The organism is Limnohabitans sp. TEGF004 (assembly GCF_027924965.1).
Classification (GTDB): Bacteria; Pseudomonadota; Gammaproteobacteria; order Burkholderiales; family Burkholderiaceae_C; genus Limnohabitans.
In genome coordinates this window covers 790,973-846,501 of sequence record NZ_AP027056.1, presented here as the reverse complement: position 1 = coordinate 846,501, position 55,529 = coordinate 790,973, and the positions used below count along the sequence as shown (strand labels likewise).

Annotated in this window: 58 protein-coding genes and 3 tRNA genes (2 of these 61 running past the window's edge); 31 read left to right on the top strand and 30 right to left on the bottom strand. The window is 55.2% G+C overall.

Annotated features, from left to right (window positions below; translation table 11 throughout):
* The 4 genes in view from LINBF2_RS04265 to LINBF2_RS04250 are tightly spaced (at most 27 nt apart) and all read left to right on the top strand, a layout consistent with a single transcriptional unit that may run on beyond the window.
* Nucleotides 1–2,205, top strand: partial view of a nitrate reductase gene (locus LINBF2_RS04265; RefSeq protein WP_281890676.1) — the 3' portion only. 633 nt of this gene lie to the left of the window's left edge; the window shows 2,205 of its 2,838 coding nt (coding positions 634–2,838); its start codon lies beyond the left edge, outside the window; it ends in the stop codon at nt 2,203–2,205.
* Nucleotides 2,202–2,993 (top strand): uroporphyrinogen-III C-methyltransferase, encoded by a 792-nt coding sequence (gene cobA / locus LINBF2_RS04260; protein WP_281890674.1) that lies wholly within the window; start codon nt 2,202–2,204, stop codon nt 2,991–2,993. Before LINBF2_RS04265 ends, cobA begins: the two co-directional genes overlap by 4 nt.
* Before the next feature lie 27 nt (nt 2,994–3,020).
* A complete protein-coding gene (gene cynS, locus LINBF2_RS04255; RefSeq protein ID WP_281890672.1) occupies nt 3,021–3,464 on the top strand; it encodes a cyanase in 444 nt (147 codons plus the stop codon).
* A 2-nt stretch (nt 3,465–3,466) separates the two neighbouring features.
* Nucleotides 3,467–4,051 carry a nitroreductase gene (locus LINBF2_RS04250; protein WP_104799266.1) on the top strand — a complete coding sequence of 195 codons (585 nt, stop codon included), beginning with the start codon at nt 3,467–3,469 and terminating at the stop codon, nt 4,049–4,051.
* 330 nt (nt 4,052–4,381) lie between these two features.
* Here the strand turns inward: LINBF2_RS04250 and hutC are convergent, their stop codons facing one another.
* A complete protein-coding gene (gene hutC, locus LINBF2_RS04245; protein WP_104799265.1) occupies nt 4,382–5,101 on the bottom strand; it encodes a histidine utilization repressor in 720 nt (239 codons plus the stop codon).
* A gap of 189 nt (nt 5,102–5,290) precedes the next feature.
* Between hutC and LINBF2_RS04240 the strand changes: the two genes are divergently transcribed.
* From LINBF2_RS04240 to hutG, 10 genes are read left to right on the top strand one after another with little or no spacing between them, the layout of a single operon-like run.
* Nucleotides 5,291–6,448 (top strand): ABC transporter substrate-binding protein, encoded by a 1,158-nt coding sequence (locus tag LINBF2_RS04240; RefSeq protein ID WP_104799264.1) that lies wholly within the window; start codon nt 5,291–5,293, stop codon nt 6,446–6,448.
* A 15-nt stretch (nt 6,449–6,463) separates the two neighbouring features.
* On the top strand, nt 6,464–7,327 hold the full coding sequence (locus LINBF2_RS04235) for a branched-chain amino acid ABC transporter permease (protein WP_104799263.1): 864 nt from the start codon (nt 6,464–6,466) through the stop codon (nt 7,325–7,327).
* A gap of 16 nt (nt 7,328–7,343) precedes the next feature.
* Nucleotides 7,344–8,204, top strand: a complete 861-nt coding sequence (locus tag LINBF2_RS04230) for a branched-chain amino acid ABC transporter permease (protein ID WP_236657887.1) — start codon at nt 7,344–7,346, stop codon at nt 8,202–8,204.
* Nucleotides 8,201–9,019 (top strand): ATP-binding cassette domain-containing protein, encoded by an 819-nt coding sequence (locus LINBF2_RS04225; protein ID WP_281890668.1) that lies wholly within the window; start codon nt 8,201–8,203, stop codon nt 9,017–9,019. Before LINBF2_RS04230 ends, LINBF2_RS04225 begins: the two co-directional genes overlap by 4 nt.
* A complete protein-coding gene (locus LINBF2_RS04220) occupies nt 9,012–9,716 on the top strand; it encodes an ABC transporter ATP-binding protein (protein WP_281890666.1) in 705 nt (234 codons plus the stop codon). Before LINBF2_RS04225 ends, LINBF2_RS04220 begins: the two co-directional genes overlap by 8 nt.
* Before the next feature lie 32 nt (nt 9,717–9,748).
* Nucleotides 9,749–11,446, top strand: a complete 1,698-nt coding sequence (hutU, locus tag LINBF2_RS04215; protein ID WP_104799259.1) for a urocanate hydratase — start codon at nt 9,749–9,751, stop codon at nt 11,444–11,446.
* A 51-nt stretch (nt 11,447–11,497) separates the two neighbouring features.
* Nucleotides 11,498–12,085 carry a HutD family protein gene (locus LINBF2_RS04210; protein WP_104799258.1) on the top strand — a complete coding sequence of 196 codons (588 nt, stop codon included), beginning with the start codon at nt 11,498–11,500 and terminating at the stop codon, nt 12,083–12,085.
* Entirely contained in the window at nt 12,082–13,356 is a 1,275-nt protein-coding gene (hutI, locus tag LINBF2_RS04205) for an imidazolonepropionase (RefSeq protein WP_104799257.1), read from the top strand. Before LINBF2_RS04210 ends, hutI begins: the two co-directional genes overlap by 4 nt.
* Nucleotides 13,353–14,747 (top strand): formimidoylglutamate deiminase, encoded by a 1,395-nt coding sequence (locus LINBF2_RS04200; protein ID WP_281890662.1) that lies wholly within the window; start codon nt 13,353–13,355, stop codon nt 14,745–14,747. Before hutI ends, LINBF2_RS04200 begins: the two co-directional genes overlap by 4 nt.
* Nucleotides 14,744–15,571 carry an N-formylglutamate deformylase gene (hutG, locus tag LINBF2_RS04195; protein WP_104799255.1) on the top strand — a complete coding sequence of 276 codons (828 nt, stop codon included), beginning with the start codon at nt 14,744–14,746 and terminating at the stop codon, nt 15,569–15,571. Before LINBF2_RS04200 ends, hutG begins: the two co-directional genes overlap by 4 nt.
* Nucleotides 15,572–16,100: 529 nt before the next feature.
* Here the strand turns inward: hutG and LINBF2_RS04190 are convergent.
* The 8 genes from LINBF2_RS04190 to dnaE form a co-directional block, all read right to left on the bottom strand.
* A tRNA-His gene (locus LINBF2_RS04190) sits at nt 16,101–16,176 on the bottom strand.
* A gap of 13 nt (nt 16,177–16,189) precedes the next feature.
* Nucleotides 16,190–18,085: a SurA N-terminal domain-containing protein gene (locus LINBF2_RS04185; protein ID WP_281890660.1), complete on the bottom strand. Its 1,896-nt coding sequence runs from the start codon at nt 18,083–18,085 to the stop codon at nt 16,190–16,192.
* A gap of 70 nt (nt 18,086–18,155) precedes the next feature.
* Nucleotides 18,156–18,231, bottom strand: a tRNA-Val gene (locus tag LINBF2_RS04180).
* 15 nt (nt 18,232–18,246) lie between these two features.
* A complete protein-coding gene (locus LINBF2_RS04175; RefSeq protein ID WP_104799252.1) occupies nt 18,247–18,519 on the bottom strand; it encodes an HU family DNA-binding protein in 273 nt (90 codons plus the stop codon).
* 177 nt (nt 18,520–18,696) lie between these two features.
* The gene (locus LINBF2_RS04170; RefSeq protein ID WP_281890658.1) at nt 18,697–19,782 is read right to left on the bottom strand and encodes a tartrate dehydrogenase; all 1,086 of its coding nucleotides are present in this window, start codon (nt 19,780–19,782) and stop codon (nt 18,697–18,699) included.
* A 38-nt stretch (nt 19,783–19,820) separates the two neighbouring features.
* A complete protein-coding gene (locus tag LINBF2_RS04165; protein WP_104799250.1) occupies nt 19,821–20,708 on the bottom strand; it encodes a DMT family transporter in 888 nt (295 codons plus the stop codon).
* Nucleotides 20,708–21,271 (bottom strand): CDP-diacylglycerol--glycerol-3-phosphate 3-phosphatidyltransferase, encoded by a 564-nt coding sequence (gene pgsA, locus LINBF2_RS04160; RefSeq protein ID WP_281890656.1) that lies wholly within the window; start codon nt 21,269–21,271, stop codon nt 20,708–20,710. The genes LINBF2_RS04165 and pgsA overlap by 1 nt, the downstream gene beginning before the upstream one ends.
* An 8-nt stretch (nt 21,272–21,279) precedes the next feature.
* Complete coding sequence (dnaE, locus tag LINBF2_RS04155) at nt 21,280–24,750, bottom strand: DNA polymerase III subunit alpha (protein WP_281890654.1); 3,471 nt, start codon at nt 24,748–24,750, stop codon at nt 21,280–21,282.
* Between the two features lie 41 nt (nt 24,751–24,791).
* On the opposite strand from dnaE, the gene LINBF2_RS04150 reads away from it, so the two are divergent.
* Nucleotides 24,792–25,583, top strand: a complete 792-nt coding sequence (locus LINBF2_RS04150) for a sulfurtransferase (RefSeq protein ID WP_281890652.1) — start codon at nt 24,792–24,794, stop codon at nt 25,581–25,583.
* On the opposite strand, the gene LINBF2_RS04145 is transcribed toward LINBF2_RS04150, so the two are convergent.
* The 4 genes from LINBF2_RS04145 to LINBF2_RS04130 form a co-directional block, all read right to left on the bottom strand.
* Nucleotides 25,549–26,247: a DUF599 domain-containing protein gene (locus LINBF2_RS04145; RefSeq protein WP_104799246.1), complete on the bottom strand. Its 699-nt coding sequence runs from the start codon at nt 26,245–26,247 to the stop codon at nt 25,549–25,551. The genes LINBF2_RS04150 and LINBF2_RS04145 overlap by 35 nt on opposite strands.
* A gap of 92 nt (nt 26,248–26,339) precedes the next feature.
* Nucleotides 26,340–26,873 (bottom strand): flavodoxin family protein, encoded by a 534-nt coding sequence (locus LINBF2_RS04140; RefSeq protein ID WP_281890650.1) that lies wholly within the window; start codon nt 26,871–26,873, stop codon nt 26,340–26,342.
* Nucleotides 26,874–26,921: 48 nt separating this feature from the next.
* On the bottom strand, nt 26,922–27,323 hold the full coding sequence (locus tag LINBF2_RS04135) for a DoxX family protein (protein WP_104799244.1): 402 nt from the start codon (nt 27,321–27,323) through the stop codon (nt 26,922–26,924).
* A gap of 32 nt (nt 27,324–27,355) precedes the next feature.
* Nucleotides 27,356–28,051, bottom strand: coding sequence for a pirin family protein (locus LINBF2_RS04130; RefSeq protein ID WP_281890648.1), 696 nt, complete (start codon nt 28,049–28,051; stop codon nt 27,356–27,358).
* Between the two features lie 113 nt (nt 28,052–28,164).
* Here LINBF2_RS04130 and LINBF2_RS04125 point away from each other — a divergent pair, with 113 nt between their 5' ends.
* The 3 genes from LINBF2_RS04125 to gluQRS are packed head-to-tail and all read left to right on the top strand — an operon-like array spanning nt 28,165 to nt 31,107.
* The gene (locus LINBF2_RS04125; protein ID WP_281890646.1) at nt 28,165–29,142 is read left to right on the top strand and encodes a LysR family transcriptional regulator; all 978 of its coding nucleotides are present in this window, start codon (nt 28,165–28,167) and stop codon (nt 29,140–29,142) included.
* Between the two features lie 9 nt (nt 29,143–29,151).
* On the top strand, nt 29,152–30,219 hold the full coding sequence (locus LINBF2_RS04120; protein ID WP_281890644.1) for an FAD-dependent oxidoreductase: 1,068 nt from the start codon (nt 29,152–29,154) through the stop codon (nt 30,217–30,219).
* Nucleotides 30,220–31,107 (top strand): tRNA glutamyl-Q(34) synthetase GluQRS, encoded by an 888-nt coding sequence (gene gluQRS / locus LINBF2_RS04115; protein WP_281890642.1) that lies wholly within the window; start codon nt 30,220–30,222, stop codon nt 31,105–31,107.
* Here the strand turns inward: gluQRS and LINBF2_RS04110 are convergent.
* On the bottom strand, nt 31,082–31,468 hold the full coding sequence (locus LINBF2_RS04110; protein WP_281890641.1) for a hypothetical protein: 387 nt from the start codon (nt 31,466–31,468) through the stop codon (nt 31,082–31,084). The two genes, gluQRS and LINBF2_RS04110, sit on opposite strands and share 26 nt — an antisense overlap.
* 102 nt (nt 31,469–31,570) lie before the next feature.
* Between LINBF2_RS04110 and trmB the strand changes: the two genes are divergently transcribed.
* On the top strand, nt 31,571–32,299 hold the full coding sequence (gene trmB, locus LINBF2_RS04105; protein ID WP_281890639.1) for a tRNA (guanosine(46)-N7)-methyltransferase TrmB: 729 nt from the start codon (nt 31,571–31,573) through the stop codon (nt 32,297–32,299).
* A gap of 20 nt (nt 32,300–32,319) precedes the next feature.
* Complete coding sequence (locus LINBF2_RS04100; protein WP_281890637.1) at nt 32,320–33,216, top strand: pseudouridine synthase; 897 nt, start codon at nt 32,320–32,322, stop codon at nt 33,214–33,216.
* A gap of 46 nt (nt 33,217–33,262) precedes the next feature.
* Here the strand turns inward: LINBF2_RS04100 and LINBF2_RS04095 are convergent, their stop codons facing one another.
* The 3 genes from LINBF2_RS04095 to alaS all read right to left on the bottom strand — a co-directional run bounded on the left by LINBF2_RS04095 (nt 33,263) and on the right by alaS (nt 37,748).
* Nucleotides 33,263–34,387 (bottom strand): transglutaminase domain-containing protein, encoded by a 1,125-nt coding sequence (locus LINBF2_RS04095; RefSeq protein ID WP_281890635.1) that lies wholly within the window; start codon nt 34,385–34,387, stop codon nt 33,263–33,265.
* 128 nt (nt 34,388–34,515) lie between these two features.
* The gene (locus tag LINBF2_RS04090; protein ID WP_281890633.1) at nt 34,516–35,118 is read right to left on the bottom strand and encodes a TlpA disulfide reductase family protein; all 603 of its coding nucleotides are present in this window, start codon (nt 35,116–35,118) and stop codon (nt 34,516–34,518) included.
* Nucleotides 35,119–35,123: 5 nt separating this feature from the next.
* Nucleotides 35,124–37,748, bottom strand: coding sequence for an alanine--tRNA ligase (gene alaS / locus LINBF2_RS04085; protein WP_281890631.1), 2,625 nt, complete (start codon nt 37,746–37,748; stop codon nt 35,124–35,126).
* Nucleotides 37,749–37,837: 89 nt separating this feature from the next.
* Here alaS and LINBF2_RS04080 point away from each other — a divergent pair, with 89 nt between their 5' ends.
* Entirely contained in the window at nt 37,838–39,334 is a 1,497-nt protein-coding gene (locus tag LINBF2_RS04080) for an NAD-dependent succinate-semialdehyde dehydrogenase (RefSeq protein WP_281890629.1), read from the top strand.
* A 110-nt stretch (nt 39,335–39,444) separates the two neighbouring features.
* A complete protein-coding gene (locus LINBF2_RS04075) occupies nt 39,445–39,792 on the top strand; it encodes a hypothetical protein (RefSeq protein WP_104799233.1) in 348 nt (115 codons plus the stop codon).
* 56 nt (nt 39,793–39,848) lie between these two features.
* On the opposite strand, the gene LINBF2_RS04070 is transcribed toward LINBF2_RS04075, so the two are convergent.
* Nucleotides 39,849–40,112 carry a hypothetical protein gene (locus tag LINBF2_RS04070; RefSeq protein WP_281890627.1) on the bottom strand — a complete coding sequence of 88 codons (264 nt, stop codon included), beginning with the start codon at nt 40,110–40,112 and terminating at the stop codon, nt 39,849–39,851.
* A gap of 76 nt (nt 40,113–40,188) precedes the next feature.
* On the opposite strand from LINBF2_RS04070, the gene LINBF2_RS04065 reads away from it, so the two are divergent.
* Nucleotides 40,189–40,262, top strand: a tRNA-Gly gene (locus LINBF2_RS04065).
* 29 nt (nt 40,263–40,291) lie between these two features.
* On the opposite strand, the gene LINBF2_RS04060 is transcribed toward LINBF2_RS04065, so the two are convergent.
* The 8 genes from LINBF2_RS04060 to LINBF2_RS04025 all read right to left on the bottom strand — a co-directional run bounded on the left by LINBF2_RS04060 (nt 40,292) and on the right by LINBF2_RS04025 (nt 46,211).
* Nucleotides 40,292–41,230 carry a PA2778 family cysteine peptidase gene (locus LINBF2_RS04060; protein WP_281890625.1) on the bottom strand — a complete coding sequence of 313 codons (939 nt, stop codon included), beginning with the start codon at nt 41,228–41,230 and terminating at the stop codon, nt 40,292–40,294.
* A complete protein-coding gene (locus LINBF2_RS04055) occupies nt 41,220–41,723 on the bottom strand; it encodes a hypothetical protein (RefSeq protein ID WP_281890623.1) in 504 nt (167 codons plus the stop codon). Before LINBF2_RS04055 ends, LINBF2_RS04060 begins: the two co-directional genes overlap by 11 nt.
* A 14-nt stretch (nt 41,724–41,737) precedes the next feature.
* Nucleotides 41,738–42,097 carry a PA2779 family protein gene (locus tag LINBF2_RS04050; RefSeq protein WP_281890620.1) on the bottom strand — a complete coding sequence of 120 codons (360 nt, stop codon included), beginning with the start codon at nt 42,095–42,097 and terminating at the stop codon, nt 41,738–41,740.
* A 29-nt stretch (nt 42,098–42,126) separates the two neighbouring features.
* Nucleotides 42,127–43,347 (bottom strand): DUF5666 domain-containing protein, encoded by a 1,221-nt coding sequence (locus LINBF2_RS04045; RefSeq protein WP_281890618.1) that lies wholly within the window; start codon nt 43,345–43,347, stop codon nt 42,127–42,129.
* Nucleotides 43,348–43,361: 14 nt separating this feature from the next.
* Nucleotides 43,362–44,216, bottom strand: a complete 855-nt coding sequence (locus tag LINBF2_RS04040) for a DUF6502 family protein (protein WP_281890616.1) — start codon at nt 44,214–44,216, stop codon at nt 43,362–43,364.
* Between the two features lie 178 nt (nt 44,217–44,394).
* Nucleotides 44,395–44,817 carry a universal stress protein gene (locus LINBF2_RS04035; protein ID WP_104799231.1) on the bottom strand — a complete coding sequence of 141 codons (423 nt, stop codon included), beginning with the start codon at nt 44,815–44,817 and terminating at the stop codon, nt 44,395–44,397.
* Between the two features lie 43 nt (nt 44,818–44,860).
* Nucleotides 44,861–45,499 carry a 3-oxoacid CoA-transferase subunit B gene (locus LINBF2_RS04030; protein WP_281890613.1) on the bottom strand — a complete coding sequence of 213 codons (639 nt, stop codon included), beginning with the start codon at nt 45,497–45,499 and terminating at the stop codon, nt 44,861–44,863.
* 10 nt (nt 45,500–45,509) lie between these two features.
* On the bottom strand, nt 45,510–46,211 hold the full coding sequence (locus LINBF2_RS04025; RefSeq protein ID WP_281890611.1) for a CoA transferase subunit A: 702 nt from the start codon (nt 46,209–46,211) through the stop codon (nt 45,510–45,512).
* Between the two features lie 96 nt (nt 46,212–46,307).
* Between LINBF2_RS04025 and LINBF2_RS04020 the strand changes: the two genes are divergently transcribed.
* On the top strand, nt 46,308–46,859 hold the full coding sequence (locus LINBF2_RS04020) for a PAS and helix-turn-helix domain-containing protein (RefSeq protein ID WP_281890609.1): 552 nt from the start codon (nt 46,308–46,310) through the stop codon (nt 46,857–46,859).
* Nucleotides 46,860–46,892: 33 nt separating this feature from the next.
* Here LINBF2_RS04020 and LINBF2_RS04015 read toward each other — a convergent pair whose 3' ends face one another.
* Nucleotides 46,893–47,291 (bottom strand): carboxymuconolactone decarboxylase family protein, encoded by a 399-nt coding sequence (locus tag LINBF2_RS04015; RefSeq protein ID WP_104799227.1) that lies wholly within the window; start codon nt 47,289–47,291, stop codon nt 46,893–46,895.
* 70 nt (nt 47,292–47,361) lie between these two features.
* Between LINBF2_RS04015 and LINBF2_RS04010 the strand changes: the two genes are divergently transcribed.
* Nucleotides 47,362–47,946: a peroxidase-related enzyme gene (locus LINBF2_RS04010; RefSeq protein WP_281890606.1), complete on the top strand. Its 585-nt coding sequence runs from the start codon at nt 47,362–47,364 to the stop codon at nt 47,944–47,946.
* Nucleotides 47,947–48,222, top strand: coding sequence for a YkgJ family cysteine cluster protein (locus LINBF2_RS04005; RefSeq protein WP_281890604.1), 276 nt, complete (start codon nt 47,947–47,949; stop codon nt 48,220–48,222).
* Here the strand turns inward: LINBF2_RS04005 and LINBF2_RS04000 are convergent.
* Nucleotides 48,212–48,634: a thioesterase family protein gene (locus LINBF2_RS04000; RefSeq protein WP_281890602.1), complete on the bottom strand. Its 423-nt coding sequence runs from the start codon at nt 48,632–48,634 to the stop codon at nt 48,212–48,214. The two genes, LINBF2_RS04005 and LINBF2_RS04000, sit on opposite strands and share 11 nt — an antisense overlap.
* Entirely contained in the window at nt 48,631–49,413 is a 783-nt protein-coding gene (locus LINBF2_RS03995; protein WP_281890601.1) for an SDR family oxidoreductase, read from the bottom strand. The genes LINBF2_RS04000 and LINBF2_RS03995 overlap by 4 nt, the downstream gene beginning before the upstream one ends.
* Nucleotides 49,414–49,512: 99 nt before the next feature.
* On the opposite strand from LINBF2_RS03995, the gene LINBF2_RS03990 reads away from it, so the two are divergent.
* Both LINBF2_RS03990 and gcvH read left to right on the top strand, forming a co-directional pair.
* A complete protein-coding gene (locus tag LINBF2_RS03990) occupies nt 49,513–51,198 on the top strand; it encodes an electron transfer flavoprotein-ubiquinone oxidoreductase (protein WP_281890599.1) in 1,686 nt (561 codons plus the stop codon).
* A 5-nt stretch (nt 51,199–51,203) separates the two neighbouring features.
* Complete coding sequence (gene gcvH / locus LINBF2_RS03985) at nt 51,204–51,566, top strand: glycine cleavage system protein GcvH (RefSeq protein WP_281890597.1); 363 nt, start codon at nt 51,204–51,206, stop codon at nt 51,564–51,566.
* 73 nt (nt 51,567–51,639) lie between these two features.
* Here gcvH and LINBF2_RS03980 read toward each other — a convergent pair whose 3' ends face one another.
* Complete coding sequence (locus LINBF2_RS03980) at nt 51,640–52,413, bottom strand: LuxR C-terminal-related transcriptional regulator (RefSeq protein ID WP_281890595.1); 774 nt, start codon at nt 52,411–52,413, stop codon at nt 51,640–51,642.
* Nucleotides 52,414–52,492: 79 nt separating this feature from the next.
* Here LINBF2_RS03980 and LINBF2_RS03975 point away from each other — a divergent pair, with 79 nt between their 5' ends.
* The 3 genes from LINBF2_RS03975 to LINBF2_RS03965 form a co-directional block, all read left to right on the top strand.
* Complete coding sequence (locus LINBF2_RS03975) at nt 52,493–52,960, top strand: DUF3237 domain-containing protein (protein WP_281890593.1); 468 nt, start codon at nt 52,493–52,495, stop codon at nt 52,958–52,960.
* 86 nt (nt 52,961–53,046) lie between these two features.
* Nucleotides 53,047–53,997: a tripartite tricarboxylate transporter substrate binding protein gene (locus LINBF2_RS03970; RefSeq protein WP_281891284.1), complete on the top strand. Its 951-nt coding sequence runs from the start codon at nt 53,047–53,049 to the stop codon at nt 53,995–53,997.
* Between the two features lie 38 nt (nt 53,998–54,035).
* A protein-coding gene (locus LINBF2_RS03965) for a tannase/feruloyl esterase family alpha/beta hydrolase (protein ID WP_281890591.1) crosses the window boundary here: on the top strand, nt 54,036–55,529 show its 5' portion. The gene runs 234 nt beyond the window's last position; only the first 1,494 of its 1,728 coding nucleotides appear in the window; its start codon is at nt 54,036–54,038; its stop codon lies off the right edge, out of view.

Below are 55,529 nucleotides of genomic sequence, written 5' to 3'. Positions count from 1 at the left end.
AGCAGCGCCGACATTCACTTGGCGTTGCAACCCGGCACCGATGTGACGCTGTTTCACGGCATGCTGCATGTGATGCTGGCCGAAGGCTGGGTAGACAACGCCTACATCGCCGCGCACACAGAGGGCTTTCAAGCGCTGAAAAATTTGGTGGCCGACTACACACCCGCACGCGTGCACGACGTGTGCGGCATCACGCCCGAACAACTGTTGCAAGCCACACGCTGGTTTGCGGGCATACCCGACCACAACAAGGCCAACACGCCCAACCCCGCGTGGCGCACGCTGAGCCTGTATTGCCAAGGCTTGAACCAATCGAGCAGTGGCACCGCCAAAAATGCCTCGCTCATCAACCTGCATTTAGCAACGGCGCAAATTGGCAAAGCGGGTGCAGGCCCCTTCTCGCTCACCGGCCAACCCAACGCCATGGGAGGCCGCGAAGTGGGCGGTTTGGCCAACCTCATCAGCGCGCACCGCGACATGAGCAAGCCCGAACACCGCTCTGAAGTCGCAGCGCTGTGGGGCATTGACGATGTGCCGTCTAAGCCGGGAAAAACCGCCGTAGAAATGTTTGAAGCCGCCGCCGATGGCGAAATCAAAGCGCTGTGGATTGCCTGCACCAACCCCGCCCAATCCATGCCCGACCAAGCCACAGTGCGCCGTGCTTTAGAACGCGCCGAGTTTGTGGTGGTGCAAGAAGCCTTTGCCACAGCCGAGACCTGCGACTTCGCCGACCTGCTGCTACCCGCCACCACATGGGGCGAAAAAGAAGGCACGGTCACCAACAGCGAACGCCGCATCACCCGAGTGCATGCCGCTGTGCCAGCCCCCGGACAAACTAAACACGATTGGCAAATCGTGGTGGACTTGGCCACACGGTTGGCGCAAGAGCCTGGCGTGGCTCCACACAAAGACGGCCTGCACATGGCCTACACCTCGCCCGAAGAAATTTGGGTGGAGCACCGCGAATCCACCCGAGGCCGTGACCTCGACATCACCGGCCTGAGCTACGCGCATTTGGACCAACGCCCTGAGCAATGGCCCATGCGCGAAGGTGCCACACAAGGCCAAGCACGCTTGTATGAAGACGGTGCGTTTGCCACTGCCAATGGCCGTGCCAAATTTGCCGCCCTGCCCTATGTGCCTACGGCAGAAGTGCGTGAATCGCGCTTTCCGTTCTCGCTCAACACAGGCCGCTTGCGTGACCAGTGGCATGGCATGACGCGCACAGGCTTGGTGGGCAAACTGTTTGGCCATGTACCCGAGCCCATGGTGCAACTGCACCCAGACGACATGGCTCGGCTTGGCTTTGACGAGGGAACTTTGGTGCACGTCACCAGCAAGCGTGGCTCCATCGTGTTGCCTGCCCAAGCCAGTGCAGACCTTGGCACCAACCAAGCATTCATTGCCATGCATTGGGGCGCAGCATTTTTGAGTGGGCGTGACCATCAAAACAAACCCCTCGCGGGGGTGAACGCCATCACCACCTCAGCCTATTGCCCCACCTCGAAGCAGCCTGAGCTCAAGCATGCCGCGGTCAAAGTGCTGAAAGCCGAATTGCCTTGGACGCTGCTGGCCGTGGCATGGCTGCCCGAGCACAAAGCGCAAACCATTTTGCAAAACCTGCGTGCGCGCATGGTGCAGTTTGAATTTGCGAGCTGCGTGCCGTTCAGCGATACACCGACAGAAGGTCCTGCCCGTCAAGGCGTGTTGATGCGTGCGGCCTGTAGCGAAGCGCCTGACATGGCGCTGCTGCACGACATTGAACAACTCTTGGGTTTGAACGGCAGCGACAGCCTGCGCTACGTCGATGCCAAACGCAGCCAACTGCGCAGCATGCGTTTGCAACACAGCGAAGCCACCCAAGCCAAAGACACCCAACTCAACGCCTTCATCATCGCGGGTGACACCTCGGCCGAGACGTGGCTCAAAGCCTTGTTGCAAACCCAAGCGTCCACCCAAGCCTACGGTCGCCGCTTGTTGATGACCGGCAGCAAACCACCAGTGGCCTTGGTCGATGCGGGCAACACAGTGTGCAGCTGTGTGGGGGTGAAAGACATTGCCATTCACAACCACCTCAAGATTTACAAAGGCGACAGCACTCAACGCTTGGCCTCCTTGCAAGGCACGCTCAAGTGCGGCACCCAATGCGGCTCTTGCGTGCCTGAGCTGCGCCGCATGATTCAACTCACCGAGAGCACGACATGACACAACAGCAGATATATCAGCAGCCTCTCGTCACGCTGGTGGGCGCAGGTCCAGGCGACCCTGACTTGCTCACCCTCAAAGCGGTCAAAGCGATTGCCGCTGCCACCGTACTGCTCGTCGACGATTTGGTGAGTGACGCCATCGTGGCTTACGCCTCGCCCTCGGCACGCATCATCTATGTGGGCAAACGGGGTGGCTGCAAATCCACACCGCAAGCCTTCATTGAAAAGCTCATGCTGCAAGAGGCTTTGGCTGGTGAAAACGTGGTGCGCCTCAAAGGCGGCGACCCCTTCATCTTTGGGCGTGGCGGTGAAGAGGTGGAGCACCTGCAACAGCAAGGCGTGAACGTCACCGTCATCAATGGCATCACGGCCGGTTTGGCTGGCGTCACCTCGCTGGGCGTGCCATTGACGCACCGCGCCCATGCGCATGGTGTGTTGTTCATCACAGGCCACGCCAAACAAGGCGCCACCGATGCGGTGGACTGGGCGGCTTTGTCGCACACCGCCGCACAAGCCAAGCTCACCTTGGTGATTTACATGGGGATGAGCGGTGCCGCACAACTGCAAGCCTCTTTGCTAGATGGGCTCAGCCCACACACGCCCGTGGCCGTGATTCAACACGTGAGCCTGTCTACACAACGCCATGTGGTGTGCACGCTCAGCGAGCTGCACAACACGGTGGTGCGCGACCAAATGGCCAGCCCTTCCGTCATCGTGGTGGGCGATGTGCTGCAAGGTTTGCTACACATCGCACAAGACCACCAGCGCTTCGTCGCTGCGGCCTAAATCTTTTCAAGCAACTCAGGAGCCATCATGAACCGTCTCGACGTGACCGAAAAAATCATCAGCACCAAAGTATCCAAAGGTATCAAGTGGGAAGACGTGGCCAAAAAAGTAGGCCTCTCCAAAGAGTGGACCACGGCCGCTTGCTTGGGGCAAATGACTTTGGATGCCAAACAAGCCAAAGTGGTTGGCAAGATTTTTGGCCTCGATGCCGAAGAACAAAAGTGGCTGCAAGTGGTGCCCTACAAAGGCTCCTTGACCACACCCGTGCCCACCGACCCCTTGATTTACCGCTGGTACGAAATCGTCAGCGTGTACGGCACCACGATCAAAGAACTCATCCACGAAGAGTTTGGCGACGGCATCATGAGCGCCATTGATTTCTCCATGGACATCGTGCGCCAACCCGACCCCAAAGGTGACCGCGTGAACGTGGTGCTGTCGGGCAAGTTCTTGCCCTACAAACAATACTGAGCATGGGCGCAGCGGCGGCAGAGGTGTTGTTGGCGCAGATGTGTGCCAGAAGCCATGTCGCCCCCAAACGCTTAGAGGCACCCGGCCCCAGTGCGGATGAGTTGGCACTTATCTTCAGGGCCGCGGCCCAAGCACCAGACCACGGACGCATCCGGCCTTGGCGCTTCATCGTGGTGCCAAACGATCAACGCGAAGCCTTAGGCCATGCGTTTGTGCAGGCGCTGCAAGCGCGCGACGCCAATGCCAGCTCAGCCGAATTAGAGACGGCCTACAACAAAGCATTTCGTGCACCGTGCTTGATGCTAGCCGTGGTCAGCCACACACCTTATGAACTGCATGTGCCTGTGCATGAACGTTTGATCTCTTTGGGATGCGCGATTCAAAACATGCTGTTGATGGCACAAGCCTTGTCGATGGGCAGTGGCATCACCAGCGGGCAAGCGATGAATGCGCCCAGCATTCGCGAGTTGTTCAAACTACAAGAGCACGAAGAAGGCATTTGCTATGTGGCGTTTGGCCATGCAAGCGCACACAAAGCCAGAAGACAAAGACCCGAAATATTGAACTTTGTCACGGTGCTTACATGAAAAAAGGGTTCCCATTTTGGGAACCCTTTTCAATTTTGGGGTGGCTGATGGGGCTCGAACCCACGACAACAGGAATCACAATCCATTTCAGAACATAGGATCCATGGGGTTAGCGTGGAATTTTTTGTAATATACAGTGCTTTAGAAAGCACCATTTGGCGCCATTTAGCTATGAGTATTCCAAATAAATTAACTTAAAAGATAGAGAAAAATTACTCAACAAATTTGCTGCATTAATTTGATTTGTATTGATTGTTTTCACACAAAATCTAAGACACGCTCCATAGCCTGAAGTTGATCTTAAGTCGCCGTTCGTGTTTAGCAAGCCGCTCAAAAAAATCCTGTGAATCGATGACGCGAGGCTGGGTGCCACATCACCGCGACTGATGCCACCTGCCCCATGGATTGGGTTTGTCTGTGCAATACCAAACAAGGTTCAGTTGTAGGAATATTCAACATCTCTCTGATATGAGATGGCGGTAAGCAGGCCTCAATTTCAAAATGCACTCCCTGTAATGGCGCCATACGCATCAAGTACGCGTTTGGAGTCAAGCTATTGAAATCTTGCGAAATATAGTCCGGAGCGACCATCGGGTTAACGTACCGGTCTTCAACCTGAATAGGCTGATCGTTCTCAAAGTGCACGACTACAGAATGAAAAACCACCTGATCTGGCTTCAAGCCAAGCTGAGGCCCCAGCACCTCCCCCGCTTTGACACGTTCTAAACAATGAAGTTCACTGCGGTGCTTGTGACCTCGGCCAGCAATTTCATCAGCAATATTTCGAATCTCAACCAGGGTGGATTGATATTTTTGCTGAGCGACATAAGTGCCAGAGCCCTGAATCCTCTTAACGATCTGCTCATCTGAAAGTTCACGAACAGCCCGATTGACTGTCATACGTGACACACCAAACTCACGAGCTAAGTTCTCTTCACTTGGAATCAACTCGCCATCCGTCCATTCGCCGTCATGGATCTTGGCAAGGATATGGGCCTTGATAGCCTGAAAGGCCGGCTGGCGCTTTTTTATTGAAGTAGTTTTTGGCATTTTTAGGTGTTTTCCCGCGGTTGCTAGAAACATCATTGACAGCGATCTTAGCTGTGATTACATTTTGCTTTACGAAGTTGTATAGACAATATAGTTGTTTTACAAATATATGTATATACAATTTTCGCTCGTAAATCTGTGACCTCCAGTTAACTCTGATTCAACGACAGCCACCGAAAGGAACAACTCATGAAATCCAGCACTCCCCATTTTTCATTACTAACAGTCGCTGCTGCGGCTGTGGCTTTTTCTGCTTCCCCTGCTTGGGCGCAGCTTAAGTTGGGCTTTAACGTTCCGTTAACAGGCTTTGCCGCTGCTGATGGCAAGTCATCTCTAGAGGGTGCAAAGCTAGCTGTTGAACAAGCTAACGCGAAAGGTGGAGTAGCTGGGCAAAAAATTGAGCTGGTGGTCTATGACGACCAAGCCACACCCAAAGAAGCTGTCCCTTCAGCTACAAAGATGGTTGAAAAAGATCAGGTAATTGCAGCTGTCTCTGGTTCATATTCAGGATCTACCCGCGCTGCTGCAGTGATATTCCAGCGCGCTCAAATTCCGTACGTCGTGGCCTATGCCATCCACCCCGAAATCACACTCGCTGGGGACTACATGTTCCGCGTCTCAGCAATGGGCGAAGTCCAAGGACGTGGGGGTGCCAAGCTAGTGCAAAACCTGGGCAAAAAGAATGTTGTCCTCGTAACCCTCAAGAACGACTTTGGTCAAGCTTTAGCTGCTGGTTTTAAAGAAGCCGCTCCCAAGCTAGGCATCAACATCATCAACGAGTACGAATATGGCATGCCGGACCGTCAATTCGGTCCACTCGTGAGCAAGATTAAATCCGACAACCCAGACGTGATCTACGCCTCTGGCTACTTCTTTACAGCTGGACCACTCGTGAGTCAACTTCGTGCAGCTGGTGTTACTGCTCCCATCATCGGCCAGGAAGGTTACGACTCAGACAAGTTCATCGAAATTGCCGGCCCTGCATCTGAGGGAACGTATGTAACAACATCACTTGACCGAGACTCTGATGCACCTGCAACCAAGGCCTTTCTAGCCGACTATCGCAAGGCGACAAACTCTGGTGCCGACATGGTGGCTGCAGCATCCTTTACTGCTACGGCTGTAGCGATTGAGGGCCTGAGAAAAAGCGGAGGTAAAGGTGGAGCAGCACTGCGCGATGCGATTGCAGCAGGCAGCTACAACATGCCTATCGGCAAGCTTGAGTTCAATGATCTACACGAAGTGAGAAAAGACATTCAAGTACAGATCGTGAAAGACAAGGCCTTCCGTCGCCATTCAGTCATTTCTGACCCGGTCCTCTTGGCTCCACCAACTAAAGCTAAGTAAGTCTGGAATTAAACAATGCTCGCGATTGAACTTATCGCGCAGGGCCTGATCCAGGGCAGCATCTACGCTCTTGTGGCGTTGGGGCTGACCCTGGTCTACGGTCTGTTGCGCATCCTTCATGTGGCGCACGCAGCACTTTTCACCTTAGGTGGATACGTCGGCGTCATGGTGTGCAACGCCAGTGGCAACTTAGCGCTGGGCTTTCTATGTGCAGCATTAATTTCAGGCTTCGGCGGCGTGGTTATGTTCCGGCTCGCATATCAGCCGTTACTGAGCCAGCCGCCATACGTAGCGCTGATCGCATCCATCGGACTGTTCATTGCCTCCGAAGAAGCGTTTCGCATCATCTTTGGTGCACAAGGAATGTCGTTTAACAACCCGGTGCTGCAACAACAATTTGTTCTAGGTGGTGGACTCCAATTTAAGCTGGCTGAACTGTTGGTAATGCTCAGCACTGCGACCATCATCGGCGTTCTTGCTTGGCTGCAGTCGAGAACACGAGTGGGCATTGCCTGTCAAGCCACGGTTTCAGATCCGCAAATGGCTCAGTCCTTTGGCATTTCTCTTCGCAAAGTCCGCGATATCAACTTCTTCGTGGGCTCGGCTTTAGCTGGGTTTGCAGGCGTCTGGGTGGCTTTATTGAATAACCTGGTCGAGCCCACCATGGGCAGCGTGCCCTCCTACAAAGCACTAGCGATCATCGTGCTTGGTGGACTGGGCTCGGTCCCAGGCACTCTGGCCGCAGCACTGCTACTTGGTGTGATTGAGGCCTTTGGCACGATTTATCTTGGCGACATCCTAGACCGCAATGCAATCGCATTCGCTTTCTTGATTGCGGTGCTGATGGTGCGCCCTCAGGGCCTGTTTGCCCGCAGCTGACCTAGAAGCACAGATCATGAATTACGAAATTTCATTGCTAACTACCATGGCAATTGCCGTGATGTTTGCGCTCTCTCTCAATTTGATCACTGGCTTTTGCGGCCAGATCAGCTTAGGGCATGCCACCTTTCAAGGCATTGGAGCCTATACAGCTGCGATGTTAGGTAAAGCAGGTTTACCGTTTCTCGCAACCATTCCCGTTGCAATGGTCCTCGCCGGCCTGTTAGGTGTGATTGTCGGATTGGCTTCACTACGAGTGCGAGCAGACTTCCTGGCAATCACCACCATGGGCGTAGGTTTCCTCTTTGTCGGCATCGTTCGTCAACAAGAGTTTCTAGGTGGTGAGCTGGGGATATCTTCAATTCCAGACCATGGATTAGGCCGCGTGGGCTTCATGGCCCTTGCGCTGTTGATGTGCATCGGCGTTGCCGCTTTGAGCATTTACATCAAGCGCAGCTGGATGGGTCGTGTGTTTAACGGTATCGCTGAAGACGAAGACACCATGAGGGTTCTGGGTATCGATGTGCCACGCTACAAATTAGCAGCCTTCGCCATGGGTACCGCACTGGCGGGTATGTCGGGTGCTTTCTACACCTATCACCTGAACTTCATCGGTGCGGAGAGTTTTGGTTTTGTAGAGTCCATCACAGTTTTGTCAATGGTTGTGTTTGGTGGCATTGGCTCCGTACCTGGAGTGATCATCGCTGCCGCCCTACTCTCTGTGCTGCCCGCTTGGTTCCAGGTCATCGGCGACTACAAATTATTGGTCTATGGGGGCTTGCTGTTCTTGATGATGCGTTTTTCGCCAGATGGCATGGCTGGATTATCTAAGCGCTTCACTCATATGAAGCTGTTCACGACAGGAGGCAAATCATGAATAAACAGTCATCCGATGAGCCGCTGTTGAAAGTAGATCATGTGACTGTACGTTTTGGCGGATTAACTGCTGTGGACGATGTGACCTTTGAAGTCCACGAAGGCGATCTGCTCGGCCTAATTGGCCCCAATGGTGCAGGTAAAACGACCCTGATGCGCTCCATCATCGGAGTAGTCCAACCCACAGAGGGAAGCGTCTCACTAGGAGGCGAATCGCTCAACGGACTTCCCATACACAAACGCATCCAACGTGGCATGTCTTTGTCTCAGCAGTTAGTCAAACCGTTACACGACATAAGCATGGGCGATAACGTCGCTCTGGCTGCGGCCAGTGCAAAGACTGTCAGCCCGTTACGTGCTTTGCTTAACGTATCTAACGAGCAAGAACTGGCTGTGGCTCAGCATGAATTGCAGCGAGTAGGCATTGCGAGCATGGCATCGCAAAGTCCAAGCATCCAGCCGCTTGGTGTGCTCAAACGTTTGGAACTGGCGCGAGCTCTAGCACTCAAGCCACGCTTGCTGCTGCTCGACGAGCCTTTGGCGGGTTTGAATTCTCAAGAAGCCCACGCCTTGGCAGCAACGATCGCCGAGATCAATCAACAAGGCCTAACCATTGTGCTGATCGAACACAACTTAGGTGAGGTCATGCGCATATGCCGACGCTTAGTCGTGCTGGACAACGGGAAAAAAATTGGCGATGGCGACCCGCGCACAGTCATGGCAGACCCCGTCGTGCGGGCTGCTTACCTAGGCGGAGATGCATTGGGTGCAGCTGCCGCAGAAGGACAACCCAAATTGGAGACGCAACATGCTTGAGCTCACATCCGTTTCCTGCGGCTACGGCGCTTTTCAGGCAGTTCACAACCTATCGCTTTCACTACGACCAGGCACTATCACTGGACTATTGGGGGCAAACGGCGCAGGGAAGTCTTCGACCCTGATGTGCATTGCAGGTCACGTACAGCAACAAGGTGGTGCCATTCAATTAGACGGGGTCGACATCTCTAACCTTGACCCGACCGAACGCGTGCGTAAGGGCATTGCCATTTCACCAGAGGGTCGCCGCCTGTTTAAAGATTTGACTGTGCAAGACAACCTACGTGTAGGAGGCATGGTGCAATCAGCACAAGTTTTCACTCACGACCGTGACCGAGTGCTAGCTTTGTTTCCTCGCTTAGGCGAGCGCCTGAACTCACTGGCCGGCAATCTTTCTGGTGGCGAGCAGCAGATGTTGGCTATTGGTCGAGCCTTAATGACGCGACCACGTCTCATCATGATTGATGAGTTATCACTCGGACTCATGCCGAAGGTGATCGACTTGTGCTACCAAGCCCTCATCCAATTGCGCCGCGAAGGCATGACCGTTTTACTTGTTGAACAAAACACCGAACGTGTGCTGAAGATTGCAGACGATATCTGCGTCTTGGAATCTGGAAGCACTGTCTGGCTAGGTAGTGCAGAAGCTGCACGCCACGATCCACATCTCACCGAGGCCTACCTCGGTATTCACTGACCCAATCTTTTTCAATTTTTAAGGCAAACAACATGACTACTTACGCTGATCACCGTTTGGACTCCAGCCGCGTCATTCGCGCACCGAGGGGTAACACTCTGAGTTGTAAAAACTGGATCACTGAAGCTGCTTACCGAATGATCCAAAACAACCTCGACCCTGAGGTTGCTGAGAACCCCCAAAGCCTCGTGGTGTACGGCGGCATTGGCCGCGCTGCTCGAGACTGGGATTGCTATGACCAAATTCTGGCTTCGCTTAAAGACCTGAACGAAGATGAAACTTTGCTGGTTCAATCAGGCAAACCAGTGGGTGTATTTAAAACGCATGCCAACGCTCCGCGCGTTCTGATCGCCAATTCGAATCTTGTTCCGAAGTGGGCGAATTGGGAACACTTCAATGAACTCGATCGCAAAGGCCTGTTTATGTATGGCCAGATGACGGCGGGCTCGTGGATTTACATTGGTAGCCAAGGCATTGTGCAAGGAACCTTTGAGACCTTCGTTGAAGCCGGACGTCAGCATTACAACAACGACTGGACAGGTCGGTGGATTTTGACTGCGGGCCTTGGTGGCATGGGTGGAGCGCAGCCATTGGCAGCCACATTAGCTGGAGCTTGCTCACTCAATATCGAATGCCAACAAAGCAGCATCGACTTTCGTTTGCGCACCCGATACGTGGACAAGCAGGCCAAAGATATCGACGAGGCTTTTGCGATGATCGCGCACCACACGGCAGCTAAAGAAGCCGTTTCAATCGCTCTTTTAGGTAACGCTGCTGAGGTGTTGCCGGAGCTGGTTCGTCGAGCCCAAACTGGTGGTTTACGGCCCGATTTGGTAACCGATCAAACTTCAGCACACGATCTAATCAACGGCTATTTGCCCCCAGGTTGGTCAGTAGAACAATGGAAAGCGGCCCAGCACGATCCCTCGCAGCACGCTCGCTTGACGGCTGACGCAGCCCAAGGCTGTGCAACTCAGGTGCAGGCGATGCTGGACTTCCAAGCGATGGGCATTCCAACAGTGGATTACGGCAACAACATCCGTCAGGTCGCTTTGGACCATGGCGTGAAAAACGCCTTTGACTTCCCTGGCTTTGTGCCGGCCTATATTCGTCCCATGTTCTGCGAAGGTAAAGGCCCATTCCGCTGGGTGGCCCTCTCGGGAGACCCTGAAGACATTTACAAAACCGATGCCAAGATCAAGGAACTGTTTCCGAACAACAAGCACACGCACCGCTGGCTTGACATGGCGCGTGAACGAATCAGCTTCCAAGGCTTGCCTGCACGCATTTGCTGGTTAGGACTAGGTGAGCGTCACATCGCCGGTCTGGCTTTCAATGAGATGGTCCGTAATGGTGAGCTGAAAGCTCCTATCGTTATTGGACGCGACCACCTGGATACAGGCTCGGTGGCAAGCCCCAACCGCGAGACAGAAGCTATGAAAGACGGCACAGACGCCGTGAGCGACTGGCCGCTGCTCAATGCCTTGCTCAATACGGCAGGCGGTGCCAGCTGGGTCAGCCTGCACCACGGTGGTGGCGTGGGCATGGGATATTCACAACATTCAGGCATGGTCATCGTGGCAGATGGCAGCGATGCAGCAGCTGAACGATTGGCTCGTGTTCTAGTCAACGACTGTGGCTCTGGCGTGATGCGTCACGCCGACGCCGGTTACGAACTAGCGATCGCCACAGCCAAAAAGCAAGGTCTGAATCTCCCTATGGTCAAGTAATGTCATAGAAATTTAATCAAAGAAAATAGACGCGCTGATTCTTTTAAATCTATGACACTGCATCGATTTCATGTAGATGATTTACAAGCCACGCCCTGGAAAAATGGCGGTGGTGTGACACGTGAAATCGTCTGTCAACCCATAGGATCTGGCATTGGTGATTTTGACTGGCGAGTCAGCATCGCGCACATTGCCAGCGACGGACCATTCTCAGCATTTCCAGGGGTGGACAGAATCATCACTTTGATCAGCGGAGGCGGTGTGCATTTGAAAAGCAGCGATGGTGATGTAGATCACTTACTGAATGTGCCCTTGTTACCGTTTGCATTTAAGGGTGAGACCGACATCAATGCCAGCTTGTTAGATGATGACTGCCACGATTTCAACGTCATGACACGCCGATCAACTTGCAGCAATGTTTCTTTACAGATCATTCGCCATGGCTGCGATTGGCCTACTGCATCGCATGGTTTGGTTTTGGCAGTGCATGGTTATTGGCAGCTTAATGGTAATCATGAGGAGCACCTTGCACCGCAGGAAGGCTTTTGGTGGAGCGATTCGTCTTTGGCTTGGCAGCTACTTCCTAAAAGTCCAGATGCAGCGCTAATTGCTCTCAACCTTCACGTACAAAAGCTATGAGTATTGCGCCTCCTACACCTGCCTTGCCAAGCGCCGATGGTGTGTGGCATCACCTGCACTTCGCACCAGAGGCACTGGGAGCTGGTGCAGCCGCCTTGAGTGATGCGGCCATAGTGGTCGAACAAGGATCAATTGTTTGGGCTGGTTCTTATAGTGCACTACCCGGCAGCTATAGCTCTTGGTCCAAGCACGATGGACTGGGTGCAATGGTCACACCGGGGCTCATCGATTGCCACACGCATCTGGTGTACGGTGGTCAACGCTCGAATGAGTTTGCGATGCGCCTTGCTGGTGCCAGCTACGAAGAAGTTGCACGCGCTGGAGGCGGAATAGTCTCCAGTGTTAAAGCCACGCGTGAATGCAGTGAAGACGACTTGTTTGAGGCGGCTGTGCCTCGTCTGAAAGCTTTACTCAGTGAAGGTGTTTGTGCAATCGAGATCAAATCAGGTTACGGCTTGAGCTTGGAACATGAGCGAAAACAACTGAGAGTTGCGCGGCGTTTAGGTGAGTCGTTTCATGTCACAGTTCGAACTACGTTTTTGGGAGCGCATGCACTCCCGCCTGAATACACAGGACGCACCGACGATTACATACAACTGGTCTGCCAAGAGATGATGCCTTCTCTAGCGGCAGAGGGGTTGGTCGATGCTGTGGATGTGTTTTGCGAAACCATTGGTTTCTCGCTCGCTCAGACCGAGCGCGTATTCCAGACAGCGCAAAAATTAGGTCTGCCAGTCAAACTGCATGCAGAGCAACTGACTGATATGGGCGGTTCGGCGCTAGCGGCGCGCTATGGGGCGCTGTCGTGTGACCATATCGAACACCTGAGTGCCGAAGGTATTGCCGCAATGAGGGAGGCAGGAACCGTGGCGGTGTTGTTGCCCGGTGCTTATTACACCCTTCGCGATACCCACTTACCACCGATTGATGCACTGAGGTCGGCTGGCGTTTCCATGGCTGTGTCGACCGACCACAATCCTGGAACATCACCATCCCTGAGTTTGCTATTGATGATCAATATGGCTTGCACACTCTTCCGATTGACCGTGCCTGAAGCCCTAGCGGGCGTGACCCGTCATGCGGCGAAGGCCTTGAGACTGGAGGCCACACATGGGCAAATCGCTCTCGGCTCTCCCGCTAATTTTGTACTTTGGCCTTTTAGCGATGTCTCTGAGCTAGCCTATTGGTTGGGTCAACGCCCTGCGTGCAGCGTAGTGCGCCAAGGCTATTTAGCTGTTGATGGCATGAGCTTGCGTCGGAACACCACATGAAACACCTTAGCCTCTTTGCAGAACACGCCTTGTTGCCCACGGGCTGGGCGCGTGATGTTCTGTTGTCATGGAACGATCATGGTCTGCTCACAGATGTCAGTGTCCAGACAAGTTGTCCCACAGGTACCCCTCGCACCGCGGGTCCCTTGTTGCCAGGCATGCCTAATTTGCACTCGCACGCTTTTCAGCGAGCGTTTGGAGGACTGACCGAATACCGGAGCGCCACACAAGACAGCTTTTGGAGTTGGCGTAGCTTGATGTACCGATTTGCGGCGGCCATCACACCAGAGCAACTTGAAGCCATTGCGACAGGCCTATATGTCGAGATGCTAGAGGCCGGTTACACCAGCGTATGTGAATTTCATTACGTACATCATGATCGAGATGGTCGCCCCTATGCAGATGACGCCGTTCTTTCGATGTGTCTATTACGTGCTGCAGCTCGTGCAGGTATCGGGATGACTTTGCTGCCAGTGCTCTACCAAACCAGTGGCTTTGGAGCAACTCCGCCAAATGAGGGTCAGCGGCGCTTTATCCGATCTACCGACAACATGTTGGACTTACTGCAAAGGCTAAAGCCACTGTGCGAAGCACAAGGCGCCCGCCTTGGACTTGCACCGCATTCCTTGCGCGCCGTGCCGCCCGACAGTTTGCGCGAAGCTCTAATGGGTTTGCATTCAATAGACGCTGATGCTCCCGTTCATATTCATATTGCAGAGCAAACAGGTGAGGTCGACGCTTGCATTGCCTGGAGCGGACAGCGACCTGTGGAGTGGTTACTCAACCACACGCACGTTGATGCACGTTGGTGCCTAGTTCACGCTACTCACATGAGTGCTGCGGAAAGCGCCCGCGCTGCTCAGACTGGTGCTGTTGCAGGTCTATGCCCTAGCACCGAAGCTAATTTGGGTGACGGAATTTTCGATGCACACACTTGGTTGGAATCCGGTGGGCATTGGGGGTTAGGTTCAGACAGTCACGCCAGCGTCAATGCAGCTGAAGAAATGATGCTGCTGGAATACAGCCAACGTCTAGCCACGCGCCAACGCAATGTTCTGGTAACGGAAGAACAGACCTCAGTTGCTACAGCCATGACACTTGCTGCGGTTAACGGTGGCGCACAAGCATGTGGCCGCAAGGTCGCAGGTCTAGTAGTAGGCCAACAAGCAGATGCGATCGTGCTCGATGCCCAACACCCACTGCTGCGGAATCTACCCTCACCCGAAGCCATGCTATCAACCCATGTGTTTGCTAGCCACCGCCAATCAGCGCTATCTCAGGTATGGGTAGCTGGCCAATTGCAGGTCGAATCGGGTCGTCATGTTTTACATGACAACGCTTCGAACGGCCTGATAGCTGCACGTCAACAATTACTAGAGAACACACAATGACTTTTGAAACTACTGAACCTCCTTTTCGCTTTCGTAAGGGAACACGCCCACTACTGATCTCCATGCCGCATGTGGGTACCTACGTGCCGCCTGCCTTGGCCGCTCGTCTAACCGACGAAGCACAACGCGTACCGGATACAGACTGGCATCTCGAGCGTTTTTACGACTTTGCAGATGAGCTTGGAGCCTCTGTTCTTGTGGCTACACATTCACGCTTTGCGATTGATCTGAACCGTCCACCTGACGGGGCGAGTCTGTACCCTGGACAAAGCGTTACTGGACTGTGTCCTGTTGATTTGTTCGATGATCAGTCTCTTTATCGCGACCCAGCCGAAGAACCGGATGAAGCAGAGATTGCTGCACGCCGTGAAGCCATCTGGAAGCCTTATCACGCGCAATTAGCAAATGAATTAGCAAGCATGAAAGCCGAGCATGGCGTTGCTGCCTTGTGGGATGCTCATTCCATACGCTCTGTACTGCCGCGATTTTTTGAAGGTCGCTTGCCCGATCTGAATCTAGGTACTGCTGAAGGAGCCAGCTGTAGTCCTGTGTTAGCAGAACAACTTCTGGCAATTGGTCAAAAAGCATCAGGCTATAGCGCTGTGCTCAATGGTCGATTTAAGGGTGGGCACATCACACGCCAACACGGAAATCCAACTCAAGGTGTTCATGCTGTGCAGCTAGAAATGACGCAATGCAGTTACATGCAGGAAACCTGGCCTTTTGAATATTTGCCAGATGTCGCTGCGGGCATACAGCCGCATGTGCGAAGCATGCTAGAGGCAGTATTAGCATTTGTCGAAGGTTCGAAAAACGAGAATTGATGCCCTTCCCTACTTAGGTTAAATCCGTCTTACATGGCTCGGATAATAAAAACGCCCTAGAAACAAAAAAGGTTGCTAGGGCATATAAATACTGGACTGGCTGATGGAAACGACTGTGAATCTACACTTTCCACGTCTTCAACAATTCATTCACGTGTGCATGCGGCAATATGTGCCCTACACCCTGAACCAAGTGAACTTTGATCCAAACCATCTCGCCAAAGACTTTGGAATTTGCGCAACTCTGCCAATCCTCAGACCCAACGTGAATCTCGCAATTAACTGGAACTGGGAATTGTCCAGTGCTTGCTAGCTCAAGGAGCTTTGGCATTCCCCCATATCTGTAGACACCTATTCCAACTTTAAAAAAGCAAGTAAGTCGGAAAAACTTCAGTACAGCCCCTCTGTTCCTGTTGTCTATCTAGGCAAATAGCGGGTTGCGAGCAACACATTCCAAAAAAACCTACTTTTTGGAATTCATATTCCCAAAAAAAATGCGAGCTCCCTAACTGGGAACCCGCATAAATACTGGGGTGGCTGATGGGGCTCGAACCCACGACAACAGGAATCACAATCCTGGACTCTACCAACTGAGCTACAGCCACCGTAGAGGCAAAATTATAACCTAGCTATTTTGATTTCTGCCTTGAATTTTTCTTTTAATAGCTTGTAGTAAGCCAAGCCTTCGGCCGAGGCCCACCACTGGGCGTATTGCTCGCGCTCACGAGCCAGACCTGAAACATTGGCGGCATCGCGTGGCAGCACTTTTTCAACCTTCACCACGGCGTAGCCACTGGTACCCAAATCCACGCCCACCCATGCAGGCAAGGTTTGTGTGCTGGCTCGCAGCGCCGCTTCAACCAACGCAGAAGGCTGAGCTTGTTTTGATTCACGTGACACCACAATGGCGGCAGGTAGTTTGGCAGCATCAGGGCTGGCCTTCCACTCGGCCAATTTCGCAGCACCTTCCGCACGTGCACGCTCAGTGGCCAGTTGTGCCACCACTTGCTCGCGCACACGCGTTTTGACCTCATCCAAAGGCAAGGTGCGCGCAGGGCTGTAGCTGGTGATGCGGGCGGCAGCCAACACATTGGTAGCCAACTCTACCGCTTCGGTGTTGCGCTTTTTCTCAATCGAATCTTGTGAGAACACGGCAGCCAACAGCTTGGGATTATTGGCAGCGGTGTTGCCCGCCACAGGCTCACGGCCCAAGTTGCTGGCTTGTTGCACGTCAAGCTTCAAGCGCTCAGCTGCTGGCTTCAAGCTGTCCGATTGCTCGTACACGATGTTGGTGAATTGCTCAGCCGCTTCGGCAAATTTGCGTTGCGCCAATTGAGAGCGCACTTCTTGCTCGAGCTTCGCGCGTTGCGATTCAAAGCTTTTTTGCTCAGGCTGTTTGATGTCGGTCACGCGAATGATGTGAAAACCAAACTCTGTTTCCACGACACCGCTGGTCTCGCCTTTTTTCAGCGCAAATGCGGCCTCTTCAAACGGCTTGACCATGGCACCACGACCAAAGAAATCGAGGTCACCGCCTTTGGCAGCGGAGCCTGTGTCTTGCGAGTTTTTGCGAGCCAACTCAGCAAATTGGTTGGGCGACTTTTGCACCTCAGCCAACAAAGCCTGTGCTTTGGCACGGGCTGCATCACGCTCGGCAGCAGACGCGCCTTTGTCAGCATTGATCAAGATGTGGCTGGCACGACGCTCTTCGAGGCCAGCCAAACGGGCTGTATTTTGTTCGTAGTACGTTTTCAGCTCTGCCTCGGGAACCGCAATGTCTTTTTGCACAGCAGCTAAGTTCAGCACAACGTATTCAATGTCGGCACGCTCAGCAGACTGAAACTTGTCGGCATTGGCCTTGTAATAAGTTTCTAAATCAGCCTCTGTCGGATTGATGTGCGCCACATAGTCAGACTGCGCAAAACGCGCGACTTGCACTTGGCGTTGCTCATAAAAAGCATTCAAGGTCACATCCGCCAAAGCCGCAGAACTAAAGCTGGTCACACCCACACCGGACATGACTTGACGCGACGCCAAATCACCGCGCACTTGGGCTTCAAACGATTCGGGCGACATACCTTGCGTGGCCAACAATTGGCGATAACGCTCGATGTCCAAAGTGCCATCGGCGCGGCGCAAGGCTGCAATGGTGGGGTTTTGCTGCAACTCAGCGGCCAAACGGGCATCGCTGGCACCCAAACGCAATTGGCTGGCTGCCACTTGCAACAAGCGGTCACGCACCAGGCGCTCTAAGGTGCTGTATTTAGCTTCAGGTGTGTCAAACAGCTTCACATCCACATTGGGCATGCTGCTGCGCATACGTTCGACCTGGCTTCGGTGTGCCGCATCCCACTCGGCTTGCGTGATGTCGTGACCGTCCACCGTGGCCACCGTAGAGCCACCTTCTTTGAAACGGTTGTAGCCCTCAAGGCCAAACAAAACGAAAGATGGGAAGATCAACAGGAACAGCAAAAATTGCATGACCCGTGTGTGCTTGCGAACAAAATCAAACATGGAGTGGACTCATCGTGATGTGTGAGAAGCCAAGAAAAAAGGCGAACCGTGTGTTCGCCTTTTTAATGGGTGGTGGGTGCTGACGGGGTCGAACCGCCGACCTACTGCGTGTAAGGCAGCCGCTCTGCCAACTGAGCTAAGCACCCATCCTTAACCGTTCATTAGTTCAAGGCGTCTTTCAGACCTTTGCCTGGACGGAACTTAGGCACCTTAGCGGCCTTGATCTTGATCGCTTCACCAGTGCGTGGGTTACGACCTGTACGAGCGGCGCGCTTGCCCACTGCGAAAGTACCGAAACCAACCAAAGAAACAGTACCGCCCTTTTTCAGGGTGGTTTTCACGGCGCCGATGGTGGACTCGAGTGCGCGAGTCGCTGCAGCTTTAGAAATGTCTGCGTGCTTGGCAATGTGCTCAATCAGTTCTGTCTTATTCACAAAAATCCCCTCTCAATGAGATGTGATGTTGATCAATGGGTATGACTAATTTACAAGCCATACAAGTTATAAGCTGCTATGGGTGTTGGCCCTCTTGTTGCAACAAGCGTCACATCGAAAGTGGCTATGTACAGCACAGCATGGGAGCGAATTCTAGTCGTTTTTTGAAACTAAAAATTACAAGGCTTCAGCAATCGCACGACCGACATCTGAAGTATTAGCATTACCACCAATGTCAGGCGTTTTGGGCGCGCCACTCTTGGGATCCAGCACCTTTTCAATCGCAGCCATCACTGCATCGTGTGCGTCCTTGTGACCCAAAAATTCCAGCATCATCGCGCCGCACCAAATCTGACCAATCGGGTTAGCAATGCCTTTACCCGCAATGTCTGGCGCCGAGCCATGCACCGGTTCAAACAAAGAAGGGAACTTGCGATCGGGGTTCAAGTTGGCGCTGGGCGCAATACCGATCGTGCCGGTGCATGCGGGGCCTAAGTCACTCAAGATGTCGCCAAACAAATTGCTGGCCACCACCACATCAAAGAAATCGGGGCGCTGCACAAAGTGAGCGGTCAAGATGTCGATGTGGAACTTGTCCACATTGATGCCAGGATAGTTCTTGGCCATCTCAACCACGCGCTCATCCCAATAAGGCATGGTGATGGCAATGCCGTTGGATTTGGTGGCGCTGGTCAAATGCTTTTTAGGACGGGTCTGCGCCAACTCAAAGGCAAACTTCAACACACGGTCCACGCCAATGCGTGACATCACGGTTTCTTGCATCACGATTTCGCGCTCGGTACCGGGGTACATGCGGCCACCAATGCTGGAGTATTCGCCTTCGGTGTTTTCACGCACGATGTACATGTCAATCTCGCCAGGCTGGCGTGGTGTGCCGTCACGGCGCACCACGGGCGCAATGATGCCGGGCATCAAACGCGCGGGGCGCAAGTTGATGTACTGGTCAAACTCACGGCGGAACATCAACAGCGAGCCCCACAGCGACACGTGGTCTGCAATTTTGTCAGGCCAACCCACGGCGCCAAAGTAAATGGCATCGTGGCCGCCGATTTGGTCTTTCCAATCGTCGGGCAGCATCTTGCCGTGCTTCTCGTAATAGTCCCAGCTGGAAAAGTCGAAGTGGTCAAACTTCAAATCGATGCCAAATTTACGGGCGGCTGCGTCCATGACGCGGATGCCTTCAGGCATGACTTCTTTGCCAATGCCGTCACCGGCGATCACTGCAATGCGTTTTTGACTCATCTTCAACCCTTAGCAAAAATTCACAAACATTCAAAAAATTAAGCGGCGATTTTAGGAGGCCGCACCACCAAGCTCACCCCTGCAGCAGTCACCACAATGCCTGCCAGTGTCACCAAGGTGATGGGCTCATTAAACAAAATCCAAGCCATCACAGCGGTGGTGGGTGGCACTAAGTACAACAAACTGGTCACCGACGCCGCTGCGCCACGTTGGATGAGGATGTAGAACAACGAGCTGCCGCCCAAGGTCAACACCAGCACCGCCCACACCATGGCCCAAGTCATCTCGGCATTCCACAAAGCAGGCTCGGTTTCCATTAAGGCCAATGGCAAGGTCACCAAATAAGCGGCCATGAGCTGTACGGCATTGGCACTGCGCACATCGCAGGGCTGGACAAATCGTTTTTGATACAGCGTACCCGTGGTGATGGACACCAATGCCATGGTGATCATGGTCAGGCTCCAAGGTGTGACTTCAATGCCGCCTTCAAGCTTGCGTGACACCACCATGGCCAAACCCACAAAGCCGAGGGCCAAACCTTGCCATTGACGGCGCGACACATGGCCACCACGCGCCGACAGCCAAATGGCGGTGATGACCGGTTGCAAACCCACAATCAAAGCGGTCAGGCCCGCGCCCATGCCCACCTTCACGGCGGCCCATACGCCACCCAAATAGCCGGCATGCATCAACACGCCCGTGACGGCCAAATGCCACCACTGCGCCCTGCCCTGCGGCCAAGGCACACGCGCCCATTTGACCCACAGTACAAAACACAGAATGGAAAAAACGTAGCGCCACAACAAGAAGGTGAAGGGTGGCGAGTTGGGCATGCCGTAGCGCGCCACGATGAAGCCGGTGCTCCAAATCAACACAAACAACCAAGGCATGGCGTTGAGCCATGCAAGCCTGCGTTGCTCAGGCATTACTTGGCGTGGTCCACGATATCGGGCCAAGCCTTTTGCAGGTAGTACACCATCGACCAAACGGTCAACACGCCTGCAATCCAAATCAACACCTTGCCCCACAAGGCCGTGTCAATCACGCCCATGATTTGGCCGTCGTACAGCAAGAAAGGAATAGCCACCATTTGCACCATGGTCTTCAACTTGCCAAGCACATGCACAGCCACACTGCGAGAAGCGCCGATTTGAGCCATCCACTCACGCAAAGCAGAAATGGCAATTTCGCGGCCAATGATGATCAACGCCACCAACACATCAGCGCGCCCGAGGTGTACCAAGATGAGCAATGAAGCACACACCAAAAACTTGTCGGCCACTGGGTCAAGGAACGCACCAAAGGCAGAAGACTGATTGAGTTTGCGAGCCAAGTAGCCATCTAGCCAATCGGTCAACGCAAACACCACAAACATCACGGTGGCCCACAGATTGCGCTCCGCCGTTTCGATCGGTAAATAAAACAACCCCACGATGAGCGGTATGGCCGCGATGCGCGCCAGAGTCATGAGCGTAGGAATGGTCCACATAGATGTGTTTACTCGTAAATGATGTGTGATTGCCCGTCGTGGGCCTGTGCCATCCAACTGGCCAAGGCCGCATCACTGGGGAAAAACTTGGCGTTATCGCCCAACTGTACGTCAGCCGTGGCCCCGTCGCGCAGCAGCTTCAATCGTACGCCCATGCCGCGCACCAACTCACCCTGCTCGGATTGCTCCACTTTTGCGGGATGGTCGCGCAACATGCGGGCAATGTCGGGCGAAGTGCCGTTGACCGTCACGCTCAGGTACTTGCCAAAGCGACAGCGGGCTTGCTCAAGGCTCCACACCTGCTGGATAGACAAACGCAAGCCACCCGAAAAACGGTCAGGCTGCGCCTTGCCCATGATGATGACCAGCTCGTCATCCTTCAAGGTGTTGCGATAGGTGTTGATGGTGGCCTCGTCTGCCGTGGCTTCGATGACCGCCGATTTGTCGTCCAGCTTGAAGATGGCCAGCTTGCCGCGCTGACCGTTGATCACACGCATGTCGCTCACGATGCCCGACAACAACTGCGGCTCGCGTGAGTCCATCAGGTCTTCAATGCGGGTGCGGGCAAAGCGGCGCACCTCGCGCTCGACTTCGTCGAACAAATGACCGGATAAGTAAAAGCCCAGTGCCACCTTCTCGTGCGTGAGGCGCTCTTTCACGCCCCATGGCAACATTTCCACGTATTCGGGCTCTTGCGTGCTGGAGCCGTGGGCGTCTTCGCCCATCATGTCAAACAGGCCGCCTTGGTTGGCGTTGGCTTCGCTGGCTGAGGCAAAGTCAAACGCACGTTCTACGCTGGCCAACAGCTCGGCACGGTTGAGGTGCAAGTTGTCAAACGCACCGGCTTTGATGAGGGCTTCGACCGTGCGTTTGTTCAAACGGCTGCGGTCCACGCGGCGGCAGAAATCAAACAAGCTGGTGAATGGCCCGTCTTCACGCGCGGCCACGATGGCTTCGATGGCTTGTTGACCTGAGCCTTTGATGGCACCTAGTCCGTAGCGAATGACTTTGTCTGAAATAGGTTCAAAGCGATAGAAGCCACGATTCACATCAGGCGCTTCAAACGTGAGGCCCATCTTGTGCGCGTCTTCAAACAACACCTTGAGCTTGTCGGTGTTGTCCATCTCCACCGTCATATTGGCGCAGAAGAACTCGGCCGTGTAATGCACCTTCAACCAACCGGTGTGATACGCCAACAACGAGTAAGCAGCCGCGTGCGACTTGTTAAAGCCGTAGCCTGCGAACTTCTCCATCAAGTCAAAGATCTCGTCCGCTTTGTCTTGGTCGATGTTGTTCTTGGCGGCGCCCTCGCGGAAGATGGTGCGGTGTTCGGCCATCTCTTCGGCCTTCTTCTTACCCATCGCACGGCGCAACATGTCAGCGCCGCCCAGCGAGTAGCCGCCCAAAATCTGCGCGGTCTGCATCACCTGCTCTTGGTACACCATGATGCCGTAGGTCTCGGACAACATCTCTGCCACCATGGGGTGAGGGTACTCAATGGTTTCGCGGCCATGCTTACGTGCCACGAAGCTGGGAATCAAGTCCATCGGGCCTGGACGGTACAACGCGTTCAGCGCAATCAAGTCTTCCAAGCGCGTGGGACGCGCATCGCGCAACATGCCTTGCATGCCGCGACTTTCAAACTGGAACACGGCTTCGGTCTTGCCGTCTTGGAATAGTTCGTAGGTGCGCTTGTCGTCGAGCGGGATGTTCTCGAATGCAAAGTTCTCTTGGCCTTTGTGGCGCGCCATGATGAACTCGCGCGCAATCTCCAAAATGGTCAGCGTGGCCAAGCCCAAAAAGTCGAACTTCACCAAGCCAGCGGCTTCCACGTCGTCTTTGTCAAACTGGCTCACCGCCGATTCGCTGCCGGGCTGTTGGTACAGCGGGCAGAAGTCGGTCAACTTACCTGGGGCAATCAACACACCACCGGCGTGCATGCCCACGTTACGCGTCATGCCTTCAAGCTTTTGCGCCAACTCCAACAAGGTTTTGACTTCATCTTCTTTGGCCAAGCGCTCGGCCAAGATGGGCTCCACCTCAATCGCACCGGCGATGGTGATGTGCTGACCGGGCTTGTTGGGAATCAAGCCACTGATGCCTTTGCAGAAGGTGTAGCTCATGTCGAGCACACGGCCCACGTCACCAATCGCGGCACGCGCGGCCATGGTGCCGAAGGTGGCAATTTGCGACACAGCTTCGCGGCCGTATTTGTCTTTCACGTAGTCAATCACGCGATCGCGGTTGGTTTGGCAAAAGTCAATGTCAAAGTCGGGCATGGATACCCGCTCTGGGTTCAAGAAACGCTCGAACAGCAAGTTGTATTGCAGCGGGTCAAGGTCAGTAATCTTCAGCGCATATGCCACCAGCGAGCCCGCACCCGAACCACGGCCGGGACCCACAGGGCAACCATTGGCTTTGGCCCACTGAATGAAGTCACCCACGATCAAGAAGTAGCCGGGAAAGCCCATGTTCAAAATCGTGTTCAGCTCAAACTCAAGGCGCTCCACATAACGTGGACGCTCTTCGTCGCGTTTGGCTTGCACCGGGTACAGATGAGCCAAGCGGGCTTCTAAGCCCTCGTGCGACACGTGACGGAAGTAATCTTCCACCGACATCACCACACCGTTCACAGGCGGGATGGGGAAGTTGGGCAGCTGCGGCTTGCCGAGCACCAAGGTCAGGTTGCAACGCTTGGCAATTTCTGCGGTGTTGGCAATGGCGCTAGGCACATCAGCAAACAGCTCGCACATTTGGGAGGACGATTTGAAATACTGCTCGCGCGTGAACTTACGTACACGGCGTTGGTTACCCAAAATTTCGCCTTCGGCAATACACACACGCGCTTCATGCGCTTCGTAATCGTCGGGCTCGGTGAACTGCACAGGGTGTGTGGCCACCACGGGCAGGCTCAAACGAGCGGCCAGTTGCACGGCGGCAGACACATGGGTGTCGTCATCCGCACGGCCAGCGCGTTGCAGCTCAATGTAAAAGCGATGCGGGAAGATGCCAGCCAACTGCAAGGCCACTTCGCCAGCACGCGTGGTGTCGCCCTGCACCAAGGCTTGGCCCACCGCACCGGCTTGCGCACCTGACAAAGCAATCAGGCCTTGCGACAACTCTTGCAGCCATTCCAGCTTGATGACGGCCACAGCCCTGTGCACGTTTTGCGTCCAGCCACGGCTGATGAGTTCGCACAGGTTCAAGTAACCCTGATGGTTTTGCACCAACAACACCATGCGCGAAGTCTGCGCGGCGTCTTGGGTCAGGCTTTCTAGGTAAATCTCTGCGCCGATGACGGGCTTGACGCCCTTGCCACGCGTTTCTTTGTAAAACTTGATGGCACCGTACAGGTTGTTGATGTCGGTGATGGCCAGCGCGGGCTGCTGGTCAGCTGCGGCTGCTTTCACCACCTCGTCGATGCGGTTGGTCCCGTCAACGACAGAAAATTCAGAGTGAAGGCGCAGGTGAACAAACATGCGCCAGATTGTAGGGACACGCCGTTACATAGAATGGCTGGGTGAACCAAATCCTCAATATTTCTTGCTACAAATTCGTCGCCCTGCCCGACGCCCAAGACCTGCGCCAACCTTGCTTGGACAACGCTTTGGCGAGCCAGCTCAAAGGCACCATCCTGATAGCAGAAGAAGGCATTAATTTCTTCTTAGCCGGTAGCGCCGAAGATGTGCGCAGCTTTGTCGACTGGCTTCGTACCGATGCACGCTTGGCCGACCTGGCACCCAAAGAAAGCTGGTCTGAAACGCAGCCGTTTCGAAAGATGCTGGTGAAGGTGAAGCACGAAATCATCCGCATGAACCACCCCAGCATTCGCCCTGCCGAGGGGCGCGCACCGGCGGTAACGCCCGAAACCGCGAAACGCTGGTTGGACCAAGGCCATGACGACGAAGGCCGCCCAGTGGTCACGCTGGACACACGCAATCAGTTTGAGGTGGATGCTGGCACGTTCAAGAACACCATCAACTGGGGCATCACCAAGTTCACCGAATTTCCTGATGCGGTGCAAGCGCACTTAGACGAGTTGCAAGACAAAACTGTCATCAGCTTTTGCACGGGCGGCATTCGCTGCGAGAAAGCAGCCATTTACATGCGCAATGCGGGCCTGCCCCATGTGTACCAGCTTGAAGGCGGCATCCTCAAATACTTTGAAGAAGTGGGCAGCGACCACTACGACGGCGGCTGCTTTGTGTTTGATGAGCGCCGGGCCGTGGGCGCTGACCTCAATGCCACGGGCTTGGCGCCCGATGGCACATTCCCCGTTACTCTTCCAACAGCGTCAGCACCTCAGACTTGAATTCACGGGTGTACAACACGCCGGCCACCAACAACGTGGTCAACACAAACATGGCGGGTGAAAAAAACCAGCCCAGTGCGGCAAAAGAAAAATAGTAGGCACGCAAGCCGCCGTTGAAGGTCTCAGCCGCCAAGCCAGTCATGGCAGCCGCACGATCGGCATAGCGCTGACGGTCTGTCACCTCACCGCTTGCAAAGCTTTCAGCGGGGGGCATGGCGCCAATGAGCAGCGCCACAAAGGTGTACTGACGCATCGACCATGAGAAGCGAAAAAATGAGTACACAAAAATCACCACCAACACCAAGATCTTGAACTCAAACACAAGAATAGGTGTTTGCACAGCAAACGGAATTTCGCGCACCAGTTCGGCCGCTTTGTCGGTGGTGCCCAGCAAGGCAAACAAGCCACCCAAAATCAAAATGGTGGTGGAGCAAAAAAATGCGGGCGTGGCCGACAAGGTCTGCGTGATGATGCCATCCAACATGCGGGGATCGCGTCCTGTGGTTTGCAACATCCACAAGTGGCGATAGCGGTTGGTCATGGCCAAGATGGAGTGATGGTGCTCGCTGCTGTACTTCGCAAACGCCGCGTAGCCCATCCACACCAAGACAAAAAATCCGAGTGCAAACCAATCGGCCCAGGGCAACAGTTGAATGATCTTCATGGTTTGAATACTAACCAAAGAAAAAAGGCAGCCCCGAGGAACTGCCCTTTTATTTCACCCGCCGCTCATGACGGAGGTTAGTGAACCGCGAATTAGCCGCGCAATTTGGCAGCCACTGCCGCCACGCGCTCGCCATAGGCTTTGGCCGTGTCCAAGTCGCCTTGAGGAATGTCAGCGGCTGGGCTGGTCGGGCCCACTTGCGCCATCACGCCAGAGTTAGAACCAATGCGGTTGATGTTGCCGTCGTTCATGGCAGGTTGGCCCACCCACACCATGCCTTGTTGCATGGCCAAAGTGATGAAGTACTGAACAGTCGACAGCTTGTCACCGCTGGGGCTGGCAGAGATGGTGAAACCACCGGCCACTTTGTCTTTCCAAGCGCTGCTGAACCAACGCTTGGACGTCGCGTCTGCAAACTTCTTGAACTGCCATGAGGCCATGCCCATGTAGGTGGGTGAACCGAAGATGATGGCATCAGCCGCATCCAAAGTTTCCCAATCGGCATCAGTGATGTTGCCGTCTGCATCGATGGCAATGACAGTGGCTTTCGCGCCTTCGGCCACGAACTGGGCCACGCGTTGTGTGTGGCCGTAGCCTGAGTGATAAACGACGACGGTTTTGGTCATGTTGAATTCCTAGTGAGGTTGAAGAAACGTAAACGGAAAGTGTGTGAATTATTGAGCTTGTTTTTTAGCGTCTAGGCTCCAAGCGCCAGCGCCTGAAGACACCAAAACCAACAAGCCGCCCACCACGCCGATGTTCTTAAAGAACAAGAGCTGCTGGACAAATGCTTGCTCAGGCGCCGCAGCCCAGAAAGCATGGAAGAAGACAGAAGCCACCAGAGTGAAGACCGCCAGCACTGCCGCCACGATGCGGGTTTGGAAACCCACGATCAACGCGACAGAGCCCAAGATCTCCACAGCCAGCGCTGCAGCAGCGCCCACAGCGGGCAAAGGCAAACCAACGGAAGCGATGTAGCCCACGGTGCCTTCAAAGCCCGAGAGCTTTGACAAACCTGCAGGCAAGAACAGTGCGGCCAACAAAATGCGGCCAATGAGGCTCAGTGCGTTGTTCATGAGCGTTTCCTTTGAAGATATGAAATAAAAAATCAAGGGGCCAAATCAAACACCAGCACCTCGGCATCTTGGCCGTGTGTCAGGTGAATGCTCGGTTCGTTGTCTAGCAATGCTGCGTCACCGGTGGCCAGTACCACGCCATTGACTTGCAAACTGCCGCGAATCAAGTGCACATAGGCTTTGCGACCCGGTGCAATGTCCAATGTCGCAGCTTCGTCGCCATCAAACAAACCCGCGTACAACGCGGCGTCTGCATGAATTTTCACCACCGCATCCTCAGGCGCCGCAATGCGGCTCAGCGCACCGCGCTTAGAAACGGGGGGCACTTGCCTTTGCTCGTAGCTGGCGGGAATGCCGCGCACATTAGGCTCAATCCAAATTTGAAAGAAGTGCGTGGTCTCGTCTGGCGCGTGGTTGAACTCGCTGTGCTGCACACCGCTGCCCGCGCTCATGCGCTGCACATCGCCGGGCGGAATGCCTTTGATGTTGCCCATGCTGTCTTTGTGAGCCAAGTTGCCGCTGAGCACATAGCTGATGATTTCCATGTCACGGTGGCCGTGTGTGCCAAAGCCTGTGCCCGGTGCAATGCGGTCTTCGTTGATGACGCGCAAATTTCCCCAGCCCATGAACTCGGGGTTGTAGTAATTGGCGAACGAAAAGCTGTGAAATGACTTGAGCCAGCCATGGTCGGCGTAGCCTCGGTCTTGTGATTTGCGAATGGTCAACATGGCTTGGTCTCCTGTTTTGTCTTGACCTGAACTTTAGGCCTTCGCCCCACTTTTGCCATGCATGGCATTTGATGGCATCATTCAAATTATTTGAATGATCAAAACCCCATTGCATGACCTCCCCGCGTGACGTCCTCACCCCCGATTCGCTGTCCATGCTGCACGCGATTGAAAAAGCAGGCAGCTTTGCCGCTGCCGCCCGCGCCCTAGGACTGGTGCCCAGCGCCCTCACCTACCGCGTGCGCCAAATCGAAGATGCACTCGATGTGCTGCTGTTTGATCGCAGTTCACGCCAAGCCAAGCTCACAGCCGCAGGGCACGAACTGATGCGTGAAGGCGTACGCCTGCTGTCCGACATGGACGCCATTGCCAATCGCGTCAAACGCGTGGCCACGGGTTGGGAAAGCCAGTTCACCATCGCGGTGGACGGCATCATCGATCGCACCACGGTGATGGAATTGTGCGAAGCCTTCATGGCCTTGAACGCCCCCACGCGCCTCAAGCTGCGCGACGAAACCCTCACCGGCACGCTCGAAGCATTGACGAGCGGCCAAGCAGATTTGGCACTGGGCATTGCAGGCTCGTTCAGCGAAAGCGGCACGACTTCGGGCATTCACAGCCACGCGCTGGGCCCTATGCGCTTTGTGTTTGCCATGGCGCCGCATCACCCGTTGGCACAAGCCCCAGAGCCCTTGACCGATGCGCTCATTGGCCAACACCGCGCCGTGGCCGTGGCTGATTCGGTGCAACGTGGCGCAGGCGTGACGATTGGTTTATTGCCGGGTCAAGATGTGTTCACTGTCTCCAACATGCACAGCAAAATTGAAGCGCAGGTGCGTGGCTTGGGCGTCGGATTTGTGCCTGAATTGATGGTGCAGCCCTTGATTGACCAAGGCGTGTTGGTGGTGCGCGAAGTGGACCGCCCACAACGTGTAGCCCAACTCAGTTACGCTTGGCGCATCCCCGATGGCAGCGAGGGTGAGCGCGGTGGTCGCGCTTTGCAGTGGTGGCTCAAACAACTCAAAAGCACCACCACACGTTCCGCGCTATTGGTGAACCCCCGACCCAATCAACCCACACGGAAGGTGTAGAGTGCAGCCATGACCTTAAACATCGCCATCATCGGAGCCGGCATCGCTGGCATCACAGCAGCCCGCACTTTGGCCAACGCTGGCCACCATGTGCACGTGTTTGAAAAGAGCCGAGGCGCAGGTGGTCGCATGTCCACCCGCCTGAGCAACTTCGGCACTTTTGACCACGGCACTCAATACTTCACCGTGCGCGACCCACGCTTCTCACTGGCCTTGCAAACCGTGCCCGGCACCTCTGACATTTGCCGCCCTTGGAGCGCCAACGCCGTGCGCGTGCTCGACCCACTGGGCCATGTGTTTGAAGCAGCACGCGCCACCAAAGACGCGCACTTTGTGGCCAAGCCCGGCATGAACGCCTTGGTGCGTCACTGGGCCGAGCCCTTGGGCAAAGCTGTGACCTACAACACCCAAGTCAACCGCCTTGAGCGTGGCGCCAAAGGCTTGTGGACACTCCATACCGTCAACAGCACGTCAGGCAAAGAAGTGGCGCAAAAGCATGCGGGCTTTGACCATGTGTTGCTCGCTGTTCCTTCGGTACAAGCCGAGAACTTGCTCAAAGCCTCCGGCAAAGAGGCCGCGAATGCGCAGTGGCTCAAAGCCATGGACGCCGTCGACGTGGCCCCTTGCTGGACCATGATGGTGGCCTTCCCCAACGCCACACAACCTAACCTGCACATTGGCCCACAGTGGAACGCCGCACGCAGCATTCACCACCGCATTGCATGGTTGGCACGCGAGTCATCCAAGCCTGGTCGTGGCAAGGTGGAACGTTGGACCGTGCAAGCCAGTGCCGCTTGGTCTGCCGAACACATCACTGACACCGAAGCCCGCGTGAAAGCCAAACTCTTACGCGCGTTTGCTGAACTGACGGGCATCCGCGCCGAACCAGCACACGCCGAGTTGCACCGCTGGCTGTATGCCAAAACCATCACACCACTGGGTGTCTCGCATCAGTACAACCCAGCCAATGGCTTGGGCACCTGTGGCGACTGGCACTTGGGCCATCGCGTGGAAGACGCGTTTGTGTCTGGCCTTGAACTCGCCTTGGCGGTTTGCCAATCAGCCAAGCGTTTGTAATTGCCGTACATCGGTCGATTCGCTCCCTCACCCACGGGCCCGCTACATGCGGGCTCGCTCGTTGCTGCCCTTGCCAGTTGGCTAGACGCGCGCGCGCACGGCGGCCAATGGCTGGTGCGCATCGAAGACGTGGACACACCGCGCTGCATAGCAGGCGCAGACCAACTCATCCTGCAACAACTCGCCACCTGTGGGCTCGTGTCTGACGCACCCGTGATGTGGCAATCGCAACGCGGCGATGCCTACCAAGCCGCGCTAGATGCCTTGATCGCCAAAGGCTGGGCCTACCCCTGTGGTTGCTCACGCAAAGAAATTGAAGACGCGCAAGCCTTAATGGGCCACACGCGTGAGCGCCACACAGCAGCCGTCTACCCCGGCACATGCCGCAACGGCTTGAATGGCAAAACTGCACGTGCATGGCGACTGAACGTGCAGCGCGTCATCGACGATCTGAAGCTGCCCACGCCTTTGACATGGCAAGACCGTTTGCTCGGGCCACAACAACAAGACGTAGCTCAAGAGGTGGGCGACTTCGTGTTGCGCCGCGCTGACGGCCTGTGGGCCTACCAGCTCGCCGTGGTGGTGGACGACGCTGCACAAGGCATCACCCACATCGTGCGCGGCGCGGACCTGACCGACAACACTGCAAGGCAAATCGTGTTGCAACGTGTGCTGGGCTTGCCCACACCGAGCTACATGCACACGCCGCTGGTGTTGGGTGAGAACGGGGAAAAGCTGAGTAAGCAAAACGGTGCTGAGGCCTTGGACCTCTCCAACCCTTTGGCTGCACTGAATGCCGCCGCCGCACGACTCAATCTAGCGCCCCAAAGTGGCTCGCTCACAGAGGCTCTTACCCATTGGGTCAAGGCTTATGAAAAGTCGATGTAAAGACCTGCCAGTCATCTTTTGTGCGTATTACCTGGTACGACTGCCTCCAACGGCGAATCAACTCACCTTCGTTTGACAGCATCAGCCAATCAAAAGACACGAGCCGACTGTCTTGCCCTTGCGCCAGCACTTCAAAGTTTTCCGTCTCAAATCGTTCATACCCTTCGGCCCGCCAAGCGCTTGAAACAGACGCATACAAACGCGCTCCGTCTGCATGCGTAGGAATGACCATCACAGAACCATCGGCTCGAACGCTCATCGCAGGCTCATGAAACAAGGCGGCAAAACTTGCCCAATTTTGTTGATCGAATTCGGATTGGTACCGCTTGAAAAAATCAATCATGTCGTGCATCAAGCTCATCCCTTTTCTTTAAGAAGTGAATTATGCGAGAGCTGTTGACATACCTAATTTATTCCCATGCGGTCCCGCGATAATGGGCCCCTATTTTTAGATTTCTCAGCCATGACCACCGCCGACACGCCCACTACTCCAGACGTCAAAAAAACCGACACCCCATTTATGCGCGTCATCAAAACTTACGTGCTGCGTGCAGGACGCATGGGCCCCGGTCAGACACGTGCGTTTGAGCAATTTGGCCCTCAGTTTTTGGTGCCCTACACGCCTGAGCGTTTGGATGTGTCTGCTGCGTTTGGCCGCACTGCCCCACTGATTTTGGAAATCGGTTTTGGCATGGGTGACGCCACGGCCAAGATTGCGCACACGCGCCCTGACGACAACTTTTTGTGCTGCGAGGTTCACGCCCCAGGCGTGGGTGCGTTACTCAAGCGCTGTGGCGAAGAAAGCATTGGCAACATTCGCATCGTGCAGCACGACGCGGTCGAGGTGATGGACCACATGCTGGGTGAAAACAGCCTAGACGGTGTGCACATCTTCTTCCCAGACCCTTGGCACAAGAGCCGTCACCACAAGCGCCGTTTGATTCAAAGCGCGTTCGTCAACCGCTTGGCCAAACACATCAAGCCCGGCGGCTATCTGCACTTGGCTACCGACTGGGAACCGTATGCAGAGCAAATGATGCAAGTGGTGTCTGCCGAACCTTTGCTGAAAAATACAGCCACCGACCCAAGCGGTTTTGCCAAAAAGCCCGCCTACCGCCCGCTCACCAAGTTTGAAAACCGTGGTTTGAAGCTTGGTCATGGTGTGTGGGACTTGGTGTTCGACAAGGTCTAAGGCGTCTGAAAGCTACGCCTATGCGAATCCCCACGCGCAACGGCGTAGGTGCCAGCCGCGTGTCGCTGCCCGTTGGGCATTGGCCTACGGTGCTGGACTTCTTGCTAGAGCGGATGCCAGACATCTCGCGTGACGAGTGGCTGCATCGCTTTGAACATGGCTTGGTGCTGAACGTTGATGCCCAGCCCGTGGCGGCAACGCAGGCCTACACACCGCGCACCAAGCTCTACTACTACCGCCACATCGCCAACGAGCCGGTGCTGCCTGAAAAGGCCAGCATCGTATTTGAAGACGATCACTTGATCGTGGCGGACAAACCGCACTTCATGCCGGTCACGCCTGCCGGCCGCTATGTGCAGCAAAGCCTGTTGGTCCAGCTCAAACATCTCACAGGCAATGACGACCTTGTGCCCCTGCACCGCATCGATCGCGAAACCGCGGGCCTTGTGATGTTTGGCAAGCGTTTGCAAGACCGCGATGCCTATCACGCACTGTTTCGCGACAAAGCAATGCACAAGGTGTACGAAGCGGTGGCAGCCTACAACCCCGCGTTAGAGTTGCCGCGTGTACACATCAGCCGCCTGCAACCCGACGAACTTTTTTTCAGAACACAAGAGGTAGATGGCGAGCCCAACAGCGAAACACGCATCAGCTTGCTCAAAGTTGAGGAAGCCCGTGCGCTGTACCAGCTAGAGCCTGTCAGCGGCAAACGCCATCAACTGCGCGTGCACATGATGGCGCTGGGGTTGCCGCTAGAGGGCGACCAGTTTTATCCCACGGTGTTGCGCGGGCCAGATGCGGAGGAAGACTTCAGCAACCCTCTGCAACTGCTGGCCAAAAGCGTGGCCTTCACAGACCCCGTCACGGGTGAGGTACGAGAGTTTCACAGCGCTTTGCATCTAAGCATGACGCTGTAAAACTCACAGCGCAGAAGCATCGGGCCAACCCAACGCTTCAAACACGTTAAGCCTTGATTTCGCGCGCCGTGATTTGGTACTTAAACGTGTCCGGTGCGTAAGAGTCTGCGCGACCATCCACCGTCTCAGCCACGGGGTACATCAAGAAGCCCAAGCGGTCTTCTTTGCTGCCAGGCAGCACCACATCGTGCGCGGTATTCCAACCCATCCAGTTGCCTTCCCAGCCACCAAACAAGCGGTTGTACACGGGCTGCACCACAGCGTCGTCGGTGCGTTTGATCCATGTAGGGGTTTCTAGGCGCATCACTTTGGCCACGTCGGCGGGGTCCATCGCCACCCAGCCGTGGGCTTGCAAATACACCTCGGCGCGGCAGTGTTGCGCGCCTTTCAAGCTGGCGGGGTTGCCTGACAACTCTTTGTAACCAAAGGCCGAAGGCACCAAACGAATGCCGTACACATCACGTGCAGGCACGCCGACCGAGCGGCACAGGCCCACAAACAAGGCGTTGATGTCAGCACACTTGCCGCCGAGGTTGCCTGTCTCCAACATGGTTTTGATATCGCCCTCGCCGCAACCACGTGTTTTGGGTTCGCGCCATGCGTTGGCTACGACCCAGTCGTAAATGGCGCGTGCTTTTTGTGCATCGGTCTTCGCGCCTTGTGTGGCTTTGAGTGCGGTGCTGCGCACGATGCCGTCGGTGGGCAACAGCTTGGTAGCGCGGGTGTAGTAGTGCAAAGTGTCTGCATCTTCACGCGTGAACGCATGAGCGGCTGGTTTGCTGATATCCACAAAACGGCTTTGCGTTTGCACGCGGCTGGTCACTTCTACAAACGGGGTCACGCCAGCGGCGAACTCGGTGTAGACCATGCGCGCGCCGTCTGTGCCGTCACTCACCATGCGTGAGGTGCCGTTGGATTGGAAGCTGCTTTCCAGCGAACGTTGCCAATCCGAGTTGATGCTAGGCACTGGCAACCACACGCGTGAGGCTGCGCCTTTTGCATCGGCCAAGTCGACACGGGTGGTGACTTCAAACGTGCGCCACTGGCCCGCTTGTGGTTCGAAACGGCGAGCCGCTTGAGGAGATGTTTGGGCCAAAGCAAAGCCAGGCACACCACTGAGGGCGCACGCAGCTGCGGCCCCCTTGAGAAGGGAACGACGCACGAGAGTCATGAAAGAGAGCTCCGAATAATGAGTGAGACCTGTCGGCGCATACAAGGCACATGAACGAGATGAAACATCTCACCGCACCCATGCCCCGAAGGCAGGTCACCTCACGCAAAGTGCGCGAGGCGCTTGAATTATCGCTTGGGGGTGGCGGGCTTCGATGCAGCGTTGGCAGCTGAAACGTTTTGGCGTACATCGGCCAACCACGCGTTGGCCTGCGGCCCACTCCAGTCCACATCGCCCACCACGCGCCAACGGGCTTGGCCATTAGGCGCGATGAGGATGGTGGTGGGATACACCGTCACACCCCAACGCTTGGCCAGCTCGCCTTTGGCGTCAGAGATGACAGGAAACGTCATGCCCGTGCTTTGCATGTAACGCTCAGCGCGTGCAGCGGGCTCGCGCACATTGATGGTGAGCACCACGGTTTGTGCATCACTGATGTCGTGCAGTGTTTGCAAGGTGGGCAGCTCGTCTTTGCACGGCGCACACCACGTGGCCCAAAAGTTAAGCACCACCACTTTGCCTGTTAACTCGGCTGAAGTCCACGCTTTGCCTTGCAAATCAATGGCTTCAATTTTGGGCGTGTCCACTTTGGCAGGCCATGCGGTTTTATCGAACTGCGCCCACGCCTTTGGGGCCACAAAGCTTGTCAACAACACAGCAAGGCAAACGCCAAGAAAAAGGCCCAACACGGGTTGGGCCTTTGTTTGCAGGTCTTGTGAACGTGCGTGCATGCGCATCACAAGCGCTCGGTCACCCAAGCTTGCACGCTGGCCAAAGCCTTGGGCAAAGCTGCAGCATCAGTGCCACCCGCCATTGCCATGTCAGGCTTGCCGCCGCCTTTACCGCCCACTTGCTGGGCCACAAAGTTGGCCATCTCGCCCGCTTTGACTTTGCTTGTGTTGTCAGCCGTCACGCCTGCGGCGATGTTGACCTTCTCGCCGTCCACAGCAGCCAACACGATGACAGCAGACTTCATTTTGTCTTTGAGCTTGTCCATGGTGTCGCGCAAAGTTTTGGCGTCAGCCCCTTCGAGCTTGGCCACTAAGAGCTTGGTGCCTTTGATGTCCACCGCTTGGGTGAGCAACTCATCGCTTTGAGCGGAAGCCACTTTGCCTTTGAGGGCTGACACTTCTTTTTCGAGCGTTTTGACTTGTTCCAGCACTTGGGCCAAACGTGCGTTGAGCTCGGTGGTTGGCGCTTTGAGTGCGCCAGCGGCTTGAGCCACAGAGTCTTCGAGCGATTGCAAATAAGCCAGCGCGTTAGCGCCTGTCACGGCTTCAATGCGGCGCACGCCAGCGGCCACACCACCTTCAGCCACCACTTTGAACAAGCCAATATCGCCTGTGGCTTTGACGTGTGTACCACCGCACAACTCGCGGCTAGAGCCAATGTCGAGCACGCGCACGGTCTCGCCGTACTTCTCGCCAAACAACATCATGGCGCCCGTTTTTTGGGCGGACTCGATGTCCATCACACGCGCCTGCGCTGCGGCGTTGGCCAAAATTTCGGCGTTGACCTTGGCTTCAATCTCGCGAATCTGTGCATCGGTCACGGGGGCGTTGTGCGCAAAGTCAAAACGTGTGCGCTCGGCATTCACCAAGCTGCCTTTTTGTTGCACGTGGTCGCCCAGCACTTCGCGCAAAGCTTTGTGCATCAAGTGGGTGGCAGAGTGGTTGCGCACGGTGGCTGCGCGCAGGTCTGTGTCGACTTGTGCATCCACATGGTCGCCCACGGCCAAGGTGCCTTGGGTCAAGGTGCCGTGATGGCCGTACACATCGGCTTTGATCTTCAAGGTGTCTTCCACAGCAAAGCTGGCTGAGCCACTGACCAACACGCCCGCATCGCCCACTTGGCCGCCGCTCTCAGCGTAAAACGGTGTGGTATCCAACACCACCACGCCTGTTTGGCCGTGCTTGAGTTCAGCCACAGAGTTGCCGTCCAAGTACACCGCCACCACTTTGGCTTTTGTCTGGAGGTCGTTGTAGCCCACAAACGCGTTGCCTGCGCCGGTGTATTCCAAAGCCTTGTCCATCTTGAACTTGCCTGCGGCGCGGGCTTGGCTTTTTTGTTTTTCCATCGCCGCAGCAAAGCCTGCTTCGTCCACGCTCAGGCCACGTTCGCGGCACACGTCAGCAGACAAGTCGAGCGGGAAGCCGTAGGTGTCGTGGAGCTTGAACGCCACTTCACCTGGCAACACTTTTGCGCCGCCTTGCAATGCGGCATCCAAAATTGACATGCCCACTTCGAGGGTTTCAAAGAAGCGTTCTTCTTCGGCCTTCAACACCGACGCAATGCGTTCGGCTTGGCTGGCCATGTTGGGGTAGGCATCGCCCATGAGCTTGACCAAGTCAGGCACGAGTTTGTGGAAGAACGGTTTTTTCTGACCCAACAAATACCCGTGGCGAATCGCACGACGGATGATGCGGCGTTGCACATAGCCACGGCCTTCGTTGCTAGGCACCACGCCGTCGCTCACCAAGAATGATGTGGCACGGATGTGGTCGGCAATCACACGCAGGCTCTTGTGGCCCATGTCGGTGCAACCCGTTTCGCGTGAAGCGGCTTTGATGAGGGCATCAAAGATGTCGATTTCGTAGTTGCTGTGCACGTGCTGCAAGATGGCAGCCAAGCGCTCGAGGCCCATGCCTGTGTCCACGCAAGGCGCGGGCAAACGGGTGACGCTGCCGTCTTCAGCCATGTTGAACTGCATGAACACGTTGTTCCAAATTTCGATGAAGCGGTCACCGTCTTCGTCGGGGCTGCCGGGAGGACCGCCTGGGATGTGGTCGCCGTGGTCGTAGAAGATTTCAGAGCAAGGGCCGCAAGGGCCGGTGTCGGCCATCATCCAGAAGTTGTCGCTCTTGTAGCGGCCACCTTTGTTGTCACCAATGCGAATCACGCGCTCGGGTGGTAGGCCAATTTCTTTGGTCCAAATGTCATAGGCTTCGTCGTCTTCTTGGTAGACGGTGGCCAGCAAACGCTCAGGGGGCAGCTTGTAGACCTCGGTCAACAACTCCCACGCCCACTTGAGGGATTCACGTTTGAAGTAGTCACCAAACGACCAGTTGCCCAGCATTTCAAAGAAGGTGTGGTGGCGGGCGGTGTAGCCCACGTTTTCCAAGTCGTTGTGTTTGCCACCGGCGCGCAAGCAAGCTTGCACCGAGGCAGCGCGCACGTAAGAGCGCTTGTCTTCGCCCAAGAACACGTCTTTGAACTGGACCATGCCCGAGTTGGTGAACATTAAAGTGGGGTCGTTGCCCGGTACCAATGGGCTAGAGGCCACCACGGTGTGGCCTTTGGACTCGAAGAAGTCCAAGAATGTTTTGCGAATATCAGCGACGGTGAATTTGGGTGTAGTCATCCCCAAATTATAGGTTTGGGTGTCACCCCAGAGTCATCGCGGGCGCTGGGTCAGCGGTATGCTCTGCCTCATCAAATTTGGAGACCCTCATGGACATGAAAACCGAAGGTTTCGCTAAAACGGCGCCCCTTTCTTTGCTCAACGACCCCACACTGCTCAAGACCGATGCCTTGATCAACGGCCATTGGGTCAAGGGTGCAAGCCGCTTTGACGTGCATGACCCCGCGACAGGCAAAAAATTGGCCGATGTAGCCAACCTCACCGCCAAAGACGCCGAAGCCGCCCTTGACGCAGCCAATGCAGCCTGGCCCGCTTGGCGCAACAAAACAGGAAAAGAGCGCAGCATCATCTTGCGCAAGTGGTTTGACCTGCTCATGGCCAACCAAGAAGACCTAGGCCGCATCATGACTGCCGAGCAAGGCAAACCGCTGCCGGAAGCCAAAGGCGAAGTGGCCTATGGCGCGAGCTTTGTGGAGTGGTTTGCCGAAGAAGCCAAGCGCGTCAACGGCGAAACCCTGCCCCAGTTTGACAACAACCGCCGCTTGATGGTGCTCAAGCAGCCCATCGGCGTGTGCGCCGCCATCACACCGTGGAACTTCCCACTGGCCATGATCACCCGCAAAGTGGCCCCCGCACTGGCTGCCGGCTGCCCCGTGGTCATCAAACCTGCCGAACTGACTCCCCTCACCGCCTTGGCCGCTGCTGAGCTGGCCATTCGCGCGGGCATTCCTGCGGGCGTGGTCAACATCATCACCGCCGACAGCGACAACAGCATTGCGATTGGCAAAGTGTTTTGCAGCAGCGACATCGTGCGCCACATCAGCTTTACGGGCTCCACCGAGGTGGGACGCATCTTGATGGCGCAGTCTGCGCCCAGCATTAAGAAACTGGCTTTGGAGCTGGGCGGCAATGCCCCCTTCATCGTGTTTGACGATGCCGACATTGACAGCGCCGTCGAAGGCGCAATGGCCAGCAAATACCGTAACGCGGGCCAAACCTGCGTGTGCGCCAACCGCATTTACGTGCAAGACGCGGTGTACGACGAGTTTGTTCAAAAATTCTCGGCCAAAGTCAAAACCCTCAAAGTGGGCAACGGCTTTGAAGATGGCGTGGCGCAAGGCCCATTGATTGAAGATGCCGCCGTTGAAAAAGTTGCGCGCCATGTGCAAGACGCCATCGCCAAAGGCGGCAAGGTCATGGTGGGTGGCCGCAAACTAGACGGCCAGTTCTTTGAACCCACCGTCATCGCCGACGCGCGCGCAGACATGCTGTGCGCCCGCGAAGAAACCTTTGGCCCTTTTGCTCCTGTGTTCCGCTTCTCACACGAGCAAGAAGCTGTGGATGCCGCGAACAACACCGAGTTTGGCTTGGCCAGTTACTTCTACAGCCGCGACATTGGCCGCATTTACCGCGTGAGCGAAGCGCTGGAATACGGCATGGTGGGCATCAACGTCGGTGTGATCGCCACCGAGCATGTGCCGTTTGGTGGCGTGAAGCAATCAGGCCTTGGCCGCGAAGGCTCCAGCCACGGCATGGATGAGTACTTGGAGATGAAATATCTCTGCTTGGGCGACATCCTCAAATAACGACAAAACCTTCGGAAACGTACGGAATACGTGGTTTTACGCTCTAAATGACATTATTGATATATACAATATCGATATTACTTACCTATGCAAACAAAGGCATATCTATCATGGAATCCAAACAAATCTATCTGCGTTTTCTCAACCTCATTCACGCATTGGATGGCGGAGAGAACGCACCTGCGATGGACTTGGATGCCAAGAAACTGTTGGAAGTAATCGCTGTGCGTCACGGCCAAGAAAAGCCTTTGACAGTGACCGATGCCATGGGGTTGAACAGCATTGCCTCCCCTGCCACCATTCATCGCAAGCTCGATCAATTGCGTGAGTTGGGCATGATTGACACCGTGTTTGAAGGCAAAAACCGCCGTACCAAATACTTGGTGCCAACACAAGCTGCCCAGGCTTACTTCGACCAAGTTGGAAAAGTCATGGCACAAGCGCTCGCACAAGCCTAAACCTACACCGCGCTCACCCAACAAAAACAGCATCCCTAGCGGATGCTGTTTTGCATTCAGCGAACGCTGTTCTCACATCTTTTCCTGATTTTGTCGGTTGTGATACGGCGGCAATACTTCATGTCGTTCTCGACTTTGCCCATACATAGATTGAGCAAATCGTTGCCACCTATTTTTTGGCAATGTGATTTGTCATTGGTATCAATGGCGCGGCAGTAGTTGGCTTTGTCTTTGTCCTTGATGTCGTTGCAGCTCTGCGCAGAGGCCCACATGGGCAACAACACAGACAAGAAGATACAAATTTTTGTGAATGTTTTCATGCAACGCTCCCTCTATCAAATACAAACTATTTGAAATGTTAGTCTAGATCTACACACACCTACAATCCAGACTAGTGCGGGTGTCGTTCAATGGTAGGACTCTTGCTTCCCAAGCAAATAACGCGGGTTCGATTCCCGTCACCCGCTCCACTTTGCGCCAATGCACATGGCCTATAGGGCTACATTCTTTCCTCGATGGCGCGTTGCGTCGCTTTGTAGCGCGTCAGCCGCGCACCACCCAAGACAACCGCTTTGTCAATCGCCTGTTTAGCTCGCACCCATTGTTGCGTTTCGTACAACACTTGCGCCAAGTTGTTCCATGCGTCTGCTGCATCGGGATGATGCGCAGTGGCTTGTTCGTAGTGCATTTGGGCGGCTTGTAAATCGCGCTGTCTGTAATAGCTGTTGCCCAAAGCAAGGTGCGCCTCTAAGTTATCCGGCCACGCTTGAAGCGCCGTTTGATACGCCTGTACGGCTTGAATTAGGGCCACACGTTCAAGCGTCATTGCGGCTTCGACGAAGGCCTCGGCAGAGGCTGTTGCAGGCAATTCATCCGGCGGCAACGCCACGAATGCCCAAGAACTGGCCTTTGTCCAGCTTTGCTCAAAATCAACCACAGACATGACCAAGCGCTTTTGATCGCCCGAGCGCAAAGTCACCGTGTTTGCGTGTGTGTCATACCCCACCACCACAGCGTAGTGCCACACCGGCCACCAATCCCAACGTACGTTTTGCAACACCACCACCGGATGCCCCGCCGCCACCTCTCGCCATAAAGCATGAAGCTCACGCGGCAACAGGTAAGGCAAAACGCCAGCACGCCGAGCACCACCTAGCATCTCCAACTGAAGACTACCTTGGCGCTGGGGCACATACACATCGGCCTCCAGTTGTTGCAAGGTGCGCGCGACGCCCGCGTGTTCTAGCACGGTGGCTAAAGCCGCAGGACCGCATTGATCTTGCGTCTGCGGATAAAACGCCACATCGCTCAATTCAACCGAGACAGGCAGCCCTGCGCTTGTTTCAAAGCCACTCAAACTGCTCGTCGAGGCGCAGCCTGACACACCGATCACCAGCGCTGCCGCGAACCCTGCAAGAAGACTGCGCTCAAAGCCCACCTAAATCCTCAATCGCATCGATCACCATGCTGGTACCCACGGCAATCAGCAAAATATCACTGGCTGCACGCACGTATTTGTAACCTGCTGGGGCTGGGCCCAAGCGCCGTTGCAATTCAAGTGGCACGGGATAAAGCACTACGTCTGTCGGCAAAGGTCGACCAATGGCCCACTGCTTCGCTTGACCGGGTGGCAAGCAGCCATTTCCCTTTTTAGCTAAGCCAGGCGGGCATTTACCTTGTGCCACTTGTTGACCATAAATATCGCGAGCTGCCTGCTGATGCCGCAGTTCGAAGAACGAACCTTGACCAGGCGATCTCAGCTCTCGGGCATCGTCCGATGCGCGGTCTTCATGCATGCGTTGCTCTTGCATACGCGCGCGCTTACCCTGCCCTGCGCCTTCAGGACGGTCGGCCCAAGTGGCAGACGAAAACAAAGAGCCGCATAAGAGAACCACGCCCCATAGGGGCTTGATGAATTGATCGAGATGCATAAAGACCTCTCTTTTTAAAGTGCAACAGCCACCAAAATTGCGATCAACAAAATCACGACCATGTCCATTTGGCTCAAGGTGCCGCCAGCAGGCATGGCGTCAATGCGTTCGGCCAATGCGTGAACCTCTTGCTCACCCAAGGCTGCGACACGGTCTTTGGCTAACAAGCCCTCCACACCCATTGCTTCAAGCTTTTCTTTCACGGTGGCGCGTTCTACAAAACTTTGCACCTTCGCGCGGTCTTGCTCTGTTTGTGTCTGCGCCGCAAGATCTTGTGTGTCCACAATGTCTGCACGCGCAGCAGGAGGAAGAATCAGCATCGCCGCAGCGACTGTTGTGATGATGAGATGTGTCAAATTTGTTTTGCGGGTCATGGTGTTTACCTTTGGTTGTGAATGAAAAATTAATCGTCTAGCTGAATTTCTTTGACCAGCCATCCGCCCGATGCACGCGTGGCTTTGAGTTCAAGACTCAGACCATTGGCGAGGGTGATTCCGTGCATATTGGTGCTGCCGTTGTATGCAAATGTGAGCCCATGCAGATCAAATGTCTGTGCGCCGCCGTTCCAATTAGTGACAGTTCCGTGGAATTCAAATTCACGTGTTGCCACATCCGTGTTACTCGGTGTCTCAACTTTGGTTGCAACTAAAACACCATTGCTGATGCTGCCGTGAATTTCAACGCGCACCCCCACCCTCAAGGTGCCACCAGAAAGGCGTGCGTTGCTTGCATCAACGGGGATGCCGTTGACGATGAAATCAGCATTCGAGGTGTACGTTGAGATAAAGCCATGAATCTCAGCATCGTGCTCGTCCTCTGCATTTAATTGAGCCATCGGCGATGTGAGCAATCGGACTTTAGTGGCCTGCAACGTCGACGTCATCGTGACACGCACAAAGACACCATCGCCCCAACTGCTAGGAACCGTGGTGTTGGCGGCGTTATCCACCCAATTGATTTGGCTCGAGGGCTGCGCCACAAGCCCCAACTTGAAGGTATGTTGCACGCCATCAAAGCTATTGACCACACCACTGAGTTTGTAGTGCCCAGGCTGTGTCGTGGATGCTTCAACACGTGTGGCTTGCAGGTGCCCTGTGGTTTGGTCTACATAACCATGAACCTCCACAAAGTGGGACACATTCAACGCCGACAGCTGTGTCACCGCCGCACCTTCAAACACAGTGCTGGTCAACACATCCACTGTCAGGCCCAACATCACAAAGCTGCTTGCCCCTACATTCACGCTTGACACGGGGCCTTCCCATTCGCTGCCGCAACTGATGCGATAGGCCGTGGCTGTGGCGGTTCCATTTGCGGTCGTCGCAGCGACCACCGGCGAACCTTGAATCGACACCACCATGCCGACCCTCAAGTCGCCACTGAATGAGGTGTCATCGTCGCGTGAAATCTTGTTGGCATTGGTATCGTCATAGCGAATGCCGTTCACGATGATGGATCCCAATCCTGAAATCGTGCCACTGGTGAACGAGCCGGTCCCGCCACTGGACAAACCTGCGACATCGGAACCGCCACCGCCGCAACCAGAGAGTTGCACCACGGAGCCGACCATGCCCAGCAGAAGGGTCCGACGCTGAAAGTTGGGGTTAGATTGAATTGATCGCATTTGGAACGCTCCGTTCACTGGGATAAATTGACAGAAGATGCAGGCGATGGCATCGCCTTGGATAAGGAATACAAACCAATCCGAACGGCTTGGTCTTGCGGTCGATGGGCGGCTTTGTCGGCATCCATCAGCGCTTGCAATGCTGGGCCGAGCGTGGTGATCAAGTTGTGCCATTGCGCGCTGATCAATGCTTTGGCTTGCACCACAGACTCAGCCGACAGTTCATCGGCCAAGAGTGCTTGTTCAAAGTGTTGATGGCCATCACCCAGCACATTGCTCACCGCAGCTTCTAAGTGATCGCCCACGTTGACACCTAAAAACCCCACCATTTGTGGCCAGTCATCGTTGGGGACAAACACTTCTTCCAGCAACTCAACGGTGTCAGTGGCCTTGCGATGTGTGACCAAGTTGAGTCGAATCATTTCGGCCAACAACGAACGTGGGTGGACATCTTTGGTGACATTGGCCGCCAACGCCTCAAAGCTTGGTGCTGGCCCTTGTCGAGGAATGGCGAGAGGTTTTTTCTTCTTACTTAGATAGCTGGTTTGCGATGTCCAGTAGGTCAACAAGTCGGTGGCAGCAGAGCGTGTGGCGGGCAGCTCTGGCACAGGTGACTGCTGAATGCGCGCCACTTCTCGACGCGTTAAACCCGTCATCGTGCTGATGCGGCTGGTCAACCGCTCTGGGTTGCTCCCTTCACACGCTTGTTTGGCCGCATCGACATACGCATGTCGAATCAGCTCTTCAACGGCTTGAATGGGCACACCTTTGGCCAAACCAAGCTTGGCAAAGGGCTTTAACAAATGCCCCATCGCCGCCAGCAAGGCTTGCTGCTCTATGGACAAGGTGTCGGGTGCGGTCTTGTTCATTTGGTTAACTTCAATCATTAACCTCAGTATAAATGTGCAAAGTGCACATTTACAAGGAAATTTAAGAAAACCCTCAAATACGCGTGGTTTTCCCCGCCCCTATCCCAAACAACAGGCATAAAAAAAGCCGCTCAACAGAGCGGCTTTTGGATCGGTGCAAAAGCACCTGGTTAGGTCATTACTTCACCAACAGCACAGGCTTCTTGCAGGTGGCCATGACGCGTTGCGCCACAGAACCCAACAGCATGTCAACCAAGCCACTGCGGCCTTTTGAGCCCATGACCACCAGGTCAAACTTTTTGTCTGCGGCGTTAGAAATCACTTCAGCCACATGACCTGTTTGGATGATGCTGTCGTGCTTGACGCCAGCTTTGACCAACACGGCCAAAGCAGATTTGAGTTCTTTGTCGCTCAATTCACGCAAGTAATCAGCAACGCCTTCTTTGCCCACGAACTGTTGCGCATGGCGCAAGCCTTGGTCATCGTGCACGTTGATCAAGGTGATGCGATCTTCTGTGCGGAAGTTGGAAGCCAACTTCACGGCGTACTTGACCGCGTTCAAAGAAGATTTAGAACCGTCAACTGCAACCAAAATTTTCATGGTGTTTCCCCTTGTTATGAATGACTCAAGTTTAGCGTGCCATTCATAGCAAAGTCACGCCGGTCTTGCTTTGCAAGAATTCACGGGTCACACCAGGCGCCAGCTCAATCACTTTGAGGCCTTCTGGCACCACGTCCATCACCGCGAGGTCGGTGATGATGCGATCCACCACGCCCACGCCTGTCAAAGGCAAGGTGCATTGAGGCAAAATTTTTAAATCTTCGGTGCCATCTTTTTTCTTGGCCACGTGTTCCATCAAGATGATCACGCGCTTGACGCCCGCGACCAAGTCCATCGCGCCACCCATGCCTTTGATCATCTTGCCGGGAATCATCCAGTTGGCCAAATCGCCCTTCTCGCTCACTTGCATCGCGCCAAGGATGGAGAGGTTGATCTTGCCGCCGCGAATCATGGCGAACGATTGGTCGCTGCCAAAAATCGCCGAGCCTTTGATGGTGGTGACGGTTTGTTTACCTGCGTTGATGAGGTCGGCGTCGACTTCGTCTTCGGAGGGGAACGGGCCAATGCCGAGCATGCCGTTCTCGCTTTGCAGCCACACTTCCACGTGGTCTGGCACATGGTTAGCCACCAACGTGGGAATGCCAATACCGAGGTTCACATAAAAACCGTCTTGCAGTTCGCTTGCCGCACGTGCGGCCATTTCGTCTTGAGTCCAAGCCATGGTGGTGTCCTTATTTACGGTCGCGGGTGGTGCGCTTTTCAATGCGCTTCTCGGGCGTGGGGTTGTGCACGATGCGGTGCACGTAAATGCCAGGCAAGTGAATGTCGTCAGGGGCCAATTCGCCCGTGGCCACGATGCGTTCGACTTCCACAATACAAATCTTGCCTGCGGTAGCTGCTGCAGGATTGAAGTTGCGCGCGGTCATGTTGAAGCGCAGGTTGCCTGAGCGGTCGGCCACATCCGCTTTGATGAGCGAGATTTCTGGCACGAGGGAGCGTTCCATCACGTAGGTTTCGCCGTCAAATTCGCGCAGCTCTTTGCCTTCGGCCACCAAGGTGCCCACGCCAGTTTTGGTGAAGAAGGCTGGAATGCCAGCACCGCCAGCTCGCAGCTTTTCAGCCAGCGTACCTTGGGGGGTGAACTCAAGCTCTAACTCGCCAGAGAGGTATTGGCGTTCGAACTCTTTGTTCTCGCCCACATAGCTAGAAATCATTTTTTTGATTTGGCGAGTTTCGAGCAACTTGCCCAAACCAAAGCCGTCCACACCAGCGTTGTTAGAGATGACGGTCAAGTCCTTCACACCGCTGTCGCGCAAAGCGTCAATCAGGGCTTCAGGAATGCCACACAAACCAAAACCACCCACAGCCATCAGTTGGCCGTCGGCCACGATGTCTTTGAGTGCTTCAGCAGCAGAAGGGAAAACTTTGTTCAAGGGATGCTCCAGTCAAAGTACAACAGAATGGCATTACGATACTACGTATTGAACTACGTAGTTTTTCGTAAGCACTGACCCCCTAAAGCTTTTCCCATGATTGATTACCGCCAAGCCTTTGACCTCGCCCCCGTCGGCCTCGTTCTGTCGCGCAACCGCACGATGGTGGACTGCAACCAACACGTGTGCGACATGTTTGGCACCACACGCGAGCAGCTGATTGGCCAGTCGTTTCAGGTGCTCTACCCCAGCGCGGATGAGTACGAGCGCACAGGCGCACGCATCAAACTCAGCCTCAACGCCAAGGGGCTGTACGCCGATGACCGCCTGATGAAACGCATCGATGGCCGCATGAAAGGCGAGCCGTTTTGGTGCCATGTGACGGGTCGCGCCTTGAACTTGGATTCACCACACGAAGCAGGCATTTGGAGTTTTGAAGACCTCAGCGCCACGCGCCCTGTGCGCGCCGAGCTGACAGCGCGTGAACGTGAAGTGGCAGCCTTTTTGATGGAGGGCATGACCTCCAAAGAAATTGGCAAAGCTCTAGGCATCAGCCACCGCACGGTCGAGATTTACCGCGCCAAGCTGATGCGCAAATACAAAGCCTCGACCACGGCAGACCTGGTACATAAGTTGGTCGTCGGCTAAACAGCGCATGCGCTGTCGCCCAAGGATCCGTCTTTAAGCTTGAGGCGCATCCACCACCTCAGCAGCAGCTCTAAAGCCTTCGACTGCCGTTGGCACGCCGCAATAAATGGCGGCATGCAACAACACCTCTTGCAACTCTTCTTTGGTCGCGCCGTTGTTGAGTGCACCACGCACATGGCCTTTGAGCTCGTGCGTTTTACCCAACGCAGTGAGCATGGCCACTGTGATGAGGCTGCGGGTTTTTAAATCTAAGCCATCGCGCTGCCACGTATCGCCCCATGCGGCGCGTGTGATGTGGTGCTGCATGGGCAAGGTGAAATCGCTAGCCCCTGCAAACGCCTTGTCTACAAAAGGTTGTCCCATCACTTGGGTGCGTTTGGCCAAACCTTTTTCAAAAGCAGCGTCTGTGGGATGGGTGTGTTGGTCTGTCATGTGGGTTCCTCAAATTCAAATTCACGCCAAGGATAATCGCCCAAACTAACAAACCCTTGGAGACGATTGCATGAGCCGCTACCCCGCCCCAGCGCTGGAAAACTTGCCCGAAGACCTGCGCACCAAAATTTTGGAGGTGCAAGAAAAAGCTGGGTTTGTGCCCAACGTGTTCTTAGGTCTAGCCCGCCGCCCCGCTGAATGGCGCGCCTTCTTTGCGTACCACGATGCGTTGATGGTGCCGGAGTCGGTCGGACGCGAGAGCAACCTCACCAAAGGTGACCGCGAAATGATCGTCACCACCACCAGCGCTGCCAACAACTGCTTGTATTGCGTGGTGGCACACGGCGCCATTTTGCGCATCTACGAAAAGAAACCCTTGGTCGCCGATCAAGTGGCGGTGAACTACCGCAAGGCCGACATCACCCCACGTCAACGTGCCATGCTCGACTTCGCCATGAAGGTATGCGAACACAGCGATTTGATTGACGAGGCAGACTTTGCCCCCTTGCATGCGCATGGCTTCAACGACGAAGACATTTGGGACATCGCAGCCATCACCGCGTTCTTTGGCTTGAGCAATCGCATCGCCAGCTTCAGCGGCATGATGCCCAACCCCGAGTTTTATTTGATGGGTCGCGTGCCCAAACAAAAATAAATGCAATGCCGCAGCGGATGTGGCGCGTGCTGCATCGCGCCCTCCATCACCAGCGCCCTGCCCGGCATGCCACATGGCAAACCGGCGGGTGTGCCCTGTGTGCAATTGCTGCCTGACATGCGCTGCGCGATGTTTGGCAAGCCTGAGCGCCCCGCTTTTTGTGGCGGCTTGCAGCCCTCGGCTGACATGTGCGGCGCTGACCGCAAAGCTGCCTTGTTGTGGCTCACGCAGCTAGACACAGCCACTGCCCCAGCCATCCATGAAGTTAAGGCGTGACGATGTCACGCAACCACGCGGGTAGATCCACCGCTTTTTGTTTGGGAAAGTCCACCCAAATGGTGGTGGCCCCGCCTGCGGCGTAAATCACGCCAGGATTGGCGGCCTGCTCCATCGTGGCCCACGTTTCGAAGGTGGTACGAGCGGGGTCACTGGTGTACATCTTCACCAACACATCGCCTGGGTATTCGAGCTGTTTGTAAAAATTACAAAACGCATTCACGACCACAGGACCTTCGCCCTCAGGCCCTGGTGCAGCGTTGAACTGATGCAACCAATCGACACGCGCAATTTCGAGGTAACGAAAGTAAATCGTGTTGTTGACGTGGCCCATCGCATCCATGTCGCCCCAACGCATGGGGATGGTGCATTCGTACACCAGCTTTTTGTTTTCAGGAATTTCGTATCTCATAGTGCAAATCCGTCGTCGGCCGAAATGATCGCGCCGTTGATGAAAGAACTCTCCGCGCTCGCCAGCAGCACCAGCAGCGCATCTAGATCTTGCGGATGCCCCACACGCTTGCGCGGCAACATGCTCACCAATTTTTGGCCTTGTTCGGTGGCCCACATGTGTTCATTCATTTCGGTGCTGATGTAGCCAGGACAAATCGCGTTCACGTTGATGCCAAAACGCCCCCACTCCAAGGCCAAAGCCTTGGTCATTTGAATCACCGCTGCTTTGCTCATGGCATAGGGTGCGATTTGTGGCAACGCTTTCAAACCCACCACCGAAGCAATATTGATGATGCGCCCACCTGTGTAGGTGCCGGGCGCTGCGCCCTTGGCGCGGGCCAACATGCATTTACCCACTTCTTGCGCTACAAAGAACGAGCCTTTCACGTTGGTGTTGAAGGTGAAATCGAAGTCTTCTTCGGTCACGTCTTGCACGCGCTGGGTGGTGCTGACGCCCGAGTTGTTCACCAAGATGTCAATGCTGCCCACCTCGGTCTCGACATGGGCTACGGCAGATTTGATGCTGCCTAGCGTCGTCACATCCAAGCTCACCACATGAGCGTCGCCGCCTTCGGCTTGAATTTCGGCACGCAACTCTTTGAGCTTTTCCATGCGGCGACTGGCCAGCACCACAGCAGCGCCTGCGCGTGACAAGGTGCGAGCGAATTGCGCCCCCAAACCACTGGATGCGCCGGTGACCAAGGCCACACGGCCTGATAAATCCATGCTGTACGCCATGTAAGCCTCCTGAATGTTGAGTTATTTCATTATGACAAGTGCGTCTATGACAGGCCCTAAAATCTGTCTCACCTCTGACAACAGACTGAGACAAACGAAATGACACAAGAAGAAATCCTCGCCCAGTTCGGCCCACGTGAAGCCATGGAATACGACGTGGTCGTGATTGGTGGCGGCCCCGGTGGTTTGGCCACGGCCATCCGCATCAAACAGCTCGCGGCTGAAAAAGGCAACGACGTGTCCGTCGTCGTGCTGGAAAAAGGTTCTGAGCCCGGCGCGCACATCTTGTCAGGTGCGGTGATGGACCCCAAGGCCATGACCGAACTCATTCCCAACTGGAAAGAACTCGGCTGCCCCATCAACCAAGAAGTCACGGGCGACGATGTGTTGTTCCTCAGCGAAACAGGCACCAAGCGCACCCCCGATTGGCTGCTGCCACGCAACTTCCACAACGACGGCTGCTACGTGGTGTCACTCAGCAACGTGGTCAAGTGGATGGCAGCACACGCTGAATCGATTGGCGTGGAAATCTTCCCAGGCTTCACGGCGGCTGAAGTGCTTTACAACGATGACGGTTCCGTTAAAGGCGTGGCCACTGGCAACCTCGGCGTGGGCAAAGACGGTGAACCCACCGACAACTTCCAGCTCGGCATGGAGCTGCACGCCAAGTACACCATCTTCGCCGAAGGCGCACGTGGTCACTTGGGCAAACAAGTCATTGCCAAATACAACTTGGCCGAAGGCCGCGACCCACAAAGCTATGCCATCGGCATCAAAGAGCTTTGGGAAGTCGATCCATCCAAAGCCAAACCTGGTTTGGTGGTGCACACCTCTGGCTGGCCCATGCAAGACGACGCCTTTGGCGGCGGCTTTTTGTACCACCTCGAAGACAACAAAGTCACCCTCGGTTTTGTGCTCGGCCTCGATTACAAAAACCCATGGCTCAGCCCCTTTGAAGAAATGCAACGCTGGAAAACACACCCAGCCATTGCTGCTCACCTCGAAGGCGCTAAACGCATTGGCTACGGCGCACGCGCCATCAATAACGGCACGCCACAAGCTTTGCCCAAGACCGTGTTCCCAGGCGGCGCACTGATTGGTTGCGATGCAGGCTACTTGAATGCGGCCCGTATCAAAGGCAGCCACGCTGCCATCAAGAGCGGCATGTTGGCAGCTGACGCGGCTTATGAAGCTGTGTCAGCAGGACGCGCCAACGATGAACTGAGCGCCTACCCTGCCGCATTCGAAAAGAGCTGGCTGAGCAAAGAACTCAACCAATACCGCAACTTCAAACTGTGGTTCAAAAAAGGCATGTTGGTTGGCACGGTAATGACTGGCATTGAGCAATGGCTATTGCCCAAGCTCGGCATCAACACCCCACCTTGGACACTGCACGGCAACAAGCCCGACCATGTGAGCTTGGAGCCTGCCGCACAGCACGCTCAAATCAACTACCCCAAGCCCGACGGCAAGCTCACGTTTGATCGCTTGAGCAGCGTGTTCATCAGCAACACCAACCACGAAGAAAACCAACCTGCGCACTTGACGCTCAAAGACGCGTCGGTGCCCGTCAACATCAACCTCGCCACCTACGCTGGCCCAGAAAGCCGCTATTGCCCCGCTGGTGTGTACGAGTACGTGAAGAACGACGACAACACCGACCGCTTACAAATCAACGCGCAAAACTGCGTGCATTGCAAAACCTGCGACATCAAAGACCCCACACAAAACATCGTGTGGGTCACGCCTGAAGGCGGTGGCGGCCCTAACTACAGCGGCATGTAAAGACTATGAACAAATATCACGCAGAACACACTTGGGTGCGCATCGAAGGCGACACCGCTTTGGTGGGCATCACCCAGCACGCACAAGACACGCTGGGCGACATCGTGTTTGTTGACTTCGCCGAAGTCGGCAAAACCTTTGCACAAGGCACCGTGGCCGGAGTGGTTGAATCGGTCAAAGCCGCCGCCGACGTGCACATGCCCGTGAGTGTGGAAATCCTCGAACACAACGAAGCCCTGCGCGCTGACCCATCGCTGGCCAACAGCGACCCTGAAGGTGGGGGTTGGTTTTACAAGGTCAAGCTCAGGACACCTACCGAGTTGGACGGGTTGATGGATGCTGCGGCTTATCAGGCGATCGCCGATTAATTCATCTTACGCAACAAACAAAAAAGGCTGCTCATTGAGCAGCCTTTTTTATTGAGCAATTGCTTGATTCACTTCAATGCAAAAACAGCGAAAAGAGTTGATTCTTAAAGTGAATCCCCAGCCGTGCAAAAGCTCGGTTGCGATAGGTTTTAACCGTCGCCAAAGACAAGCCTAAATCGCTGGCAATGCCGTCTTGCGTCATGCCCGTGAGCAAACGCGCGCACACATCGACTTCGCGCTCGGTCAATGTTGGGTTGTAGGCACTTAGCTTGGTTAGCCAATGATTCACATCACGCGCAGTACTTACGGCCTGCGGCAACGACAGCGTAATTTGCTTTTGTACCAGCGTGAGCAGCACCGGCGCTAATGAAGCCAAGTCTGACAAATGCGCATCTGTGAAGGGACGCTGATGCACATGGCGGTAAAAGTTAATTGCAAACACAGAAGCTGCTTCTTGTTGAATGACCGACAAGCGCTCTTTCATGCCATGCGGTTCATACACCAGCGCCTTGTGTTGAGCAGGAATCTCTTTGTCGGTGATGTGGCACAACATGGCGTTGCCACTCTCCATCACTGGTGCAGCCAAAGTCTGGTCATTTTTTTGCGGACCAGACAAATAGGCGCTCCAACAGGCTTGGGTTGTATCGGCCACACCCCAACTCGCCGACATGAAACGGGTGGGCACGCACTGGCGACCTGTTCTGTAAATGGAGTACGACGCAGCTGGCACCACGTCTTGCAGGTGCGATAGAAATTGGGCTTCAAAGTTTGGTTGACCCATCAACCCAATCAAACCATCCAACGCATGGACATGCGCAGATGGCGATTGCAAATTCCATTGACGCATTTTGAAAATTCGTAGCCTTCGTGGCTGTCATCCTAAGGGATGACATCGGCTTGGACCTATTGGGATTACCCTTTGTTCCATGCTCCATTTACCCACACCTGAACTTAAATTTTTCGCCGATCTCTCGGTCGAAGTTGCCAAGCCCATTGAAGTGGGCAAAACCATTCACGGCACGCGTCGACTTATCTCCATCCTTGGCGGCTCGGTCCAAGGCGATGGCTGGACCGCACGCGTGCTGCCAGGTGGTGCAGATTTCCAGCTGATCGTGAATGCGCAAATGGCCGAGCTAGACGCACGCTATGCGCTAGAGACAGACGCTGGTGATGTGATTTATGTACAAAACAACGCCATTCGCACCGCCTCACCCGAGGTGATGGCCAAGCTCATCAAAGGCGAAGTCGTCAGCCCTGAAGCGGTTTACTTCCGTTGCACACCGCGCTTTGAAACCGCATCCCCTGCCCTGTCGTGGATCAGCGAACGTTTGTTCATTGGCACAGGGGCAAGGCATCCAGACCGCGTGGTCATGCGCTTCTTTGAAGTCTGCTGATCGCACCCACTTTTTCGAAATTAAAACAAGCCACTCAGGAGACACACATGAAAAAACTATTCGTACGCCGCAGCTTAATCGTTGGTATGGGCTTGGCAGCTTTGGGCACCAGCATGGGCGCATCAGCTGAACCCAACTACCCTACGCGCCCCGTTCGAATCATCGTGGGCTTCCCAGCCGGAACAGGCCCAGACATCGTGGCACGCTTGGTCGCACAAAAGCTGTCTGAGGGTTGGAACAACATGGGCGTGATCGTGGACAACAAGCCTGGTGCTGGTGGCCTGATCGCTGCCAGCGAAGCGGCACGCGCAGCACCCGATGGCTACACCTTGATGTTGGGTGAAACCGGCCAACTCAGCATTGCGCCTAGCAGCTACAACAAGTTGCCTTATGACCCCGCCAAAGACTTTGCCCCCATCAGCCAAGTGGTCAGCGCTGACTTTGTGCTGCTGGTCAATCCACAAAAAGTGCCCGCCAAAAACGTGAAGGAATTCGTGAGCTGGACGCAACAGCAAAAAGGTCTGTTCATGGCCACATTTGGTGCGGGTACGCCGGGTCACTTTGGTGCGTTCATGTTTGGTGATGCCATCAAACTCAAGCCCGAGCCTGTGCATTACAAAACCACGGCCGACGCACTGGGCGGGCTGTTCAGCGGTGATGTGCAAGGCGTTTTTGCGAGCGTAGGTTTGGCGGCACCGAATGTGAAGGCCGGCAAGCTGGTTGCCTTGGGCAGCACAGGTGCAACACGCACAGGTGCTTTGCCTGACGTGCCCACCATCAAAGAACAGGGTTACAACAACCTGGAGTTCTCCTCATGGTTTGGCATCGTCGCGCCATCGAAAGTACCTGCCGACATTCAAGCCAAACTGAGTACCGACGTTCAGAAAGCCGTGAAATCAGCCGATACCAAAGCCAAGCTCGAAGACTCTGGCTTTCGCGTGACAGGCACCAGCAAAGAAGAGTTTGGGCGCATCATCGCAGCCGACACAGTGACTTGGGGCAAGGCCGTCGCAGCGACGGGTTTCAAGGCTGATTAACCACACCACTTCACAGTTGCCCCGTTCAGGAGACGCACATGCGTTCTATTTCCTTGCACCGCGCCCTTCAAGGTTTGGGCGCTTTGTCTGCCATCAGCGTGTTGGTCGCTTGCGGCACTTTGCAAAGCACACCCACTGCACCGTTGAAAGCCGCAACAGGCGCGAGCTTGTCTCAATGTGAAGCCTTGGCTTCCAAACTCCAGCTGAGCAACACCCGCATCGAGTCTGCCGCGCCTGTGGCTGCGGGTGCTGTCATGCAAGGCGACAAAGCCGTGCCCGCGCATTGCCTTGTCAAAGGCCGCATGCATGAACGCAAGGGCAGCGATGGACGCGACTACGCCATTGGCTTCGAGATGCGTTTACCGTTGATCTGGAATGGTCGCTTCTACTACCAAGGCAATGGTGGGCTCGATGGCTCGGTACAACCCGCGCTTGGCGCTTTGGGAGGTGGTCCACTCACAGGCGCACTCATGCAAGGGTTTGCCGTGATCAGCTCAGATGCTGGACACAGCGGACCGCAAACCACGGTGTTTGGTTTAGAGCCACAGGCGCGACTCGACTACGGTTACCAAGCCGTGCAAAAACTCACGCCCATGGCCAAACAATTGATCAAGGACGCTTACGGCAAAGGGCCTGACCGTTCCTACATCGGCGGTTGCTCCAACGGTGGGCGTCACGCCATGGTGGCCGCATCTCGCTTAGGTGAGCAATACGATGGCTACTTGGTGGGCGCACCCGGCTACCGCCTGCCTTATGCGGCACTGGCGCAAATTTGGGGCGCTCAGCAGTGGGCCCCTTTGGCGACGCCTGGCGCCACCGTGAAGAACCCACTCAATCCCAACGGCACTTTGCCTGACTTGGCCAGCGCTTTCACACCGCAAGAACGCCAAACCGTGGCCCAAACCATTGCCAACAGATGCGATGCACTGGATGGCGCGGAAGACGGCATGGTGCAAGCCACACAAGCTTGCCAGACATCCTTCAACATCAAGACCGATGTGGCGACCTGCACGGGCGAACGCAACGGCACTTGCCTAACGACAGGGCAAAAAGACGTGATAGCCCGCGTGTTTGGCGGTGCGCACACAGCAGATGGCCAACGCATTTACGCCAGCTTTCCCTACGACACGGGCGTCGCTGGAGCCAACTGGGGCACTTGGAAATTTGTCGATTCGTTGATCCGCGACCCACTGGCAATTGCCACCATCTTCAGCGTGCCACCGACACCACTCAAACCGTTGGAAGACAACGTCACTCAACGTCTGGCCATGTTCTCAGCCACCAACGACACCTACCGCGAATCGGGCTGGTCGCTCATGACACCTCCTGGTGAAAGCCAACCCGACAACCTCACCGCTTTGCGTGCACGAGGTGCCAAAGTGGTGCTGTACCACGGCGTCAGCGATGCCATCTTTTCGGCCGAAGACACACGTCAATGGGTCGAGCGTTTGGACAAAGCCGGTGTGAACCCTGGTTCTGACTTTGCGCGCTATTTCCCCGTGCCGGGCATGAACCATTGCAGTATGGGGCCA

Excerpts from the sequence above, each read along its gene's own strand:
- hutI (WP_104799257.1), top strand. The coding sequence starts at position 12,082 with ATGAGTATTGCGCCTCCTACACCTGCCTTGCCAAGCGCCGATGGTGTG.
- LINBF2_RS04165 (WP_104799250.1), bottom strand. The coding sequence starts at position 20,708 with ATGCCTGAGCAACGCAGGCTTGCATGGCTCAACGCCATGCCTTGGTTG.
- cynS (WP_281890672.1), top strand. The coding sequence starts at position 3,021 with ATGAACCGTCTCGACGTGACCGAAAAAATCATCAGCACCAAAGTATCC.
- LINBF2_RS04055 (WP_281890623.1), bottom strand. The coding sequence starts at position 41,723 with ATGCATCTCGATCAATTCATCAAGCCCCTATGGGGCGTGGTTCTCTTA.
- LINBF2_RS04020 (WP_281890609.1), top strand. The coding sequence starts at position 46,308 with ATGATTGATTACCGCCAAGCCTTTGACCTCGCCCCCGTCGGCCTCGTT.
- LINBF2_RS04220 (WP_281890666.1), top strand. The coding sequence starts at position 9,012 with ATGCTTGAGCTCACATCCGTTTCCTGCGGCTACGGCGCTTTTCAGGCA.
- LINBF2_RS04250 (WP_104799266.1), top strand. The coding sequence starts at position 3,467 with ATGGGCGCAGCGGCGGCAGAGGTGTTGTTGGCGCAGATGTGTGCCAGA.
- LINBF2_RS04080 (WP_281890629.1), top strand. The coding sequence starts at position 37,838 with ATGGACATGAAAACCGAAGGTTTCGCTAAAACGGCGCCCCTTTCTTTG.
- LINBF2_RS04210 (WP_104799258.1), top strand. The coding sequence starts at position 11,498 with ATGACACTGCATCGATTTCATGTAGATGATTTACAAGCCACGCCCTGG.
- LINBF2_RS04170 (WP_281890658.1), bottom strand. The coding sequence starts at position 19,782 with ATGAGTCAAAAACGCATTGCAGTGATCGCCGGTGACGGCATTGGCAAA.
- alaS (WP_281890631.1), bottom strand. The coding sequence starts at position 37,748 with ATGACTACACCCAAATTCACCGTCGCTGATATTCGCAAAACATTCTTG.
- LINBF2_RS04005 (WP_281890604.1), top strand. The coding sequence starts at position 47,947 with ATGCAATGCCGCAGCGGATGTGGCGCGTGCTGCATCGCGCCCTCCATC.
- LINBF2_RS04100 (WP_281890637.1), top strand. The coding sequence starts at position 32,320 with ATGCGAATCCCCACGCGCAACGGCGTAGGTGCCAGCCGCGTGTCGCTG.
- LINBF2_RS04120 (WP_281890644.1), top strand. The coding sequence starts at position 29,152 with ATGACCTTAAACATCGCCATCATCGGAGCCGGCATCGCTGGCATCACA.
- dnaE (WP_281890654.1), bottom strand. The coding sequence starts at position 24,750 with ATGTTTGTTCACCTGCGCCTTCACTCTGAATTTTCTGTCGTTGACGGG.
- hutC (WP_104799265.1), bottom strand. The coding sequence starts at position 5,101 with ATGCCAAAAACTACTTCAATAAAAAAGCGCCAGCCGGCCTTTCAGGCT.
- LINBF2_RS03995 (WP_281890601.1), bottom strand. The coding sequence starts at position 49,413 with ATGGCGTACAGCATGGATTTATCAGGCCGTGTGGCCTTGGTCACCGGC.
- cobA (WP_281890674.1), top strand. The coding sequence starts at position 2,202 with ATGACACAACAGCAGATATATCAGCAGCCTCTCGTCACGCTGGTGGGC.
- LINBF2_RS04010 (WP_281890606.1), top strand. The coding sequence starts at position 47,362 with ATGAGCCGCTACCCCGCCCCAGCGCTGGAAAACTTGCCCGAAGACCTG.
- LINBF2_RS04135 (WP_104799244.1), bottom strand. The coding sequence starts at position 27,323 with ATGAACAACGCACTGAGCCTCATTGGCCGCATTTTGTTGGCCGCACTG.
- LINBF2_RS04200 (WP_281890662.1), top strand. The coding sequence starts at position 13,353 with ATGAAACACCTTAGCCTCTTTGCAGAACACGCCTTGTTGCCCACGGGC.
- LINBF2_RS04090 (WP_281890633.1), bottom strand. The coding sequence starts at position 35,118 with ATGCACGCACGTTCACAAGACCTGCAAACAAAGGCCCAACCCGTGTTG.
- LINBF2_RS04030 (WP_281890613.1), bottom strand. The coding sequence starts at position 45,499 with ATGGCTTGGACTCAAGACGAAATGGCCGCACGTGCGGCAAGCGAACTG.
- LINBF2_RS04145 (WP_104799246.1), bottom strand. The coding sequence starts at position 26,247 with ATGAAGATCATTCAACTGTTGCCCTGGGCCGATTGGTTTGCACTCGGA.
- hutU (WP_104799259.1), top strand. The coding sequence starts at position 9,749 with ATGACTACTTACGCTGATCACCGTTTGGACTCCAGCCGCGTCATTCGC.
- pgsA (WP_281890656.1), bottom strand. The coding sequence starts at position 21,271 with ATGTGGACCATTCCTACGCTCATGACTCTGGCGCGCATCGCGGCCATA.
- LINBF2_RS03970 (WP_281891284.1), top strand. The coding sequence starts at position 53,047 with ATGGGCTTGGCAGCTTTGGGCACCAGCATGGGCGCATCAGCTGAACCC.
- LINBF2_RS04240 (WP_104799264.1), top strand. The coding sequence starts at position 5,291 with ATGAAATCCAGCACTCCCCATTTTTCATTACTAACAGTCGCTGCTGCG.
- LINBF2_RS04125 (WP_281890646.1), top strand. The coding sequence starts at position 28,165 with ATGACCTCCCCGCGTGACGTCCTCACCCCCGATTCGCTGTCCATGCTG.
- LINBF2_RS04230 (WP_236657887.1), top strand. The coding sequence starts at position 7,344 with ATGAATTACGAAATTTCATTGCTAACTACCATGGCAATTGCCGTGATG.
- LINBF2_RS04070 (WP_281890627.1), bottom strand. The coding sequence starts at position 40,112 with ATGAAAACATTCACAAAAATTTGTATCTTCTTGTCTGTGTTGTTGCCC.
- trmB (WP_281890639.1), top strand. The coding sequence starts at position 31,571 with ATGACCACCGCCGACACGCCCACTACTCCAGACGTCAAAAAAACCGAC.
- LINBF2_RS04075 (WP_104799233.1), top strand. The coding sequence starts at position 39,445 with ATGGAATCCAAACAAATCTATCTGCGTTTTCTCAACCTCATTCACGCA.
- LINBF2_RS04050 (WP_281890620.1), bottom strand. The coding sequence starts at position 42,097 with ATGACCCGCAAAACAAATTTGACACATCTCATCATCACAACAGTCGCT.
- LINBF2_RS04095 (WP_281890635.1), bottom strand. The coding sequence starts at position 34,387 with ATGACTCTCGTGCGTCGTTCCCTTCTCAAGGGGGCCGCAGCTGCGTGC.
- LINBF2_RS03990 (WP_281890599.1), top strand. The coding sequence starts at position 49,513 with ATGACACAAGAAGAAATCCTCGCCCAGTTCGGCCCACGTGAAGCCATG.
- LINBF2_RS03975 (WP_281890593.1), top strand. The coding sequence starts at position 52,493 with ATGCTCCATTTACCCACACCTGAACTTAAATTTTTCGCCGATCTCTCG.
- LINBF2_RS03980 (WP_281890595.1), bottom strand. The coding sequence starts at position 52,413 with ATGCGTCAATGGAATTTGCAATCGCCATCTGCGCATGTCCATGCGTTG.
- LINBF2_RS04035 (WP_104799231.1), bottom strand. The coding sequence starts at position 44,817 with ATGAAAATTTTGGTTGCAGTTGACGGTTCTAAATCTTCTTTGAACGCG.
- LINBF2_RS04040 (WP_281890616.1), bottom strand. The coding sequence starts at position 44,216 with ATGAACAAGACCGCACCCGACACCTTGTCCATAGAGCAGCAAGCCTTG.
- LINBF2_RS04130 (WP_281890648.1), bottom strand. The coding sequence starts at position 28,051 with ATGTTGACCATTCGCAAATCACAAGACCGAGGCTACGCCGACCATGGC.
- hutG (WP_104799255.1), top strand. The coding sequence starts at position 14,744 with ATGACTTTTGAAACTACTGAACCTCCTTTTCGCTTTCGTAAGGGAACA.
- LINBF2_RS04225 (WP_281890668.1), top strand. The coding sequence starts at position 8,201 with ATGAATAAACAGTCATCCGATGAGCCGCTGTTGAAAGTAGATCATGTG.
- LINBF2_RS04015 (WP_104799227.1), bottom strand. The coding sequence starts at position 47,291 with ATGACAGACCAACACACCCATCCCACAGACGCTGCTTTTGAAAAAGGT.
- LINBF2_RS04185 (WP_281890660.1), bottom strand. The coding sequence starts at position 18,085 with ATGTTTGATTTTGTTCGCAAGCACACACGGGTCATGCAATTTTTGCTG.
- LINBF2_RS04235 (WP_104799263.1), top strand. The coding sequence starts at position 6,464 with ATGCTCGCGATTGAACTTATCGCGCAGGGCCTGATCCAGGGCAGCATC.
- gcvH (WP_281890597.1), top strand. The coding sequence starts at position 51,204 with ATGAACAAATATCACGCAGAACACACTTGGGTGCGCATCGAAGGCGAC.
- LINBF2_RS04110 (WP_281890641.1), bottom strand. The coding sequence starts at position 31,468 with ATGAGCTTGATGCACGACATGATTGATTTTTTCAAGCGGTACCAATCC.
- LINBF2_RS04045 (WP_281890618.1), bottom strand. The coding sequence starts at position 43,347 with ATGCGATCAATTCAATCTAACCCCAACTTTCAGCGTCGGACCCTTCTG.
- LINBF2_RS04000 (WP_281890602.1), bottom strand. The coding sequence starts at position 48,634 with ATGAGATACGAAATTCCTGAAAACAAAAAGCTGGTGTACGAATGCACC.
- LINBF2_RS04140 (WP_281890650.1), bottom strand. The coding sequence starts at position 26,873 with ATGACCAAAACCGTCGTCGTTTATCACTCAGGCTACGGCCACACACAA.